Annotated in this window: 54 protein-coding genes, 1 pseudogene and 2 riboswitches (1 of these 57 running past the window's edge); of the genes and pseudogenes, 25 read left to right on the forward strand and 30 right to left on the reverse strand. The window is 51.3% G+C overall.

All coding sequences use genetic code 11. From position 1 onward, the window contains the following. The 9 genes from MPL1_RS02040 to fae form a co-directional block, all read left to right on the forward strand. Positions 1-3,962 (forward strand): hybrid sensor histidine kinase/response regulator (locus MPL1_RS02040; protein ID WP_009725466.1); only part of this gene is annotated, 3,962 nt, incomplete at its 5' end. A gap of 11 nt (positions 3,963-3,973) precedes the next feature. After that, a complete protein-coding gene (locus MPL1_RS02045) occupies positions 3,974-4,414 on the forward strand; it encodes a chemotaxis protein CheW (protein ID WP_009725467.1) in 441 nt (146 codons plus the stop codon). Positions 4,415-4,456: 42 nt separating this feature from the next. Beyond that, positions 4,457-5,134, forward strand: a complete 678-nt coding sequence (locus tag MPL1_RS14005) for a hypothetical protein (RefSeq protein ID WP_040576783.1) — start codon at positions 4,457-4,459, stop codon at positions 5,132-5,134. Then, positions 5,131-6,405, forward strand: a complete 1,275-nt coding sequence (locus tag MPL1_RS13185; protein WP_235045504.1) for a lytic transglycosylase domain-containing protein — start codon at positions 5,131-5,133, stop codon at positions 6,403-6,405. The genes MPL1_RS14005 and MPL1_RS13185 overlap by 4 nt, the downstream gene beginning before the upstream one ends. Before the next feature lie 9 nt (positions 6,406-6,414). Further along, complete coding sequence (locus tag MPL1_RS02060) at positions 6,415-7,641, forward strand: multifunctional CCA addition/repair protein (protein WP_009725468.1); 1,227 nt, start codon at positions 6,415-6,417, stop codon at positions 7,639-7,641. 73 nt (positions 7,642-7,714) lie between these two features. Beyond that, positions 7,715-8,698, forward strand: coding sequence for a methenyltetrahydromethanopterin cyclohydrolase (mch, locus tag MPL1_RS02065; RefSeq protein ID WP_009725469.1), 984 nt, complete (start codon positions 7,715-7,717; stop codon positions 8,696-8,698). Further along, the gene (locus tag MPL1_RS02070; protein ID WP_009725470.1) at positions 8,695-9,630 is read left to right on the forward strand and encodes a RimK family alpha-L-glutamate ligase; all 936 of its coding nucleotides are present in this window, start codon (positions 8,695-8,697) and stop codon (positions 9,628-9,630) included. Before mch ends, MPL1_RS02070 begins: the two co-directional genes overlap by 4 nt. After that, entirely contained in the window at positions 9,620-10,519 is a 900-nt protein-coding gene (locus MPL1_RS02075) for a triphosphoribosyl-dephospho-CoA synthase (protein WP_009725471.1), read from the forward strand. Before MPL1_RS02070 ends, MPL1_RS02075 begins: the two co-directional genes overlap by 11 nt. 97 nt (positions 10,520-10,616) lie before the next feature. Beyond that, positions 10,617-11,135 carry a formaldehyde-activating enzyme gene (gene fae / locus MPL1_RS02080; protein WP_009725472.1) on the forward strand — a complete coding sequence of 173 codons (519 nt, stop codon included), beginning with the start codon at positions 10,617-10,619 and terminating at the stop codon, positions 11,133-11,135. A 26-nt stretch (positions 11,136-11,161) separates the two neighbouring features. On the opposite strand, the gene MPL1_RS02085 is transcribed toward fae, so the two are convergent. Continuing rightward, positions 11,162-11,869, reverse strand: a complete 708-nt coding sequence (locus MPL1_RS02085; RefSeq protein WP_009725473.1) for a HisA/HisF-related TIM barrel protein — start codon at positions 11,867-11,869, stop codon at positions 11,162-11,164. Between the two features lie 21 nt (positions 11,870-11,890). On the opposite strand from MPL1_RS02085, the gene MPL1_RS02090 reads away from it, so the two are divergent. The 5 genes from MPL1_RS02090 to MPL1_RS02110 are packed head-to-tail and all read left to right on the forward strand — an operon-like array spanning position 11,891 to position 17,079. Beyond that, positions 11,891-12,868, forward strand: coding sequence for an ATP-grasp domain-containing protein (locus tag MPL1_RS02090; protein WP_009725474.1), 978 nt, complete (start codon positions 11,891-11,893; stop codon positions 12,866-12,868). Beyond that, entirely contained in the window at positions 12,865-13,917 is a 1,053-nt protein-coding gene (locus MPL1_RS02095; RefSeq protein WP_009725475.1) for a hydantoinase/oxoprolinase family protein, read from the forward strand. Before MPL1_RS02090 ends, MPL1_RS02095 begins: the two co-directional genes overlap by 4 nt. 9 nt (positions 13,918-13,926) lie before the next feature. Then, a complete protein-coding gene (gene pabB / locus MPL1_RS02100) occupies positions 13,927-15,324 on the forward strand; it encodes an aminodeoxychorismate synthase component I (protein WP_009725476.1) in 1,398 nt (465 codons plus the stop codon). Between the two features lie 6 nt (positions 15,325-15,330). Continuing rightward, positions 15,331-15,906, forward strand: coding sequence for an amino acid kinase family protein (locus tag MPL1_RS02105; protein WP_009725477.1), 576 nt, complete (start codon positions 15,331-15,333; stop codon positions 15,904-15,906). A 36-nt stretch (positions 15,907-15,942) separates the two neighbouring features. Then, a complete protein-coding gene (locus MPL1_RS02110; protein ID WP_051056970.1) occupies positions 15,943-17,079 on the forward strand; it encodes a pyridoxal phosphate-dependent decarboxylase family protein in 1,137 nt (378 codons plus the stop codon). Here the strand turns inward: MPL1_RS02110 and MPL1_RS02115 are convergent. From MPL1_RS02115 to MPL1_RS02150, 8 genes are all read right to left on the reverse strand, one after another. After that, positions 17,054-18,622, reverse strand: a complete 1,569-nt coding sequence (locus tag MPL1_RS02115) for an SPOR domain-containing protein (protein WP_009725479.1) — start codon at positions 18,620-18,622, stop codon at positions 17,054-17,056. The two genes, MPL1_RS02110 and MPL1_RS02115, sit on opposite strands and share 26 nt — an antisense overlap. Positions 18,623-18,633: 11 nt before the next feature. Then, on the reverse strand, positions 18,634-19,716 hold the full coding sequence (aroB, locus tag MPL1_RS02120; RefSeq protein WP_009725480.1) for a 3-dehydroquinate synthase: 1,083 nt from the start codon (positions 19,714-19,716) through the stop codon (positions 18,634-18,636). 9 nt (positions 19,717-19,725) lie between these two features. Next, on the reverse strand, positions 19,726-20,214 hold the full coding sequence (aroK, locus tag MPL1_RS02125) for a shikimate kinase AroK (RefSeq protein WP_009725481.1): 489 nt from the start codon (positions 20,212-20,214) through the stop codon (positions 19,726-19,728). Between the two features lie 113 nt (positions 20,215-20,327). Next, positions 20,328-22,487 (reverse strand): type IV pilus secretin PilQ, encoded by a 2,160-nt coding sequence (gene pilQ / locus MPL1_RS02130; protein WP_152417548.1) that lies wholly within the window; start codon positions 22,485-22,487, stop codon positions 20,328-20,330. Between the two features lie 38 nt (positions 22,488-22,525). Beyond that, positions 22,526-23,083 (reverse strand): pilus assembly protein PilP, encoded by a 558-nt coding sequence (locus MPL1_RS02135; protein WP_009725483.1) that lies wholly within the window; start codon positions 23,081-23,083, stop codon positions 22,526-22,528. A 5-nt stretch (positions 23,084-23,088) separates the two neighbouring features. Next, positions 23,089-23,676, reverse strand: a complete 588-nt coding sequence (locus tag MPL1_RS02140) for a type IV pilus inner membrane component PilO (protein WP_009725484.1) — start codon at positions 23,674-23,676, stop codon at positions 23,089-23,091. Beyond that, entirely contained in the window at positions 23,676-24,236 is a 561-nt protein-coding gene (locus tag MPL1_RS02145) for a PilN domain-containing protein (protein WP_009725485.1), read from the reverse strand. The genes MPL1_RS02140 and MPL1_RS02145 overlap by 1 nt, the downstream gene beginning before the upstream one ends. Further along, positions 24,236-25,294: a pilus assembly protein PilM gene (locus MPL1_RS02150; protein ID WP_009725486.1), complete on the reverse strand. Its 1,059-nt coding sequence runs from the start codon at positions 25,292-25,294 to the stop codon at positions 24,236-24,238. Before MPL1_RS02150 ends, MPL1_RS02145 begins: the two co-directional genes overlap by 1 nt. A gap of 175 nt (positions 25,295-25,469) precedes the next feature. Here MPL1_RS02150 and MPL1_RS02155 point away from each other — a divergent pair, with 175 nt between their 5' ends. Then, entirely contained in the window at positions 25,470-27,869 is a 2,400-nt protein-coding gene (locus tag MPL1_RS02155; RefSeq protein WP_009725487.1) for a penicillin-binding protein 1A, read from the forward strand. Here the strand turns inward: MPL1_RS02155 and MPL1_RS02160 are convergent. The 13 genes and pseudogenes from MPL1_RS02160 to MPL1_RS02210 form a co-directional block, all read right to left on the reverse strand. Beyond that, positions 27,861-29,366 carry a M48 family metalloprotease gene (locus tag MPL1_RS02160; RefSeq protein WP_152417549.1) on the reverse strand — a complete coding sequence of 502 codons (1,506 nt, stop codon included), beginning with the start codon at positions 29,364-29,366 and terminating at the stop codon, positions 27,861-27,863. The two genes, MPL1_RS02155 and MPL1_RS02160, sit on opposite strands and share 9 nt — an antisense overlap. Positions 29,367-29,385: 19 nt before the next feature. After that, a complete protein-coding gene (rpmE, locus tag MPL1_RS13375) occupies positions 29,386-29,586 on the reverse strand; it encodes a 50S ribosomal protein L31 (protein WP_009725489.1) in 201 nt (66 codons plus the stop codon). A gap of 133 nt (positions 29,587-29,719) precedes the next feature. Continuing rightward, complete coding sequence (locus tag MPL1_RS02165; RefSeq protein ID WP_009725490.1) at positions 29,720-30,289, reverse strand: class I SAM-dependent methyltransferase; 570 nt, start codon at positions 30,287-30,289, stop codon at positions 29,720-29,722. Then, positions 30,289-31,739, reverse strand: a pseudogene (locus tag MPL1_RS02170) (TrkH family potassium uptake protein). Before MPL1_RS02170 ends, MPL1_RS02165 begins: the two are co-directional and overlap by 1 nt. Positions 31,740-31,742: 3 nt before the next feature. Then, positions 31,743-32,189 carry an apolipoprotein N-acyltransferase gene (locus tag MPL1_RS14240; RefSeq protein ID WP_268743742.1) on the reverse strand — a complete coding sequence of 149 codons (447 nt, stop codon included), beginning with the start codon at positions 32,187-32,189 and terminating at the stop codon, positions 31,743-31,745. Positions 32,190-32,209: 20 nt separating this feature from the next. Continuing rightward, entirely contained in the window at positions 32,210-33,244 is a 1,035-nt protein-coding gene (gene lnt, locus MPL1_RS02175; protein ID WP_268743743.1) for an apolipoprotein N-acyltransferase, read from the reverse strand. Beyond that, on the reverse strand, positions 33,241-34,113 hold the full coding sequence (locus MPL1_RS02180) for an HlyC/CorC family transporter (RefSeq protein WP_009725491.1): 873 nt from the start codon (positions 34,111-34,113) through the stop codon (positions 33,241-33,243). The genes lnt and MPL1_RS02180 overlap by 4 nt, the downstream gene beginning before the upstream one ends. Beyond that, positions 34,110-34,574 (reverse strand): rRNA maturation RNase YbeY, encoded by a 465-nt coding sequence (gene ybeY / locus MPL1_RS02185; protein WP_009725492.1) that lies wholly within the window; start codon positions 34,572-34,574, stop codon positions 34,110-34,112. The genes MPL1_RS02180 and ybeY overlap by 4 nt, the downstream gene beginning before the upstream one ends. Then, positions 34,571-35,545 (reverse strand): PhoH family protein, encoded by a 975-nt coding sequence (locus MPL1_RS02190; protein ID WP_009725493.1) that lies wholly within the window; start codon positions 35,543-35,545, stop codon positions 34,571-34,573. Before MPL1_RS02190 ends, ybeY begins: the two co-directional genes overlap by 4 nt. A 21-nt stretch (positions 35,546-35,566) precedes the next feature. After that, positions 35,567-36,907: a tRNA (N6-isopentenyl adenosine(37)-C2)-methylthiotransferase MiaB gene (gene miaB, locus MPL1_RS02195; protein ID WP_040576790.1), complete on the reverse strand. Its 1,341-nt coding sequence runs from the start codon at positions 36,905-36,907 to the stop codon at positions 35,567-35,569. 103 nt (positions 36,908-37,010) lie between these two features. Continuing rightward, the gene (locus MPL1_RS02200) at positions 37,011-37,319 is read right to left on the reverse strand and encodes a hypothetical protein (RefSeq protein WP_009725495.1); all 309 of its coding nucleotides are present in this window, start codon (positions 37,317-37,319) and stop codon (positions 37,011-37,013) included. After that, complete coding sequence (locus MPL1_RS02205) at positions 37,316-38,350, reverse strand: META domain-containing protein (protein WP_009725496.1); 1,035 nt, start codon at positions 38,348-38,350, stop codon at positions 37,316-37,318. The genes MPL1_RS02200 and MPL1_RS02205 overlap by 4 nt, the downstream gene beginning before the upstream one ends. After that, positions 38,325-38,645: a hypothetical protein gene (locus MPL1_RS02210; RefSeq protein WP_009725497.1), complete on the reverse strand. Its 321-nt coding sequence runs from the start codon at positions 38,643-38,645 to the stop codon at positions 38,325-38,327. Before MPL1_RS02210 ends, MPL1_RS02205 begins: the two co-directional genes overlap by 26 nt. Positions 38,646-38,808: 163 nt before the next feature. Here MPL1_RS02210 and MPL1_RS02215 point away from each other — a divergent pair, with 163 nt between their 5' ends. The 3 genes from MPL1_RS02215 (at position 38,809) to MPL1_RS02225 (ending at position 40,554) form a co-directional block, all read left to right on the forward strand. Then, positions 38,809-39,264: an NfeD family protein gene (locus MPL1_RS02215; RefSeq protein WP_009725498.1), complete on the forward strand. Its 456-nt coding sequence runs from the start codon at positions 38,809-38,811 to the stop codon at positions 39,262-39,264. A gap of 34 nt (positions 39,265-39,298) precedes the next feature. Then, positions 39,299-40,225, forward strand: a complete 927-nt coding sequence (locus tag MPL1_RS02220) for an SPFH domain-containing protein (protein WP_009725499.1) — start codon at positions 39,299-39,301, stop codon at positions 40,223-40,225. Between the two features lie 125 nt (positions 40,226-40,350). After that, positions 40,351-40,554 (forward strand): DUF3185 family protein, encoded by a 204-nt coding sequence (locus MPL1_RS02225; RefSeq protein WP_040576784.1) that lies wholly within the window; start codon positions 40,351-40,353, stop codon positions 40,552-40,554. Positions 40,555-40,591: 37 nt separating this feature from the next. On the opposite strand, the gene MPL1_RS02230 is transcribed toward MPL1_RS02225, so the two are convergent. From MPL1_RS02230 to MPL1_RS02255, 6 genes are all read right to left on the reverse strand, one after another. Then, on the reverse strand, positions 40,592-40,975 hold the full coding sequence (locus MPL1_RS02230; RefSeq protein WP_009725501.1) for a VOC family protein: 384 nt from the start codon (positions 40,973-40,975) through the stop codon (positions 40,592-40,594). A gap of 20 nt (positions 40,976-40,995) precedes the next feature. Next, entirely contained in the window at positions 40,996-41,835 is an 840-nt protein-coding gene (locus MPL1_RS02235; RefSeq protein WP_009725502.1) for a methylated-DNA--[protein]-cysteine S-methyltransferase, read from the reverse strand. A gap of 118 nt (positions 41,836-41,953) precedes the next feature. After that, positions 41,954-42,460: a DUF2938 domain-containing protein gene (locus tag MPL1_RS02240; protein WP_009725503.1), complete on the reverse strand. Its 507-nt coding sequence runs from the start codon at positions 42,458-42,460 to the stop codon at positions 41,954-41,956. 55 nt (positions 42,461-42,515) lie between these two features. Then, the gene (locus tag MPL1_RS02245) at positions 42,516-43,910 is read right to left on the reverse strand and encodes an efflux transporter outer membrane subunit (RefSeq protein WP_009725504.1); all 1,395 of its coding nucleotides are present in this window, start codon (positions 43,908-43,910) and stop codon (positions 42,516-42,518) included. Beyond that, positions 43,903-47,106 carry an efflux RND transporter permease subunit gene (locus tag MPL1_RS02250; RefSeq protein ID WP_009725505.1) on the reverse strand — a complete coding sequence of 1,068 codons (3,204 nt, stop codon included), beginning with the start codon at positions 47,104-47,106 and terminating at the stop codon, positions 43,903-43,905. Before MPL1_RS02250 ends, MPL1_RS02245 begins: the two co-directional genes overlap by 8 nt. After that, complete coding sequence (locus MPL1_RS02255; RefSeq protein ID WP_009725506.1) at positions 47,103-48,287, reverse strand: efflux RND transporter periplasmic adaptor subunit; 1,185 nt, start codon at positions 48,285-48,287, stop codon at positions 47,103-47,105. The genes MPL1_RS02250 and MPL1_RS02255 overlap by 4 nt, the downstream gene beginning before the upstream one ends. Positions 48,288-48,677: 390 nt before the next feature. Here MPL1_RS02255 and MPL1_RS02260 point away from each other — a divergent pair, with 390 nt between their 5' ends. After that, complete coding sequence (locus MPL1_RS02260) at positions 48,678-49,631, forward strand: AraC family transcriptional regulator (RefSeq protein WP_009725507.1); 954 nt, start codon at positions 48,678-48,680, stop codon at positions 49,629-49,631. A gap of 26 nt (positions 49,632-49,657) precedes the next feature. On the opposite strand, the gene cobC is transcribed toward MPL1_RS02260, so the two are convergent. Both cobC and MPL1_RS02270 read right to left on the reverse strand, forming a co-directional pair. Further along, complete coding sequence (gene cobC, locus MPL1_RS02265) at positions 49,658-50,260, reverse strand: alpha-ribazole phosphatase (protein ID WP_009725508.1); 603 nt, start codon at positions 50,258-50,260, stop codon at positions 49,658-49,660. A gap of 87 nt (positions 50,261-50,347) precedes the next feature. Further along, complete coding sequence (locus MPL1_RS02270) at positions 50,348-52,177, reverse strand: TonB-dependent receptor domain-containing protein (protein WP_009725509.1); 1,830 nt, start codon at positions 52,175-52,177, stop codon at positions 50,348-50,350. Between the two features lie 59 nt (positions 52,178-52,236). Then, positions 52,237-52,433, reverse strand: a riboswitch (cobalamin riboswitch). 79 nt (positions 52,434-52,512) lie between these two features. Then, positions 52,513-52,716: riboswitch (cobalamin riboswitch) on the forward strand. A 54-nt stretch (positions 52,717-52,770) separates the two neighbouring features. Here MPL1_RS02270 and MPL1_RS02275 point away from each other — a divergent pair. The 6 genes in view from MPL1_RS02275 to MPL1_RS02300 are tightly spaced (each overlapping or abutting the next) and all read left to right on the forward strand, a layout consistent with a single transcriptional unit that may run on beyond the window. Next, positions 52,771-53,346, forward strand: a complete 576-nt coding sequence (locus tag MPL1_RS02275) for a hypothetical protein (protein WP_009725510.1) — start codon at positions 52,771-52,773, stop codon at positions 53,344-53,346. Then, the gene (locus MPL1_RS02280; RefSeq protein WP_009725511.1) at positions 53,346-54,638 is read left to right on the forward strand and encodes a cobyrinate a,c-diamide synthase; all 1,293 of its coding nucleotides are present in this window, start codon (positions 53,346-53,348) and stop codon (positions 54,636-54,638) included. The genes MPL1_RS02275 and MPL1_RS02280 overlap by 1 nt, the downstream gene beginning before the upstream one ends. Beyond that, the gene (gene bluB / locus MPL1_RS02285; protein ID WP_009725512.1) at positions 54,635-55,297 is read left to right on the forward strand and encodes a 5,6-dimethylbenzimidazole synthase; all 663 of its coding nucleotides are present in this window, start codon (positions 54,635-54,637) and stop codon (positions 55,295-55,297) included. Before MPL1_RS02280 ends, bluB begins: the two co-directional genes overlap by 4 nt. Then, on the forward strand, positions 55,294-56,202 hold the full coding sequence (cbiB, locus tag MPL1_RS02290) for an adenosylcobinamide-phosphate synthase CbiB (RefSeq protein WP_009725513.1): 909 nt from the start codon (positions 55,294-55,296) through the stop codon (positions 56,200-56,202). Before bluB ends, cbiB begins: the two co-directional genes overlap by 4 nt. Further along, positions 56,195-57,184 carry a threonine-phosphate decarboxylase CobD gene (gene cobD / locus MPL1_RS02295; protein ID WP_009725514.1) on the forward strand — a complete coding sequence of 330 codons (990 nt, stop codon included), beginning with the start codon at positions 56,195-56,197 and terminating at the stop codon, positions 57,182-57,184. Before cbiB ends, cobD begins: the two co-directional genes overlap by 8 nt. Then, positions 57,181-57,671 carry the start of a cobyric acid synthase gene (locus MPL1_RS02300; RefSeq protein ID WP_009725515.1) on the forward strand. It continues 976 nt past the right edge of the window, so the window shows 491 of its 1,467 coding nt (coding positions 1-491); the start codon lies at positions 57,181-57,183; its stop codon lies beyond the right edge, outside the window. The genes cobD and MPL1_RS02300 overlap by 4 nt, the downstream gene beginning before the upstream one ends.

The raw sequence follows: 57,671 nt of genomic DNA on the forward strand, positions 1-57,671 counted from the left end.
GCCAGAATTCTCTATCGACTTTGAAACGCCATACGGCTTCTGATGAGCTGACTGATTTCCAGATTGATCTAGAACAGCCAAACGAAGCACCCACTGAACCGGCAGTACTAAGCGTTGACGAATCAGAGACCGTCCTCACTGTTGATACGGAATCTGTTCAAACACCGCCATCGCAAGGCTTCGCAGGAGGCATAGACCCTGACATCGCGGAAGTGTTTGTAGAAGAAGCTGATGAAGTCATGGCGGACTTGCAGGATTTACTGCCTGAATGGCAGGCACAGGAATCCGAGTCCGACAGTGCCATCACAGAAATAAGACGCAGATTCCATACACTTAAAGGCAGTGGCCGAATGACAGGTGCCACTGAAATTGGCGAACTCGCATGGGCAATTGAGGATTTGCTTAACCGGGTGATCGAAGGTGGCCTGCCGGTCACCGATGCAATCAGACAATGTGTTACCGAGGCTTATCAGCTGCTTCCTGAGCTTTTGTTACGTTTCCAGCAGGGAGAGACAGGAGCACATGACAAGGCTGTATCCCTGGCTGAACTGGCCGCAGAGCTTCGCCAGAAATCGTCCCTCGATACAGAACAGCTTGAAGCTGCTCAGGACACTGTTATCGATATCGATGAGCAGCCGCAAGTTTCGCAACAATCCTTTGAAGCAGAAACCATAGAACTCGAGCCGCCAGAAACAGAGCAACAGCCATTGCAGGTTGAAGATACGCTCGCCACTGAACTCGATGATGAGCAAGCCGAACTGCAGGAAATATTCCGCAATGAAGCGCGCGAACACTTGCAGCAACTACAAACTGACTGCCAGACCTTACGTCCGGGACATGCCATCAACAACAGCATGTTGCGTTCGATTCATTCCTTGAAAGGCGCAGCCAACATCGCTCAGGCAATGCCATTAGCATTGTTATGCACTCAACTGGATAACAGTCTCAGACAACTCCATCGCCAGCAAATTCTGATTTCTGAACAGCAAACGCAACAGCTGCAGGAAATACTGCAATCACTGACCGAGCTGCTGGAGCTGGATTCAAGCATGGCTGAAGCAGAGGATATTCGGCCACTTGCTGCCAAAATCGAGTCGCTGGCGCCTGAATCTGAACCTGTTGATGCTCATGTGGCTATCGATCCCGAAGTCCTGGTCAGCTTCCTCGAGCAAACGGATGAGTTGCTGGATCAATACACCGAACAACTGGAAAACTGGCAACAAAGTGCTGATGCCGCACAAAAAACAGCGCTGTTATCGACACTGCAGAATTTGAGTGACAGTGCGATCAGCACCGGATTGCCCACGCTGGCGGCCTTGTATCAACTGCTGCATCAAGGAATTGAGCAAAGCCATCCTGATCATCCGGCGCTGGCTCAGTTGCTGGACGCAGGTTATGAAGAGCTCAATAACCAGATTGAAAGTGTCATTCAGAACAAACCAGCACCACCAATTGAAAAGCTTGATGCTCTGCTTGAACAATGTCTGACCACTGCCATTGAAACTGAAGTTGAAGTTGAAGCTGAGTCAGCGTCGGAACTGATGCCCATCGAAGTTGCCGAGGCTGAAGATGCTGATCTGGCTGCCATGCCTCAGCCTGAATATCCGTCAGAACCTGCTGAACCTGTTCGGTTTGAGATCCCAACAGATGTTGATGCCGAACTGTTATCTGCGTTTACCGAAGAAGCGGCAGAACTTCTTAACTCCTGTGGCGAGGCAATCAAGCAATGGCAGGCTGAACCACAGCAAACCGCAGCTTGCATGCAGTTACAACGTGATTTGCATACTCTCAAGGGCGGGGCAAGGCTGACCGGCATCAGCCCATTGGCAAACTTGACCCACCACATGGAAACCCTGGTCTTGAGCGCCAGTGAAGGTAGCCGCCCTGCAGACACTGACTTCTTCGAGCTGATGTTCCGCTGCCATGACACGCTCACCGAAATGCAAGAACAGCTTGCCCGCAGAGAAGCAATCAACAAAGCCTTGCCCTTACTTGATGAGCTAACTTCTCCCGGTGCGGACTTTATCGCGATTGGTCAAGGCCGAACACTTGATACAGTCACACCCACCACAATTCCGGATACCTCTGGCAAGCCAAGTCCGGCAGCAGCCACCGGCGAACAAGTCAGGGTTCGAGCCGAGCTGCTCGATTATCTGAGCAATTTTGCCGGCGAAGTCAGCATTGCTCGTGACCGTGTCACTCAGCAACATGCCGCATTACGTCAACAGTTAGGTGAGATGGAGGAAACAGTCAGTCGTCTACATGATCAGCTGCGTAAACTGGAAATTGAAACAGAAACACAGATTCTGTTCCGTTACGAAGATGAGCTGACCGAGGACAATGCAGACTTCGATCCGCTTGAACTGGATCGCTTTTCCGTGATTCAACAATTGTCACGAAGCCTGACTGAGAGTGTTATCGATCTCAACGATATCAGCCAGTCGATGGATGCATTGGTTCGTGAAACCGACAGCATTCTTTTGCAACAATCCAGGCTGAATACGGATTTACAGCACGGTTTGATGAACACCCGCTTATTACCGTTCACGGGCATCGTTCCCCGCCTGGAACGGATTGTGCGACAAACCTGCACCGAGCTGGGCAAACAGGCGAATTTGATTGTCGATGGCGCCACTTTGGAGCTTGATCGGACCATTCTCGATCATCTTGTCGCCCCATTGGAACATATCCTCAGAAACGCTATTGCCCATGGTATCGAATCACCTGAAGAGCGTCTTGCAGCCGGTAAACCAGAAGCCGGCCAGCTTAAACTCAGCCTGTACCGTGAAGGCTCAGAAGTTGCCATCATCGTTGAAGATGACGGCAAGGGTATGAACACCGATAAAATTCGCCAGCGAGCCCTGCAGATGAACCTGATCACAGCGGATCAGCATCTCGACGAAAACACCCTGATCCAGCTGATTTTGACCTCGGGTTTCAGTACCGCAGACAACGTTTCGCAACTGGCCGGACGCGGCGTTGGCATGGATGTTGTTGATAATGAAATCCGTAACCTCAAAGGTCGTCTGGATATTCGTTCGGAGCGTGGCAAGGGTACGCATTTCATTATGCATCTGCCATTGACACTGTCACTGATCCGGGCACTTCTGGTCAGCACCAATGGCCAGCAATACGCCATTCCCCTGGCAAGTGTAAAAGCCGGTGAACGTATCAGCAGGGATCAGGTTCAGGCAATGCTCGGCAACAAGAACGCGCAGTACAGCTACAACGGGGAAAACTACGCATTCATGCCATTGAGTCTGTTGTTGGGTGAACCGCTGCGCCTGCCGGAAAATACCGAACACCCGATGCCTTTGTTGTTATTCCGCTCTGGTAACACCCGCTTGGCGCTGCTGATTGACGCAATCAACAGTAACCGCGACATTGTCATCAAATCCGTTGGGCCACAACTGGCGCATATCCGCGCGCTCAATGGCGCTACGATTCTGGGTGATGGCCGTGTGGTGTTCATTCTCGATATTCCGACACTGGCAGCCACCTATCGGGCTGATCAGGCACTCATCGACAAACAACCCGACGCAGCCACCATTAAAACCAGCGCAACAGATAAACCGCTGGCGATGGTTGTCGATGACTCGATTACCATGCGAAAAGCCTCAGACAACTTGTTGCGTCGTCTGGGTTTTGATGTCATCACTGCACGAGATGGTGTTGATGCACTCACCGCACTTTATGAACGTACGCCAGATGTGATCCTGCTGGATATTGAAATGCCACGTATGGATGGCTTTGAGTTTGCCTCCATGATTCGTAACGATAGTCGTTATCGCCACTTGCCTGTCATTATGATTACCTCCAGAACTGGCGACAAACATCGTCAGCGTGCCATGAACATCGGCGTCAATGACTATCTGGGTAAGCCCTATCAGGAAGAAGAACTGATTGCAGTGTTACAGCAACAACTCGCCAGTCGTTACCCCCACCCCAGCGAAAGTCACTGAAGGAAGGCTAGATGAGCGAACAAGGTAATTTTGTCCATTGCATGCTGATCCCTCTTGAGCAGCGCTACCTGTTGTTGCCTAACACTGCAGTGGCAGAGGTACTGCCCATGCCCAAACTCAATCAGCAGAGTCAATCACGAATCAAAATAAGCTGGCGTGAACAGGACATGCCCATTGTTGACCTTGAGCAGCTACTCGGGCAACAAACACACTCGACTTCTGCATCTAAAGTCTGCATCGTCAATGCACTTAACCGTGACAGTGAACTGACGGTTTATGCCTTTCCCTGCTGGGGCGCTCCCCAACTTATCACCGTCAACGAGTTTGCACTGCAACCGACCCATGATGAAAGCCACTCCGAGTACATTCATTGCCAGCTTAAAATCGGTAATAAAGTGGCGGTCATCCCCCAACTGGACAACATTGAAAGTTATCTGAAAAATCTAGCCTAACCCCCCTGCGCAGCACTGAAAATTTGGTTTAAGATAGCGGGCATGAAATATATCTGTCATGCACTTCTCATCGGCTTGCTTGCAAGCATTTTTCCAACCCTTGCCCTGTCAGCGGATAGCGAACAACTCGCCAAACAGCGCCAGTTATTCAAACAAGCCAGCAACGCAGTTCAGACTAATCAGCTGAATGTCTTCCGGCCTTTGCGAGCACAACTCGCGGATTATCCACTCGCTGGATATCTCGATTACCTGTATCTGCAGCATCGGCTCAGTCAGGTTTCTGAACAGACTTTACGAGAGTTTTTCGCCGAAAACGAAGGCACTTTTTACGCTGACAGGCTCAGAGCCAGTTGGCTTGATCGGCTGGCGGCACAAAAAGCCTGGTCAAGCTATCTGGAGTTTTACCAAGGCACACAACCCGCATCACGGCAATGTTTAAAAGCCCAGGCCCTCATCGCCACCGGAAATCAGGCCCGAGCTCAAGAAATGTTCGAACAGCTCTGGCTGGTCAATCAATCACAGCACGACAACTGTGACCCTGTGTTCCAGCATGCCAGCCGTGAAGGCTGGTTGACTGACGATCTGCGTTGGCAACGGTTAATGCTGACGCTGCGTGCTCAGCAATTCTCCTTGGCAAAATTTCTGGCTCGCGCGGTCAATAACAGCAGTGAGGCGGAAGCTGGGTGCAACGCTGGGAGAGTATTCATGAAAATCCCTTGAGCCTGCTTAATCAGCTGCCAGCAGAACCACCTCGCGGTGACCAAATATCGCTTGCCCGGGATCTGCCACTCAGCAGAGAAATACTGGTCCACGGCATTACCCGGTTGGCGCGACAAAACCCGGAACAGGCATTTGAAGTCTGGCAACGATTGTCACCACACTATAATTTCGACCAGTCACAATATGAGCACGTACGCCGAGAAGCTGGAAAATGGTCAGCACTCAAACGTGAAGACGCAGCCTTGGGCCTGTTCGGCGAGGTCGGAGATGAACCCTGGAAAGTTCGTGCAGCACTGTGGCAACAAAACTGGCCGGCAGTGCAGGATGCCATTCAAAGCCTGAATGAAGAAGAGCGTCAGTTAAATCGCTGGCAATACTGGTTGGCACGAAGCGAAGCCGAGCTGGGACGATATGAATCTGCTCAGGCAATCTATGCCCGCATCGCAGGTGAACGAGATTTCTATAGCTTTATGGCGGCAGATCGTCTGGAACAGCCCTACCAGATGAACCACAACCCCATCCTCTCTGATGCAGCGACCATGCAGGCGTTTCGTCAAAACATCGAGGTACGCCGACTTGAGGAATTCGTCCATCTGAATCTGGATCTGGAAGCCCGCCGTCAGATATTTCGCGCGACACAAACCTTCACCCCAGAACAATTGCAGTTGTTGGCCGTGATTACCCATGACATGCAGTGGCATCACCAAACCATTGCCATACTGGGGCGAGCGCGTTACTGGGATGCCCTTGATTTACGATTCCCCGTGCTTTACCAGGCCCCGATGCAGCGTGCAGCTAAGGCAAATCGGCTGGACAGTTCATGGCTACTGGCAATCGCCCGGCAGGAAAGTGCCTTTCAGGAACAAGTCCGTTCTCATGCCGGCGCAATGGGACTGATGCAAGTGATGCCAGACACTGGACGGGCCGTTGCCAACAGACTCAATGATCCTTTGAAAAATGTTAACGAACTCAACCAGCCTGAGCGCAACATACAACTGGGCAGCGCCTACCTCCGGCAAATGCTGGATCGTAACCAGAATAATCCGATCTTGGCGACAGCTGCCTACAACGCTGGCCCGCATCGTATTGACCGCTGGCTGCCGGAACAAACACTGCCAGCTGACATCTGGATAGAAAACATTCCGTTTAATGAAACCCGGCGCTACGTCAGAGCGGTGATGAGCTACGCCGCGATATATGACTATCAGCAACAACTTGAAATTACACCGCTGAAACAGCGCATGCCTGCAGTTCAACCCAAAAAGCCTTAAACTGTCGCCATGAAAACCTATCTGGTGGGTGGCGCTGTTCGAGATAAATTGCTGGGAATCGACACTCAGGATCGAGACTGGGTGGTGGTTGGCAGTGATGCACCAACGCTGATGGCGATGGGATTTAAACCGGTGGGTAAGGATTTTCCGGTCTTCCTGCATCCTGACACGCAGGAAGAGTATGCACTCGCTAGAACCGAGCGAAAATCAGGCCACGGTTATCATGGCTTTGTGTTTCACACCGCCCCAGATGTGACACTTGAGCAAGATCTGGCGCGTAGAGATCTGACCATCAACGCCATGGCACAAACCGAAAGCGGTGACATCATTGACCCGTTTGGCGGTCAGCAGGATCTGCAAGCAGGTGTCCTGCGCCATGTTTCACCCGCGTTTAAGGAAGATCCGGTGCGCGTGTTGCGTCTGGCACGCTTTGCTGCCCGCTTTGGCTTTAGTGTGGCGCCAGAAACCCGGCAGCTTATTCAGGAAATGATTGATTCCGGTGAACTGACTCACCTTGTTGCCGAGCGTGTCTGGCAGGAATTGCAACTGGCCCTGATGTCAGATCGGCCCTCGCTGTTTTTCACTTGCCTGCGTGAAATCAATGCACTGACAGTGCTGTTCCCGGAAGTTGACCGACTGTTTGGTGTGCCACAGCATCCCAAATGGCACCCCGAAATTGATACTGGTGTCCATGTCATGATGGTGCTGGATCAAGCAGCCCGATTGTCTGACGATCTGGTGGTCCGCTTTGCTGCACTGTGCCACGATCTTGGCAAAGGCACTACGCCGGCAGAAATCCTGCCCAGTCACCAGGGACATGAACAACGAAGTGTCACGCTGACCGAAGCACTTTGCCAACGTCTGAAAGTTTCCGGCGAGTTGCGAAGCGTTGCCTTGCATACCGCGCTGTACCACACTCAAATGCACAAATTGTTTGAAATCAGCGCACAAGAGGTGCTGGAAGTCATTGAAGCCTTGGATGCGTTTCGCAAACCCGACAGATTCCAACAGTATTTATTGGCGTCTGAGGCGGATTTTCGAGGCAGGCCTGGATATGAAAATACCGAGATGCCTGAAAAAGCGGTCATGCAGTCATGTTTTGAGAGCGCCAATGCGGTCGCCGTTCAACCATTCATTGAGCAAGGCTTGCAAGGCAAGGCTATCTCGGAGGCGCTCAGACAGGCAAGAGCCGGCGTCATTGCAGATGTCCTCGACACACACAGGCCACAACACTGAGCGCATACCCCTTACAGACCAATAGTCATCACGTATAATCATCGCCAATGTCACTTTAACCATAGGAACCCCCATGAGCAGTGAAATCTCCGCCAACTGGACCAGCGTCAACGCTGCCTGCCAACCACTTGTCGAACAACTTGTGGCTGATGCCGAAGCTTTGCAACTGAAAATCAGCTTCATGAGTAACGGAACACGCGTTGTTGATGCCGGTATTGAATGTCGGGGTGGACTAGAAGCAGGCAGACGCATCGGCGAAATCTGCATGGGTGGCCTCGGTACCGTCAGTCTGGGTAACAACAGCGGTTTTGCCAACTGGCCATGGTCGGTGACCGTACATGCCAAAACGCCGGTATTAAGCTGCCTCGGCAGTCAATATGCTGGCTGGAGCCTGTCACACAAAAGCGAAGACAGCAAATTTTACGCCCTGGGTTCAGGCCCTGGTCGAGCACTGGCTGCCAGAGAAGAATTATTCAAGGAGTTTGGCTACCAAGACAAGGCCGATGCCACGGTTATCGTGCTGGAAGTAGACAAAATGCCTCCGGTTGAAGTTGCCGAAAAAGTCGCCGACAACTGCGGCATCAAACCAGAAAACCTGACGTTTATTCTGACACCAACCGCCAGCCTCGCCGGTGTCATGCAGATCGCCAGCCGTGTCCTGGAAGTTGCCATGCACAAGGCGCATACCCTGCATTTCCCGATGGAAAAAATTGTTGATGGTTATGCCACAACCCCGGTCGCCCCTCCAGGCGGTGATTTCATGACCGGCATGGGTCGAACCAATGATGCCATTCTGTATGGCGGCAGTGTCCATTTGTTTATCGAAGGGTCTGATGATGAAGCCAAATCATTGGCCGAGAAAATGCCTAGCAACACCTCCTCGGATTACGGTCGACCATTTGCAGAAATATTCAAATCTTATGAATATGACTTCTTCAAAATCGATCCGATGCTGTTCAGCCCGGCTCAGGTGATTGTCACCAACAGCAAAACCGGCAACAGCTTCACAGCCGGCAAACTCAATGCTGAATTGCTGACGCTCTCATTCGGACTTTGAACACACACGCAAACAATACACGGTCTCCTCGTGTAGTCATTTTTAACGACACCCACGGCTGGCACAGTGATCAACTGTGCCGGGCGCTGCTGAGTCGGGGGTTCGAACCGGTTCTAAGCGATCTGGCCGCTTGTCGAATTGACTTTGCCAGCCCGGCCGGCATCAAAATTCCTGGATTTGACGGGCAATTGCCTGATGCTGCGATTGTGCGTGGCATCGCCCCCGGCAGTCTGGAACAGATCACCCTGCGAATGGATGTGCTGCACACCCTTGCCGAACATCAGGTGCCGGTATTTAACCCGGCTTCAGCAATTGAGCTGACCGTCGACAAGGCACGCACCTCCCTGAGACTGCACAATGCCGGCTTACCTACCCCGGCTACCTGGGCGGTTGAAGATTGGCATCAAGCTGAACAAGTCACCGTTGTGGCCCTGTCTCAAGGCCATTCACTCATTTGCAAACCGCTGTTTGGCTGTCAGGGAAAAGGGCTTTATAAAATCGACAGCCTGGCAGATTTCAAAAAGATTCACCCGGTGGGAGAAGCCTGGTATCTGCAACAATTTGTCGCTCCGCAACAAGCTGAGTACTGGCAGGATTGGCGTTTACTGGTGATTGGCGATCAAGTGGTCGCAGCCATGTCCCGCCAATCCCGCCATTGGATCACCAACTTTGCCCAGGGTGCCCAATGTTTTGCCGCCACAGTGACACCCGAAATGGCTGAACTTGCCATTCGTGCCACACGCTGCGTCGAGGCCAGTTACGCCGGCGTTGACCTGATCCGAACAGCCACTGGTGAGTTCAGTATTCTCGAAGTGAATAGCGTCCCCGCATGGAAAGGACTGTTTCAGGCAACAGGTATCGATGTCGCCGCCCATATTGCCGAGATGCTGGCCAATGCCAGCAGACAATCCCTGCAGATCAATGCTGTCTGAACAAGCTATCGAAGCCTGCGTTCGCTGGGCTTGTGAACAGGAAGTGCTGGCACCCAAACCCGGCAATGTGAATCCGTTTAGTGCCGGACACCAGATGGCTGTGACGGACTTCCTGAAAAGCGCCAACGCCATTGCGCCGGTGATGGCCAAGCCAGGTCTGAGCATCGGTGAGCGAATTTATCAATCAATACAAGCGACTCGCAAAGTTGTCGACTGTAATACTAATCTGGGCATTATTCTGCTGTTTGCACCACTCTGTAATGCCGTCCAGCAATGCCAGGACTTCGATGAGTTAACGACCGCTCTGAAACGCGAACTGCAAAAACTGACGATCGAAGATGCTCGTTTTTGCTATCAGGCAATCCGAATAGCCGAAGCTGGAGGACTGGGAAAGAGCGAACAGCAAGATCTGAGTCAGGAGCCCACAGTCACCTTGCGCGAGGCCATGCTTATCGCTGTTAACCGAGACACCATCGCCCGCCAATATGTTTACAACTATGCTGAAGTGTTTCATATCGGCCTTCAACAATTGACAGCCGCCATAAAATCTGGCGAAGGTGTTGAATGGGCTACCGCTTTCGCGTATCTTAACTTCCTAGCATGTGTTCCCGACACATTGGTCATCAGAAAACAATCTCGGGAGCACGCTCAAGCAGTCACAAACAAGGCTAGAGACATTATTTCAGCAATGAATAAAAAATATAGCTTGAAAAATATGACCTCCGACCTCATTGCTTGGGACAATGATTTAAAGAAGCGCGCCATCAACCCGGGTACCACTGCAGATCTTACCGCAGCGACATTGCTGCTCTTTGCATTTCAACAGGCGTTTGCTTCCAACCGAATTTCAGTACCACGATGCATTGAGCGGACGGCACTGAGCAGGTGATACGTTCCTTTATTACGTATAAAACCCATCAGCACTGAGTTTGCTGATGGGAAAAATTGAGCCTTTTTGACAATTTTTTGGAACAGGAAGATATAACATGCCAGTTATCGATCGCGTACTTGTAGGTGAGTCTTTGGTCATTGAAGATGGTGACCTCGACAACGTAGCACACATTGACCTCATCATGGGCCCACGTGGCTCTGCAGCAGAAGATGCTTTCTGCCGCACACTGACTGACCAGAAACAAGGTGTAAACGGTCTGTTGGCCGTTGTTGCGCCTAACCTGATGGTTAAGCCAGCAACAGTAATGTTCAACAAAGTGACAATCAAAAACATGAAACAAGCCGTGCAAATGTTCGGCCCTGCCCAACGTGGCGTTTCACTGGCTGTTGCTGAATGCGTTGAAGATGGCACCATCCTGCTGATGAAGCTGATGACAGCTTTATCTGTGGTGGGTTGTTTCATCTCACCAACTGCTGACAGCGATGCAAAAATCCAGGATTGGAACTACCGTGCAACAAAAGAAGCTATCAAGCGTGCTGTTGCTCGCGAACCAAAAGCTGCTGATGTTGTAGCACAGTACAAAGCCTCTGAGCACCCATTCGGCGCTAAGTAAGGTTCAAGATGTGGAGCCCCGCTCAATCAGAGCGGGGTTTCATTTTCCAGCTGCAGCAAACTCCCAGGGATGATATGCCCCTGATGGAGCGCGGTGGCAATTAAGGCACCTTCGACACCTGCCTGTTTCAAGGCATACAGATCACTCGTGGATCTGACTCCCCCTGCCGCATAAACGCGGACATCCTGACGCTGTTTTTTTACTTCATCCAGCATCTGCAAATTTACCCCGCTTGCTGAGCCAACTGCATCAAGATTCATCACGATCACATCCTTCGGCCACAGTTCGGCGCGCGACAACCAGGCCGCCGAGCCAAGCAGATGGCCCTGCTTAAAATCCAGCGAGAGAATTGTTTCGTCAGCTTTTGACCAACCGCTGTCCGGGCAAGGCAAGGATTCGGTACCCAACACCAGACGGATATTTGTCAGGTCTGAAAATGCCTCACGCTGCTCCAATGAAGTCAGGCCAACATCCAACCAGAAGATTAACTGGGGAAAGGCCGACGACAAGGACTGGAAAAGCTCCAATTCCGGCATACGCGCTGACATTATCGAATCCAGATCGGCAATATAAAGTCTGGAAAATGGATACCAGTCGAGCAAATCAGCAATCAATTGCAAGGGTTCTGTACTTTGACTAAGTACTGATTCCAATGGCGGGTAATTTTGACGATTGCCTCCTCTGGCATGCACGACCTGCCCCCCCTTGATATCAATGACCGGTATAATCTGCATAGTCTTCCTGAACCTCACCTCATGAAACTCTTCATCTACGAACACATTACCAGTGGCGCGTTAATTGACGAACCACTGCCACAAAGCCTGGCGCATGAAGGCGATGTCATGCTGCAAAGCATTGTGCAGGATTTGCTGGCCACTGGACACACCTCACTGACAACGCTGCGTGACCATCGACTACCCACACTGAATCTTGCTGGACTGGATTGTCTTGCCGTCAAAAGCGATCAGGACTTTTCCCGTCAATGGCAACGAGCCCTCAATGACTTTGAGCTATTTTTATTGATTGCCCCGGAGACCGATGGGCAGCTATTGACTCTGCATCAACAGGTACGTGATGCAGGCAAAATCGCCCTGGGTAGCAGTCTCGCTGCCATCGAAATTTGCAGTGATAAAATGAAAACCGCCTTAACATTGCGGGCTGCCAACATATCAACTCCCGAAACCTGGCTGGCCTCGGATTGGCTCAAACAAGCGGAAATATCCAATCGCTGGGTGGTGAAACCCTTCGATGGTGCCGGCTGTCTTGACACCATGCAATTTGAAACAAGCGCTCAAACACGAGACTATCTCGGTCAATTGCCATTACAACAACACCAGAAAACCATCGTGCAACCCTTTATTGAAGGCGATGCCATCAGTATCAGTCTTTACGTCAATGACTTGGATAGCTTCGAGCTTTTGAGCATCAATCACCAACACATGATCATCGAGAATCAGCAACTGACTCTATCAGGCGTGGCGGTGAACAGTGTTCCGGAGACACAACTGCCAATCAAGCAGGCAATGGCATTGTCTCGAGATTTGATCCAGGCCATCCCAGGACTTCAGGGTTTTGTGGGTGTTGATGTTATCCTTCAGCCACAACAGCCGGTAGTGATTGAAATCAATCCCCGGCTAACCACTGCCTATGCAGGATTATCAGCGGCCAAAGGCAGCAATATGGCCGATTATCTTGTCTCAACAGTGTCTCAATTATCAGGAAAAACATCATGACAACGGCTCCAGCGGTCTGCTACTCAGGCTGGGATATTGGCGGCGCACATCTGAAAGTGGCCCGGTGTGACAACAAAGGCCGAGTGATTAGTGCTATTGAGCTGCCCTGCCCGCTCTGGCAAGGCGTAGATCAGCTGCGTCGTGCCCTGAGAACTGCTTTTGACTCACTTGCCAATGCCAATGATCGTCATTTTGTCACTATGACCGGTGAACTGGTGGACGTTTTTGCTAACCGCCAAACGGGTGTCTCGGAAATTCTCAACTGCCTGATCGAGTACATCTCAACCGACAAACTCAGCATCTACAGTCGTGAGGGCTGGTTGAGTGTTGATCAGACTCGCGTTCAATGGCAGGCGGTGGCATCAATGAACTGGTTGGCCACAGCCAGCTTCACAGCAGCCTCGGTCAATGAAGGTCTGTTAGTTGATATCGGCAGTACCACTACCGATGTGGTCCCACTGCAAAATGGCCTTCCCCAACCACAGGGCTATGATGATTATCAACGTCAGCAACTTGGCGAGCTTGCCTATACCGGTGCCATCAGAACACCTTTGATAGCCCTGACCGAACAGGCACCGTTTGAGGGCCGCTGGATATCACTGGCCGCCGAAATGTTTGCCACCACTGGCGACTGTTGGTGCCTGCTGAACTTCCTGGATTCCGATCAGATATCTGACCGCAGTGCCGATGGCATGCCATGGTATCCTGCCGCTTGTGAACAAAGACTTGCCCGTTTGCTGGGGACTGATGCTGACCATGGCAGCTCTGCTCAATGGCAGCTATTGGCACGCTGGTTTGCTGAAAAGCAGTTGGAGAAAATCACACATGCCAGTTTACAGGTATTATCAGCGCACCCTTCATTAGACCCACAAAGTCCAGTAATCGGTGCTGGCATTGGTCGATTCATCGCGCAGCAACTGGCCGATCGTCTGCAACGCCCTTATCTGGATCTGGCAATGCTATATGACAACCACAAAGCCGCCGCTGATTTTGCGCCAGCCGCAGCACTTGCTTTGTTAGCACAGCAGCAATTCACCCAAATCGCGTAAAATAGCCGGATGACCATACACCCCGCATTGCTGACAGAGCTTCCCTATCACGCTGACTGCACCCCACTGTTTGAAAAGGTGCGAGACCTGCCCTGGCCGGTATTACTCGACAGCGCCGGTACAGAAGGTGAAAACGGTCGCTACGATATCATTGCAGCCGACCCGTTTATCACGCTGCAATGCTATCAGCGTCAGGTACATCTTTGGCAACGCGCAGACACGGTTCAGCAATACGACGCCGATCCCTTTGAAGCACTTCAAGCGGTGTTATCACCTCTCAAACAAGCCCCTTGTGAACTGCCATTTTCCGGCGGTGCCATTGGTTATTTCAGTTATGACCTGGGTCGCTGTATCGAACAGCTGCCAAATAGTGCACAAAATGCGGAAAACATCGCTGATCTGGCGGTCGGTATTTACGATTGGGCCATTGTCAACGATCATCAGCTTGAAAAATGTTGGCTGGTCAGTCATGCACAAGATCCCAAGACTGAAACCTTCTGGCCTGAGCTTGTGCAACGTTTGAAGGCCGATCCACAAGAAACATCATCCGAACCAGCCGAATTTACAGTGACAGGACCGCTGGCCTGCAATCTGGATCAGCAAAAGTATCAACAGGCTTTTGATCGCATCAAACACTATATTGTCGAAGGTGATTGCTACCAGGTTAACCTGACAAAACGCTACGAAATTGAAGCCGATGGGGATGGCTGGCTAGCCTATAAAGCCCTGCGGCAACGCAATGCCGCACCATTTTCTGCATTTTTGCAAACTCCCGAAGTCTGTGTGATGAGCTCATCACCCGAGCGACTGCTCAAATTGAATGGCAAACAGGTAGAAACCAAACCGATCAAAGGCACCCGGCCAAGAGATCGCCAGGACCCCGTCAGAGATATGGCCCTGGCTACCGCCTTGCAAAGCAGTCTCAAGGATCGTGCTGAAAACCTGATGATTGTTGATTTGCTTAGAAATGATCTTGGCAAAGTCTGTCGGCCCGGTTCCATCAAGGTACCAAAACCTTTTGCCTTGGAATCCTTTGCCACCGTCCATCATCTGGTCAGTACCGTGACCGGAGAACTGGCAGAACAACAAGACGCGGTCAGTTTGCTACGCGCTTGTTTTCCCGGCGGCTCAATTACCGGTGCCCCCAAACTTCGGGCAATGGAAATTATCGAAGAACTGGAGCCACACCGGCGTGGTGTATACTGCGGCAGCATTGCTTATGTCAGTGTCGATGGAAAAATGGACAGTAATATTGCCATCCGCACGATGATCTATAATCAGCAGCGCTTGCGTTTCTGGGCCGGTGGCGGCATTGTCGCTGACTCTGAAGTTGACGCTGAGTACCGTGAAGTGGATGACAAGGCAGCGGCAATGTGTCAGGTTGTCGAATCTTTCCGCAAGGCATAGCGACTGATGCATATTGTCAAACTGGGAGGCAGCCTGTTCACCAGTCCCAGACTTTACGCATGGTTGCAGACATTACAGCAAGCCTCGCTAGAAACACCCATCATCATTGTCCCGGGCGGTGGCCCTTTTGCCGACACCGTCAGAGTTGCCCAGCAAAACCATGGCTTCGATGATGAGACGGCACACCACATGGCCTTATTGGCAATGAAACAGTTTGGCTTGATGCTGCTTGCATTGAGCAGTCAGGCAAACAGTTTTCACTACCCTGCAAGCCAGCGACCTGAAGCAGGGCTGCATATCTGGCTTCCTGACAGCAGCATGATGGACTTTGAAGACATTCCCAGACACTGGCAGATGACTGCTGACAGCTTGGCTTTATGGCTGGCACAGCAGCTTTCGGCCAGCAGATTGGCGCTGATAAAAAGCATCGAAGCCAATAGCAGCAATATTCAATTATTGAGTGAGTCTGGGGGCATTGATGCCTGTTTTCCCTCGCTCTATCAGACCGCCCCTGTCGAAGTGCACTGGTTTTTCGAACAACAGCCCGCTTTGTTTCCTCTGCATGGACATCTCATTTCGTGATCAGTCGATCTACTCATCTCATCCACGTTCCTAGCAATGAACAGTAAGCCGGATTTAACTGAAACCATGCAACAATTGCTGGCGCAACAATTGCCCGCAGCGTTAATGGAAAAAATATCGCCCTTGCTGGTCGAAGCTCAACAGCATCAGCAGTCTGATTGGGCCAGTCATATGACGCCAACAGTTGATAATATCGCGCTGCTGGGCAAGCTGCTGGCAGGACTGCATCACGGTAATTTGCTGTCAGCAGAGCTATACCCACATCTGATGCAGACTCGCGAGGCACTGCTGGCTGATTTATCGCTGGTTTTTGAGCAACCGCATGGTCATTTTACCCACGGTGCAGGATATGCCAATCTCGAGGCTTTGTGGTGGGCCAGACAACAACATCCTGAACGCCAGACCGTCTATGCCAGCAGCGCATGCCATTACTCCCTTCACAAGGCCTGCGAATTACTGAGTCTCAAACTTGAACTGGTGCCTGTGGACAGTCAGGAGCAAATGCAGATTGAGCGTATGCAACAATGTTGTGAAGCCAAGCCACCACTGGCAATTATCGCCAATGCCGGAACAACGCGTGCCGGTGCTATTGATGATATCAACGCCTTAATTGAACTGGCTGAACACTATGCAGCGTGGTTACACATTGATGCCGCCTGGGGCGGCGCGCTGGCTTTTGATGAAGATCGAAAAAACTTGTTGGGGCAAATCGGTAAAGCAGATTCAATCTGCATTGATCCGCACAAAGCACTGCAACAACCCCGGCCCTGCGGTTTACTGTTCTATCAGCATGATCCGGGCATTATTGATTTTGCAACCGATTATCTGCATAGGCCACCACAAATGCGACTCCCCGGTTCCAATGGTGCGGAGTTGTTTATGCCGCTGTGGCTAAGCTGGCAATACTATGGTCAGGCACGGATAGCTGCACAGATCAAAAATCGCCTTGAACAAGCCGATGTGTTTGCCAATCAGCTAAGTAAATTGACCGGTTGGCGGGTATTAAACGGCAAAACCGGGATTGTCTGCTTCAGTCCCGATAGTTTCCAGCCATTACCGGAACAGAGCTTTTCTGAGGTGAGTATCAACGGAGAGCTGATGATGAGGACGGTATTCAGCAGTCAACATCAATCCGCCGAAGCACTGCTTAAGATTGTGGCCCACGGGTTTTGATCTGCTCCTGAACACTGTCTATCCTCCGTAACCAGGTCGGCACAGTATTCAAAGGCGCAGGCCAGTTGGTATTGGCAGTCATCGCCTGCTGCCTGCCGGGATAGACACCATAAATGAGTGCATACCAGATACGGTCATTTCGAATTGAGGCAAACACCGCTACATCGCCTTTCAATTCATACTTCTCAATAAAGGCATCCACTTCATCCAGTTCCCATGACCCCATCAACTGGAAGGTATAACTGGTGCCACGCTGGCGTAGAATCCAGTCCTGCTGGTGTATTTTGTCAGAAGCACGCACCGGAGTGGTGACTGCTGGCACCGGCTCAACATCAGCTTCAGTTGCATCAACCATCGACAATTCTGCTGTCTCTATTTCTGCGGCTTCCAATTCTGACTCGGACTCAGCTGGCGCAGCGGCTGGAAGTTCATCAATCAAATCAAGCTCTGCTGATTCAACATTGACGGCTGGCGACTCAACTTGCTCGTCCAGCTCTGATAATAATTGCAGAAAAGTTTCACGCTCTAAAACATCGGCTTGAGGCAGTTCGGGTTCATCAACAATGACGGTTTGCAGATCATCAGCACTGATGATTTCAACTTCTGCCATCGGTTCATCACTCATGCCCTGTTGCAGCCAGCTATTAATCTTCTGTTGATTAGCTAACAGACCGGTTAAGGCGACCAAAACAGGTATCGACCAGAGCCAACGACTATTAAAAGGTAATTTAAAGTTCAAGCCGGGCAATCGTGGCAGCTGGGGCAGGCGCAAAGACATTGCCTTGCCATGCCCCAACAACTGCTGATGTGCCAGTTGATTAAGTTTTGTCGGATGCCCTGAGGACAACCGGTAAAAGCGCTTGAGTTGTTGTTGATTAAACGGCAATTCGCCGCTGTAGCCTGATGCCTGCAACCGACACATCAAATAATCGGACAGTTCATCTTGAACCAGTAAGGGCAGATCGAGTGCCTGTAAACGTTCCTGCAGCCGGTCAGAAAACTTCACTCGTTCCTGACATGCCATCACCGCTTGCAGTAAGTACTGACCTTCATGCTGCCAGCCCAGCCAGACAGTCAGGATTTGCATCACTGGCTCAGCCAATTGCTCTATATCATCCACCATGAGCACAGAGGTGATGCCGAGCTGACGGATTCTGGTCAAATGTTGCTTCAAACTGTGCTGAGGATCAGCCAGCACATCAGGAGCACGACTGTCGACACCCAACGCGTTCAGTGCGGCTGTTGAAAATGTCTGTAGATTTAGTGAACGTGAACCCTTGATTCGGCAACAACGAATGTCCTCACCAAAACGTCGTTCCAGTTCGTCCAGAAACACTGATTTACCATGCCCTTCTGGCGCTTGTATCAGAGAAATCTTGTCGCTGGCTCTGATAAGGTGCAACACCAGATTGAGTCTTTGCTCAATAATCGGACTTTTGTAAAAGCCATTGGCGGGCAAAGTAACGCCAAATGGGATCGAGTGCAGAGCCAGCCTTGAAAGATAGGCCGGCTCAGCTGAAGGTGCGGCGGTCAAATCTTCCATAGCAAAATCTCTTAACGAATAAATGCCTGAAGGGTGGCGCTTAATTGAGCGGCTTCATAATCATCACTGATCACCGCCTGACCGATACCTCTGAGCAAAATCAGCCGGATTACACCTTCCTGTACCTTCTTATCAACCGCCATTAAGTCCATAAATTGTTGTTCTGTCATCTCAGACGGTGCTTCAACAGGTAAGGCTGCAGCTTGTAAAATTGCACGTATCCGTTCCACTGTCTCGGTCGGCAACCAGCCCAAACGTTGAGATAAATCAGCCGCCATCAACATGCCAACGGCGATCGCTTCACCATGCAACCAGTTGCCATATCCCGTACCGGTTTCAATCGCATGACCAAATGTATGGCCCAGATTCAGTAAAGCTCTGACCCCTCGTTCATGTTCATCATCAGCCACGATCGCCGCCTTGTCCTGACAAGAACGTGCAATCGCGGAAGCGAGTGCTTCGGGATCCAGCGCCTTGAGCGCTGGAAGATGTTGTTCCAGCCAGTCAAAGAACTCTGCATCATTGATAAGACCGTATTTAATAACTTCAGCTATGCCGGATGACAGCTGTCGGGCTTCCAATGTCGCCAGCGTTGCCGTGTCAGCGATCACACATTGCGGCTGATAAAAAGCACCAATCATGTTTTTGCCCAGCTCGTGGTTCACGGCTGTTTTACCACCGACTGATGAGTCTACCTGTGACAACAAGGTGGTTGGCACCTGAATAAAAGGTACACCTCGCTGATAACAGGCAGCAGCAAAGCCGGTCATATCACCGATAACACCGCCGCCAAGCGCAATGAGAGTCACCTGTCTGGAGAATTTGAGCTCCAGCAGACGATCAAAGATGCGATTCATCACTGACAGTGTTTTGTACTGTTCACCATCAGGCAAAATCACGGACTCTACCCGGTATTGATCTGACAGCGCGTTTTCAAGCGCTTGCAGATACAGCGGAGCGATGGTCTCGTTAGTGACAATCAGCACTTCTTTGCCGCGAATATGTGCAGCATACAACTCGCTGTTTTCAAGAATGCCCTGTCCGATATAAATGGGATAACTACGCTTGCCCAGTGCTACCTGTAAAGTTTTCATGGTAATGACTTATTTCCCGGTTTTTTTCAGTTGCTGCAACACATCGTTGACCGTTTGCTGAACCGATTGATCGCCGGTTTTCAGCACAATATCGGCCACTTCACGATAGAGGGGATCACGCTGGTTTATCAGATCCCTTATCTTTTGTTTACGATCACCGGTCTGCAGCAATGGACGTTTTTTGTCTTTTGCCGTGCGTCGATATAGCTGGTCAAGTGAGGCTGACAGATAGACAACGACGCCATTTTTTCTCAGCGTCCGTCGGTTTTCTTCAGCAAGCACCGCTCCACCGCCTGTTGCCAGCACGATATTGTTGAGCTCTGTCAGCTCTTCAATAATCCGCTGCTCACGCTCGCGAAAACCTGCCTCACCTTCCATTTCGAAAATCCAGGAAATCGAGACGCCGGTTCGTTTTTCAATCTCCCGATCGCTGTCATAAAACTTGCGACCAAGCGCTTTGGCAAGCTGTCGACCAATCGTCGACTTGCCTGCCCCCATTGGCCCCACGAGAATTATATTACCTGAAATCTGCTGCACAACTGACTCGTATTCTGTAAACGACAAAAGCCGGGCCACTAGACCCGGCTTTTGGTGTCAAAGCATACCAATTTTCAGAAATCCATGCCTTCTTTGATGATTTTTGGTGTGACAAACACCAGCAGTTCACGGCGGCGATCTTCGTTCAGATTATTTCTGAACATGAAGCCGACATAAGGCAGGTCACCAAAAAATGGAACTCGTTGACTGTTGGTCGTGGAAATTTGTTCGTAGATGCCCCCTAGCACCACTGTTTCGCCATTATCGACTAATACTTGCGTCTTGACGCTACGTGTATCAATGCTTGGCACACCGAGGAATATCTCACCCACTTCGTCTTTATTGACTTCCAGATCCATCACAATGCGATCATCCGGCGTGATTTGTGGGGTGACATCCAGCTTGAGTGTGGCTTCCTTGAATGAAACAGAGGTTGCACCGCTGGATGAGGCTTCCTGATAAGGAATCTCTGTACCCTGCTCAATGGTTGCCTGCTTCTGATTGGAAGTGATCACGCGAGGACTGGAAATAATTTCGCCTTTACCCTCTTCCTGCATGGCTGATAATTCCAGCTCCAGAATCATGCCCAGTGGTAATTTGGCCAGCGCCAAGGCCACCTGACCTGCTGGATTGGTCACCGGTAAATTGACGTTCAGATTGTCGGTGGCGCCCAACTGAGTCCCGGCACCACGGCTCGGGTTAATCAGGTTACGATTGCCACCATCAACCTGCATGCCACGCAAACTACCATCAGTACCGGCACCCAAGGTTCTGCTTCGCGCGGAGGCGCCGAATCGAACACCCAGTTCACGGGTAAAGTCGTTATTGGCGATAACGATTCTTGACTCAATCAACACCTGACGGACTGGAATATCGAGCCTTTCAATCAACCTTCTGATATCTGACAACTGAGCTGAAGTGTCTCGAATCAGCAAAGAGTTTGTCCGCTCATCGACTGTCACAGAGCCACGCTCTGATAGAAAACCCATCCGGCTAGAAGCCCCTGATTGCTGTGAATCAGACCGTAAAATGCCAGCGATTTCGCTCGCTTTGGCAAAGTTGATTTCAATAAAGTCTGAAAAAAGTGGCTCCAGTTCAACCAGCTGTCTGCGCGCTTCAAGCTCTTGCTTTTCCCGAGCTGCAATTTCAGCCGCGGGCGCAACCAGCATGACGTTACCGTTGATGCGTTTATCCAGTCCTTTGGTTTTTAGAATGATATCCAGTGCCTGATCCCAGGGCACATTACGTAAACGCAGTGTCAGATTTCCCTGCACGGTATCACTGGTCACCAGATTCATACCCGTAAAATCAGCCAGTAACTGCAATACGGCGCGAACTTCTATGTTCTGAAAGTTCAGCGACAGCTTTTCACCAGTATAGCCCTGGTCTGAGCCCATGCCAGGCATGGCAACGCCGTCTGTGTCCGTTTCAACCACAGGCTTGACCTCGACCACCAGCAATTTGTCTGACTGATATGCCAGGTGCTCAAATTCACCGGAAGTGGTCAAAAGCATTCGGGTGTTGTTGCCCTCGGCAGTGCTTTGAATAAAGTGAACCGGGGTAGCAAAATCAATCACATCCAGACGACGCTGCAATTTCTCTGGCAAGCTGACGCCAACCAGATCGACCACCACTTCGTTGTCACGCTGACGGCGAATATCTACCGCAGCGCCATCATCGCTCAGATGGATCAACACTCTGGCTTCGCCCATTTCACCGCGACGAAAATCAATATCGGTGACTGAACGACCCGTCGCAGCTGCAACTCGACTCGGTGCAGTTGAGGTACTTGCGGTGGCCGAGCCGGTCTCAAGCATGACAACCACGGTGTTACCAGAGACATCGACGGTGTATGGCACTGGTCTTGCCATATTGATGACCATCCGTGTTCTCTCGCCTGCTTCGACGGTGGCTATGCTTCTAGTCAATCCGACGTTGATCTGCTGGTTTTTGTCATCCAGCTTGTTTTTAACACCAGCAAAATCAAGCACGATGCGCGCGGGGTCATCCATGGAGAAAGTGTTCGGCTCAGGTGCTGTTCCGGAAAAATTGAGTATCAACTTCGACTTGCTGCTCGAGGTGGCCTGATAATCCACTGACTCCAGGTCAACGGCTTGGGCTCCCCAACTGACGAGCATCATCAGTATAAAGGTGACGACACTGAGGGCGGTCAGTAGAAGCTTTTGCCGCGCTGACGATCCTTGTATGGCGCGCTCTAGGGTCTGTTTGTCCATGATGATTCCATTTCTGATAGTCATGTTTTTCATAAGCTTTACCTGACTTCTATGACCGATAGAGCTGTTTCCCGCTCAATGTAGCCGCCACCTTCTGGCACAATTTCCAGAAGTTGCAAGGCGGTATCGGTGATTGCCAAAATTTTTCCGTGGTTGGTACCCAGGTAGTTTCCAGTTTGAACCCGATGAATCACACCATCCGGCGTTCTCACCAGTCCCCAAATCCGCTCCTGTTCAATCGTCCCAGTAAACTGGAGATCTCTCAGATCATAGGCCTCGAGCGCTTCTTTGCGACGATTACTGTCAGGTTGTACCCCGGAATCAAATAATTCCGGTTCCTCTTCTTCAACCGGAACGTCAATCACTGTTGGAACAAAGGGATCGCGAAGATTGAAGGCGGCGTAATTGAATTTCTCAAAGGTTTGCATTGAAGGAATTGGTGGAATATCAGGCTGATGTTGAGCCTGAACGCGTTCAGCATAAGCCGCCAAATCCTCCTTGGGAGGTTCACCACACGCCGACAGCATCAGGGTAGCGATTGCAACGACGGCCGAGGGTGCAAGCAGTTTGTGTGTTTGATTATTTTTTAAACGCATTCTGCTTACCTCGATGACTCATCTTGGTAGCGATAGGTTTTTGCTGTGATATCCATACTCATTTTCCCGTCACTACCCAGCGGTCCCATTCTCAAGTCATGCATTGTGACAATTCGCGGCAACGCCGCAACATCGCTCATGAAACTGGCAAATTGATGATAGGTGCCTGTGACACGCATTGAAATGGGCAGTTCGACATAAAAATCAATTGTGCGCTCTGATTCCGGTCTGAACAGTTCAAACTCCAGGCCATTGTTAATGCCGGTTCGGGAAATGTCAGTTAGTAAATCAGCCACCTCACTCCGGCTAGGCAGCTGCTGCAACATCGAGGCAAAAGCAATTTCCATTTCCTTCATCTGCTCTTTATAGGCATCCAGATTGACCGCCATGCCGCTCTTGGTTTCAAATTCAGTGCGAAGTTGTTGCTCCTGAGCTTCCAGCTGGCTGAGCCGAGCTTGCTGATCCTTGATAATGAAGTAATAACCGGCACCAAATACCACCAGCACCACCAAAAGCAAGGCAACGATCTTAATGGGTGTTGGCCACTCACCACTTTCGTTAAAATCCAGTTCATTGATCGCAGACAAATCCATCAGATATCTCCCTCATCTGAGGCTTTGGTTTCAGCAACTTCCAGTGTGAAACGCCGGATAGCATCATCCCGTGTCGCCGTTCGTTGAATAACGCGTAACCTGGGTTCATCAAACTCGCTGTTGGCTTCCAGCTCTCGCATCAATACCGAAACCCGAGCGTTTGATTGTGCTACGCCATCAAGTACCAAGCGAGCACCCTGGCGAGCGATTGTTTCAAGGTGAATACCCTCGGGAATACTGCGTGGCAAGGCATCAAAAACTTTAACCACTTTGGGGCGGCTTTCCTGTAACTCCTGAATCACCTGCATGCGGGCGATCAGGCGGTCACGCGATCGTTCCAGCTGGGAAATTTCCCTGATTTTGTGATCCAGTTTGGCAATTTCAGTCTGCAGGAAGGAGTTACGTTGAGTTTGTTGATTAATCGCGCTATCCACAACCGAATAGGCGACATATAGGCAGGTAATGGCAACAGCAACTGCAACACCAAGCGCAATAAAAAACTCTCGTTGCCGTTGTTCACGACGCTCTTCACGCCAGGGGAGAAGGTTGATATGTGCCATCAGTCAAAGCTCCTCATTGCCAGTCCCGCGGCGATTAGCATCGATGGGGCATCGTTACTCAGCGCCTGCACTTTTACTCGGGGACTGATCACCATATCGGCAAAGGGATTCGCCACTGAAGTGCTGGTGCCTGTTTCCTGTTCGAGTATCTTATCGACACCGGTAATTGACGCACAACCACCGGCAAGAATGATATGGTCGATCGTCTGGTATTGCGTTGAGGCCGAGAAAAAGAATTGCAATGCCCGGGTCACCGTCATTGCCATGGAACGCTTGAACGGCTCCAGCACTTTGGGACCATAATCATCTGGCAAGCTGTTATCTTTCTTCGCCCTGCCTGCTTCCTGATAGGACATACCATAATAACGCTCAATATCCTCAGTGAGCATTCTGCCGCCGAACGTCTGTTCTCGGGTAAATACAATCTTGCCGTTGACCAAAACATAAAGCGTGGTCAATGTTGCCCCAACATCAGCCACGGCTACCGTCAGGCCCTGTCCCATCTGCGGCAATTGCATCGCAATCAATTCAAAAGCGTTTTCGATGGTATACGCCTCAACATCAACCAATTTTGGCTTGAGACCTGCTTCTTCGAGCACATCCGTCCGGGCATCAACATTCTCACGACGCGATGCCGCAAGTAACACATCCACCGCATTTGGGTCAGCGGCCGAGGTGCCGAGTACTTCAAAATCCAGCCGAACTTCTTCCAGGGGGTAAGGGATGTAGTTTTGTGCTTCGAGGATGACGTTTTCTTCTAGTTCGCGTTCAGACAGTGACGCCGGGAAGGAGACGGTTTTGGTGATGGCGGAGTTGGCTGAAACCGCTACCGCGGCTTCTTTGGTTTTTGTTCCGGAGCGTTTGATGGCACGCTTTATTGCGCCAGCCACCTCATTTTTGTTTTCGATTCGACTTTCCACAACGGCATTCACTGGCAGAGGTTCGACTGCATAGGACTCCACAGTGAACTTGTCACCCTTCTTGCTCAGCTCAAGTAATTTGACTACTGAGGAGCTAATATCGATCCCGAGCAGGGGAGTTCGTTTAGGTCCAAACATCTGTTGCCTCAATTCCCGTTGATTTGCATTTTGCTGGAAGTTAGCACGCCTAGTTAAAGTAGTTTATTAAGATTATTCAGGATGTCAATAAGTTGTGAATGACTTTTTACTTTACTGGTCGCTCAGATGACTTAGAATATACCTAACTGATTTTCCCAAATGCGAACTAATACACATGGCGCGACTGCTTCGTCGACTGTTTGTCCTCTTTGTACTTCTATCCGCACTTTTTGTCACCACTGTTGTTCTGGTCTATCTGTTGCTAGTGCCCAAACTACCAGACGCCAACACACTTAAGGACACTGAATTACAGACCCCACTTCGGCTGTACACCGCAGAGGGCCTGCTGATGGCGGAGTTTGGCGAGCAACGTCGCGTACCGGTTGAGTTTGAAGATATTCCGCAGCAAATCGTTAATGCCTTCATCGCAGCAGAAGATGATCGCTTTTTCCAACACCCAGGGGTCGACTATCAGGGCTTGCTTCGTGCGGCGATTAACCTGGCCAGTACCGGTGAGAAAGCTCAAGGTGGCAGTACCATCACCATGCAGGTTGCGCGCAACTTCTTTTTGAGCCGCGAAAAAACCTATTTGCGCAAAATCAATGAAATTCTCCTGTCTCTTGAGATTGAACGCATTCTCAGCAAAGAAGAAATCCTAACGCTTTATCTGAATAAAATTTTCCTGGGTCAGCGGGCCTACGGTATCGCCGCAGCGGCAGAAGTCTATTACGGCAAAGCACTAAGCGATTTGACACTGGCTGAATCCGCTATGATTGCCGGGCTGCCAAAGGCACCTTCAACCACCAACCCAATCACGTCACCTCAAAGGGCTAAAATCCGTCGCGACTACGTGCTGCGTCGAATGCTGGATGTCGGTTACATCAATCAACAGCAATTTAACGAAGCAATGCAGGAGCCGGTTACTGCACGTTATCACGGTAGAGATCTCGAAGCCTATGCACCTTACGCTGCTGAAATTGTCCGCGCCCAGCTGATAGAACAGTACGGCGAAGAAATCTACACCGGTGGCTTTAATGTCTACACCACCATTCGCGCCGACCAACAAAAAGCGGCTATGGACGCGGTGCAAAAGGGACTGATTGCCTATGACCGGCGTCACGGATATCGCGGTCCACTAGCCAAAGTGAACCTTGCAGAAGTCACCGATGCCAGCGGCTATGAGCAAGCGCTAACCGAATACCCCCGCGTGGCAGGCATGCAGCCTGCTCTGGTGCTGAGTACCGAAGATCAACAGGCAACCATTCACATCCGTCGCCATGGTGCTGCAACGCTGCCCTTCTCTACCATGACATGGGCTAGACCCTACCTAACCGCCAATAGCATGGGTCCAAGACCGGAGAAAGTTCAGGATGTACTCAATCCTGGAGATGTTGTCATGGTTGCTGCGGTCGAGAATGAAGAGGCCGAACATCAATGGCAGCTGGCGCAAATCCCGAATGCTCAAGCTGCACTGGTGGCAGTTTCTCCACATGATGGCGCAGTGACTGCTATCCAGGGAGGCTTTGACTTTTTCCACAACAATTTTAACCGTGCTACGCAATCAAGCCGTCAGCCGGGTTCAGGTTTCAAACCTTTCATTTATTCTGCTGCATTGGAACATGGCTATACCGCAGCCAGCATCATCAACGATGCCCCAGTGGTTTATGATGATCCGGGGCTCGAGAGCACCTGGCGTCCGGAAAACTACAGTGGTCGTTTCTTCGGTCCCACCCGGATGCGCGAAGCGTTGATCCATTCACGCAACCTTGTCTCAATCCGGGTATTACGTGATATCGGCATTAATTACGCTGTCGACTTTTCCAAACGGTTTGGTTTTCAGGAGCACCAACTGCCACGCAGCCTCTCGCTGGCCCTTGGCAGCGGCAGTGCGTCACCTCTGGACATGGCCGTCGCCTACGCTACCATTGCCAATGGTGGTTATTTGATTGAGCCATACTACATCCACCGCATCGAAAACAGCCGTGGAGAGCTGATCATGCAGGCTCAACCAGCAACGGTCTGTGAAACTTGCCTGCAAACTCCGCCCGATGATTACGATCTGTTTACCGGACTGCGCCCCGCACAGCGAGTCATCAGTGCGCAAAATGCCTACATCATCAACAGTATGCTGGAAGATGTCATTCGCCACGGAACAGGTCGGAGTGCATTGAGTCTGAACCGTCGCGATCTGGCCGGTAAGACAGGCACCACCAACAACGTGTTTGATGCCTGGTTTAATGGACATTCACCTGAGCTGGCCGCAGTCAGCTGGGTCGGCTTTGACAACCCTCAAACGCTGGGCAGACTCGAGACGGGTGGCCGAGCTGCGTTGCCGATGTGGATTGACTTTATGGAGGTGGCACTGCGCGGTGTTCCGGATCGGCCTATGCAGCAACCTGTTGACATGGTCACCGTACGCATCGATCCGGACACCGGTTTGCTCGCGCGTCCCGGCTCCGCTAATGCTATTTATGAAACCTTCCAAAGCGCCAGTGTGCCTCAAGGTTTCAGCAGTGATTCAGGCAGCAGCCGAGGCAGTTACGAAGATAGCGTCCCGGCGATAGATTTATTCTGAACCGCCACGAATACGTTTAGCCAATGTGCCGGGCACCAGTTGTCCATCAGGATAATCGCCGTTGAGCAATCGCAACTGTGATTCCGGACTGTTGGTGATAGGCGACTCTCTGGCCCATTTTTCATAAGTATCATCTGGTCCTACAGTCACTACCTCAATGGTATGTGCCCGAGCCAGATGATATTGCTCGGGCGCCAATTCCTGAAGGCTGCGGGCAGTTTCCAACACGTCCTTGTCAAACTCGACAAATTGTCTGGATTCACGTGCCCCACCAACAAAAATAAAGGCCTTGTCACGCAGATACATGACCGTGACCCGAACCTGCCGCCCCTGCATGGTGGTTAAACCGGTGTAGCCTTCCAAGCCGTTACTGCGAACCACCTGCCCATCCTGTAAACGGCTTATTTTCAGCCGGTCCTCAATGAACTCAGCCGGCGTTTGACGACGATTGAGATCCGAGGCTCCCATCTGAATTACGGCATGACCGCCGGGGGCAATAGCAATCAAACTGTCAGGGTTATTTTCAATGTGCCAATTCTCTGGAAATGTCAGTGCAAAGCGCATATCCCGGTGAAAGAATTTATTCCCCGAGCGAATCCCCTGCGCCTCACTATCACCAAACACCATGCCCTGAATTCGACGCAGATAGTCTTCCCGGCCCACTCTGGCGTTATCGAGATTGGCATAACGGTTGGCAGCCAACACTACTTGTTGCAAACGCGTGTCATTGTCTGGATGAGTCGCAAAGATTCCGTGGTAGCCCTGATAATCTCTACCTTGTTTTTGTGCTTCAGCTTCAGCAAATGTCGCCTGGTCTTTAAGCACACCGATAACATCAATCATCGCCTGCGGCTTATAACCGGTTCTTGCCAGATATTCGGCACCTAATCGATCCGCTTCCAGTTCATGCTCACGACCATAACCACTTAACAATGCCCCACCTAGAACGTTGAACAGTTGTTGTGAGGGTGCGGCACGCAATTCGGGCACCAGAATCGCACCGATGGTATATCCAAGGTTGGCTGCCTGAGCAGCACTGGCCTGACGCACGCCATGTCTTGCGGTGACATGGCCGATTTCATGTCCGAGCACCGCAGCAAGCTCAGCTTCCGAATTCAGATAAGCCATCAAGCCACGGGTGATGTAGATGTAGCCGCCGGGTAAAGCAAATGCGTTGATTACCGGGCTATCAAGCACGGTAAACCGATAAACCAGATGATCACGGTGACTGGCCGCAGCCAGACGTTCTCCCAGTTCCTGAACGTATGCCTGCAATGCTTCGTCAGGATAAAGTCCATACTGCTCAACCAGCTGAGGATGATACTGACGACCAATCTCCAGCTCTTGATTTTCCGACAACATGACAAAGTCACGGCCGCCAGTGACCGGGTTCTGCGCACAGGCAGTCAAAAGCCCCAGAAACAACAAAGCCCCGACCATACGACCGAGGCTTTGGAGTTTACTGCGGGCTGAACATAGTTCATTCACGCATTTCATGATCATTTCACCGCACGATTTATTTTCCGTATTTCTGACGGAATTTATCAACACGACCGGCGCTGTCAAGGACCTTTTGCTTACCGGTATAGAATGGATGACACTCTGAGCATACATCCAGAGTGAGGTCAGTGCCACGTGTAGAGCGGGTTTTGAATGTGTTACCGCAGCTGCAGGTAACATTGATTTCGCTGTATTCTGGATGGATATCCGCTTTCATATCTGTACTCGTCTAGAAAATGTTGCCAATTAAATCGGCCCAAACCGCGTTTTGAGCTTTAGAACCGCATAATTCTACTGATATGAAGCCTCAACAGCAAGTCCAATTATTGCTTAACTCAATCAGAACCCGATCACAGCAAGCGCTGGGCCACCAGCATGGCTTGATTGCGCCAGCCTTTGTCTTTATCACCTGATAAAGACTCTTCACGATACACCCGTATTTTGAGACCCTGAAAAATTTGCAGAAGTTCATTGTCTTCGAGCAGATAGTCAGGGTTTGAAGGCCCCACAGTGGCGACCTTGTTACGTGTCCAGGTCTGATAGAACAACAACCCCTGCGGTCTCAAAGCCGTCATCAATGCTGGACACAGTAACCTGTCAAGAAAGTGACTGACCACGATGACGTCCAGAGAATTGGCTACTGGAGGATGCTGCACCACATCTCGCAATTCGGTGCTGATGGTCAATTGTTTGTCAGCTGACCACTGGCTTAATTTTTCCAGTGCCACTGCAGAGCTATCCCAGGCGTGCACTTGCAAGCCCTGTTGAGCCAGCAAAATTGCATTCGCTCCAAGGCCACAGGCCAGATCCAGGGCTTCGCCCCGGGCTGGCAGCAAATGTTTGTTTTCCTGCAACACCCTGGCCGGCTGTGCCATGGCAACATCGGCCAGACGATATTTGTCATCCCATTTGCCGGGCATTAGCGGCGCCAGAATGCAGGCGTTAGCACCACCAGCAGGGTAAATATTTCCAGCCGGCCCATCAGCATTGCAAAAGACAGCACCCATTTGGCTGTGTTGTTGATACTGCCAAAATTTTCAGCCACATCGCCAAGTCCCGGTCCAAGGTTGTTGAGTGTTGCAGTCACTGCAGAAAAAGAAGTGACCACATCAAGGCCGGTCGCCATTAATGTCAGATGCATGATGCTGAACGAAAAGACATACAAGGCAAAAAAGCCCCAAACCGCACCGACGACTTTTGGTGGCAAGGCCTTGCCGTTAATCTTGATGGCAAAAACGCCATTGGGATGAATCAAGCGAAGGACTTCACGATACCCCTGCTTGAACAGCAGCATGATGCGAATCACTTTCATACCGCCCGCCGTTGAAAAAGCACAACCACCGATATAACTGACCATCAATAACAGTATCGGCAAAAAGCCCGGCCACAAGGCAAATTCCGCTGTCGCAAACCCCGCTGTTGTGCCGATGGACACCGTTTGAAACAGGGCTTGTCTGAATGCCAGATGGTGATCATTCACGGTCGAGGTCAATAACAGATAGCTAAAGGTAATAATCGATACCAGCAGCATAATGCCGAGAAACACTCTCACTTCTGAGTCGACAAAATAATGTCTGAGCGTTCTGCCTCGCCAGGCGATAAAATGCAACGAGAAGTTCATGGCTGCAATTAACATGAATGTCACCGCAATCATCTCGACGAGCGCACTATCGAAATAGCCCATGCTGGCATCGTGCGTGGAAAAACCACCAATCGCCACAGTTGAGAAGCTGTGGCCAATCGCATCAAAGGCTGACATGCCAGCCCAGTAGTAAGCGCCTGCACAGACAATGGTCAAGGTCACATAGATATACCAGAGTGCCTTGCTGTCTCGGTGATTCTTGGCGTTAGTTTGGAATCTTTCATCGGTCCGGGTGTTTCGGCGCGATACAACTGCATGCCACCAACACCCAGCAGTGGCAAGATCGCAACCGCCAGTACCACGATACCCATTCCGCCCAACCACTGTAAAAACTGTCGATAAAACAGGATGGCATGCGGTAGTGTGTCCAGACCGGTCAATACCGTCGAGCCGGTGGTTGTCAGTCCGGACATCGACTCAAACACCGCATCGGTAAAGCTCATCATGGGATCTTCAGACAAATAAAATGGCAATGACCCTGCCAGTCCCAATGCCATCCAGAACATCACCACCACAATAAAGCCATCACGAATTTTCAATTCGCGCCGATGCTTACGGGCAGGCAGCCATAGGCTGAGTCCGATCAACAGCAACAAGACAAATGCCGTGGCAAAGGCGTCTCCCGCGCCATCCTGATAAATCCAGGCCACCAGCAACGGCGGCAGCATGGTGACGCTGAACAAAGTCAGCAAAATGCCGAGAATCCGTTGAATGGTGAAAAACTGCATCGCTTACGTGGCCTTACGCTTGAAGTGCCACCACAGGCCAAAGCCGAGCACGGTCAAAATACCCAGTGGCCAGCGACCCCAGAAAATATAGGGTGTGTAGCCGGTTCGCGGTTGCACTTCATGAGTCAGCGTTGCTTCTGCAAATTGTGCGGTCTGCCGCTCAAGTTGTCCTTTGAAATCGATAAAGGCCGAAATGCCATTTGTGGTCACACGCAACATGGGGCGTCCACTTTCCAGCGCGCGACTTCGTGAAATCTGCAGATGCTGATGTGGGGCAAAAGAATCACCGTACCAGGCATTATTGGTGGCATTGACCAGCATGGTCGCTTCCGGCAGACCGGAACGCACCTGCGAAGTAAAGGTGTCCTCATAACAAATTGAAATCGCCACCTTCTCACCGGCGGCTTCAATCAGCGGTTGATCAGCACGACCTTTGGAAAACGAAGACATTGGCAGATCAAAGAATGCGATCAGCCACGCAGGGTCTCAAACGGCACATAATCACCAAAAGGCACCAGGTGCTGCTTGTGATAAAAGGCCTCGCCGTTGCCCAGCAGCATCATGCTGTTGTAGTAGTTCTCTGTTGCCAAATCCATAAACGGCAAGCCCAGTAATATATCGGTATTGTGTTGTCTCGCCTGCTCAGCAAGTGGCTGAAAATAAAAATCCTTCAGCTGATGATAAAACGCTGTGACGGCGTTTTCCGGCCACACCACCAGATCACTGTCCCAATGCTCCTGTGTGCGCACTTCATAAAGTGCCAGCGTACGCATTAATTGCTCTGGGTCCCATTTTATTTCCTGGGGAATATTGCCCTGAATGAGGGTTGCCTTAAGTGAGTTGTCAGTCGCTTGCGTCCAGTCAACTTGCTGGATGCCCCAGCCACCAAGCCAGATGACCAGCACCAGTAAAGCCGGCCACCAGTGGCGTTTTCCCCAAGCGACCAATAACAAAGCAGCGGTCAATGCCACCAGCCAGGTGACACCCAGAACACCAATCACCGGAATCCAACCTGCCAGTGGTCCATCAATTTGGCTGACGCCAATGTCCAGCCATGGGAAACCGGTTAAAAACCAGCCTTTGAACCATTCCAGCACCAACCAGGCAAAAGGCAATAACAACAACAGATCGCTTATGGAAAACTGTTGTGAACTCACTCGACGGATCAGTGCGCCCAACGCACCGGTGTACAACGACAAAAAGCCCACAAACAGACCGGTCAGGAAAACGGCCAGTGGCACACTGGCATCACCAAATTCATGAATGGCGACAAATACCCAGGAGACGCCCACCCCAAACATGCCCAGGCCAAACAGGCAGCCTCGCCAAAAAGCTTGTTTGGGGGTGGTTTGCTGCCAACTGACAAATAGCAGAAGCAGACTCAAAACAGCCAGGGGATACCAATAAAATGGCGCAAATGCCAGCGGCATTATCGCTCCCGCCAGCAGCGCTATGACAGCGCCTTTTTTTCCGGTCCATGCAGGCAGCGATAATCTGTTCATCATTCAGACTCGTTCAACAACTCGTTTTCGTCCGGTGGTAACACCACCATTCTCAGCAGGTGCAGCCTGCGATTATCGGCACGTAATACCGTAAACTCATAACGACCAATCGTCACCTGTTCACCACGTTCAGGCAAGTGACCAAACTGATTGACCACATATCCACCGACGGTGTCGAAGTCTTCATCACTCCAGTCGGTTTCAAAAAACTCGTTGAAGTCTTCAACCGTGGTCAACGCTTTGATGGTGTAGGTATTCTCATCGCGCTGCAAAATAGGTGCATCATCGTCAATGTCATGCTCATCTTCAATCTCGCCAACGATTTGTTCCAGCACGTTTTCAATAGTGACAATACCGGCCACACCGCCATACTCATCAACAACAATTGCCATATGATTACGGCGCGCCCTGAATTCACGCAGCAGCACATTCAGTCGTTTGCTTTCAGGAATAAATACGGCAGGACGTAACAGTTCACGCAAATCAAATTCAAACTTGCCGGCACTGACTACGGCTGACAGCAAATCCTTGGCCAGCAGAATGCCAATGACATCATCACGATCATCATCAATGACCGGAAATCTTGAGTGTGCGGTTTCGGTCACCAGACGCAAAGTCTCTTCCATCGGTGCGTCGCGGGAAATCATGGCGACTTGGGACCTTGGAATCATAATATCGCGTGCTTGCATTTGCGACACACTCAGGGCACCTTCGACGATAGACAGTGCCTCAGAATCAAGAATATGTCGCTCAGATGCCGAGCGAAGCAACTCAATCAGCTGCTCCTGATCCTTGGGTTCCAGTAGCAGATTACTCAGTCGCTTGAACCAGTTTTGCAATTGATTCTGGCGACTCGTTCGTCCTTCGTTCATTTGACCGGCCCTTGCTCGATATAAGGGTTATTGATCTTCAGTTTTTGCAAAATACTGATTTCCAGCGCTTCCATGTGTTCGGCTTCGTCATCTTGCAAATGATCGTAGCCCAGCAAATGCAGGCAACCATGCACGACCATGTGTGCCCAATGATCTTCTGCCGCTTTGCCTTGAGTGTTGGCCTCGTCAAGGACAACCTGCGAACAGATGACCAGATCGCCTAATAATACCGGTGTCATTGGCACAGGCGATTCAAATGGAAATGACAAGACATTGGTCGGACCTGACTTGCCTCGATAATCTTCGTTGAGTTCAGCACTTTCTGCTGTATCAACCAACCGAATGGTTAACTCGGCATCCTCATCCAGCTCGGCCAATGCAGCCTCAGCCCATTGTTGAAATTGTGCCGCTGCGGGTACTGACTGATCGGTGGCAATTTGCAGATCGATAGTAATGGTCACGACTTCTGCTCAGCTTTCTCATAGGCGAGAATCACTTTCTGCACCAACGCGTGCCTGACCACATCCTTGGCCTGGAAAAAGGTAAATCCGATGCCTTCAACCTCTTTCAACACCTCAATGGCATGACGCAAGCCCGACTTTTGCGAGCCCGGTAAATCAACCTGGGTGATATCACCGGTGATTACCGCAGTCGAGTTGTAACCCAGACGCGTCAGAAACATTTTCATCTGCTCGACCGTAGTATTTTGTGCCTCATCGAGAATAATGAAGGCCTCGTTGAGGGTTCGGCCACGCATATAGGCCAGAGGTGCTACTTCAATAACATTTCGTTCGATCAGTTTGGCGACACGCTCAAAACCGAGCATTTCATACAGGGCATCAAATAACGGACGCAGATAGGGATCAACTTTCTGGGCCAGATCGCCGGGCAAAAAGCCCAATCTTTCACCAGCTTCTACCGCCGGGCGAACCAGCACGATGCGTCTGGCAAGATCACGTTCCAGCGCTTCCACGGCGCAGGCCACCGCCAGATAGGTTTTACCGGTGCCGGCTGGTCCCACACCAAAATTGATGTCGTGGGTCATGATGCGTCGCAGGTAAGCCTGCTGGTTTTCACCACGAGCTTTGACCAGACCTCGCTTGGTCTTGATGACCACATCCTTGTCTTCAACAACCGGTTGATGGTCTTCACCACCTTGTTGGCGAATTGCCAAATGCACCTGTTCCGGTGCAAGAATGCTTTGCGAAGTCTGGGCATACAGATCGTGAATCACTGTTTGCACATTATTGAGCACTTCAGCGTGACCAATGACCTGAAACTTGACGCCACGGTTATTGATTTCAACGCCAAAGCCTCGTTCCATCATGCGCAAATGCTCATCAAGATGGCCGCAAAGGTTGGCAAGTCGGGGGTTATCGGCGGGACTCAGCTCAAAACTGACGCTATCGAGTGGTGCGGAAGATTGGCTCACTAAAGGTTCACCTATGGGGGGTCAAAAAATAACGCTATCAGCAAGTAATTCTCCTCGCAAGGAGTTGCTGTGTGCTTCGGTAATGGTGACATCAACAAACTTGCCGATCAGCGACTCATCGCCAGCAAAGTTCACAACCCGATTGTTCTCGGTGCGGCCAGCCATATCGCCATCGCCACGAACTGCCGGACGGTCCACAAGAATACGCTGCACGGTGCCCAGCATTGCCTGACTGTGCTGATTTTCCAGCTCACGCAGGCGATCTTGCATGATCTGCAATCGCTGTTTCTTTTCTTCTTCGGAAACAGAATCATCAAATGCCGCCGCAGGTGTGCCGGGACGAGCGCTATAGATAAAGCTGAACGAGTGATCAAATTCAATCTCGTTGATGAGCTTCATGGTCGCATTAAAATCCGCCTCGGTCTCATTGGGGAAGCCGATAATAAAGTCGCTGGACATGCTCAAATTGGGACGAATTTTTTTCAGTCGACGAATTTTGTCTTTGTATTCCAGTACCGTGTGGCCACGTTTCATCATCATCAGGATGCGATCAGAACCAGACTGCACGGGCAGATGCAAATGGCTGACCAGCTCAGGCACCTCGGCAAAGGCCTGAATCAGGCTATCGGAAAACTCTACCGGGTGAGAGGTGGTAAAACGAATACGCTCAATACCATCAATCGCTGCAACGTAGTGGATCAGCAAGGCCAAATCGGCAACTTCGTCATCCTCGATCACACCGCGATAGGCATTAACATTCTGCCCCAGCAGGTTAACTTCACGAACACCTTGAGCAGCCAGCGCGCGTATTTCACGCAGCACGCTACCCAATGGACGACTGACCTCTTCACCTCGCGTGTATGGCACCACGCAGAAAGTACAGTATTTACTGCAGCCTTCCATAATCGAAACATAGGCAGTCGGGCCTTCAGCGCGAGCTTCCGGCAAATTGTCGAATTTTTCAATTTCAGGGAAGGAAATATCGATGCTGGGCTTGTGGGTCTTTCTAACCTCCTCAAGCATGGTCGGCAGACGATGCAGCGTTTGCGGCCCGAAAATCAGATCAACATACGGCGCACGCTTGCGGATAGCCTCGCCTTCCTGACTCGCTACACAACCGCCCACACCAATCACCAGGCCCGGACGTTTGTCTTTCCAACGTTTCCAGCGGCCAAGCTGGTGGAAGACTTTTTCCTGGGCTTTTTCACGAATCGAGCAGGTGTTAAGCAACAACACGTCGGCTTCTTCGGGGATATCGGTAGGAACCAGCTGATGGGAGTCCGCCAGCACTTCGGCCATTTTGGATGAATCGTATTCGTTCATCTGACAGCCGTAGGTTTTGATGTACAGTTTTCCGGTCATGTTGACAGTGATTTGCAAAGGGCCGTCAGGATACTCTTTTTCATATAATTAGTACAGACAAGTGATTGTTTTTTCAGGTGCAAATGACATGATTTGCAGATGGCTAATCCGGACGCCGTTGCCGGGTTCTGAATTCAAAGGCTTTTTCACATTCAGGCAGGTCATAGAACATGGCCAATCGCCCGGCAGCAGTGCGGTCACCAAAATCACGATAAAAATGCTGACACTCTGCTTCCGACTTATCCCAAAGTGTCTGGCATTCGGCTATCTGCGCTTGCCTGAGTGGTGCCAGCTGCACTTCTCTGGCAGCTTCGCAGACCGCATCCAATTGTGATTGCTCATCATCCGCGGCCAAAACAGTCATCGGCAGCAGTATCAACAATAAGGAGCCGCATAAACCAATGTTTTTCACTCAAACACCAATGCCAACGGCGGCAGATCCTGATCCAATAACGCCATCACCGACATCAGTCTGGCCGTATGCTTGCCATGCAACTGCGCCACGATCACCGGTTGTTCTGCGGCCAGCAACCACAACTGACCATCCAGCGTGACATCAAAGCCTGTGACTTGTGACAAGGCATCGAGAAATGTCTGCTCCTGTTGCATCAGCGCTTGATCACACGCTCGCCGGGTTGTGACCAGTGCACCGACATCCAGTCCTTCTCCCGTCAGTGAATACTGAGCACCAAAACGATTACAGCCCGCATCACCACTCAATTGCTCGTCGCTTGAAAAAGACAGGCTGAGGCTGGAATCTGCGTGCAGCGGTTGATTCAAGATCTCGACAACTTGCCAATGCACGCCCTGTAACAACTGTTCGGGTTGACCGCCACAGCCTTTCAATTCCCGCCCCGCCAGGTTAAATGCAACATGGTAGGGATAAGGCATGCCGGTCATGGTGTCATTGCAGACGCCGGGTACCACCAGCGCCGAAATCGAATTATCATCCGACTCAATCAAAACCTGGCCGGCCGTGTCCATTGATTGCTGGTTGGCAGCAATGACCTGCTCTGATTCACCGGGTTGCAGCAGGGCCAGCTGGCCGTGATGCAAGGTGATACTCCAGAAGGGTTCGTTGCCACGTGCCTGAAAAGGCTCGGCCAGCGTACCGAAAACAACACATTGAGGATATTGCTGACCTTTCCAGCGTAATTGCGCCGTATTACCTTTGCTCCAGAATACGGTGTCATCATCGCTTGCCGACTCAAACCGGGCACCGGATGCACTCATCGCCGGTTGTAGCGCCATACTGTTGTCGCCTAGTTGCAGTACGATTTCTTCGCCTGAATATTCAACAGTGATCCACTGTTGGCCACAGTGCATTTGAATTCCTTCCGGGGCCGCCAGGGTCGGCTCTGCAACATCATCACTACAAGCGCTGAGTATCAGCGCCGCAGCAATAACAAGCAGAAGTTTATTGAACTTCGATAATGGTTTCATATTCAGGCCGCACAAGTTTGGGATCGCCTTCATTCAGGCATAAAAAAGTGACATCGTAGGTGTAGCGCATGCGTTTGCGCATACTGATTTTGCTGACCAATACCTGCTTGCCCATCTCGGCACAGTGACGTTCTGCCTGTTCCAGAGCTGCACCTTTGGCGGTAGAAGCATTCATATCATCAGTCATCACGTTGTAGGTATCCGGCCCCACCGTTCTGACTCCCGAGGTGTTCAATGCGCAGCCCGTGAGTAATATCAGCCATCCAGCTACCATAGTTACTGCAATTTGTTTCATTACCGCCTCCGAGTTATGAACCAGTGCACAATAAAACCGATTATCTGCTGATCGCCCCTGTTAAACAATGGCCTGGGCTCGTAAACTCCATTAGCAGTTGAGTCAGAGGCAAACTGCCGCCACAATGACCACTTCCAATTCAGGCTCTCGTGAGGAAACAGACATGGATACTGCGCTAATCTGGGTCATTTTAGGCCTGCTGCTGATCTTATCCGAGCTGCTGGCGACCAGTATCGTTGCTGTATTTTTCGGGGCTGCTGCGGTGCTGGTGGGCATTTTGCTCTGGGCAGGTGTGATTCACTCTGCAGAAATGCAGTTTGTCCTGTTCAGCTTTTTCAGCCTGTTATTTCTGTTTACCAGTCGCGCCAGGTTGAAGCGCTATCTGGTTGGTGATGTCGCAGATAAAGACGATAGCCACAAAACTTTCCGCGAAAATCTCGGAGAGGAAGCGATGGCAGCCAGTGATTTTTCACAGGGCAAAGGTCGCATTACCCTCAATGGCGTTGCCTGGGATGCGCAAAGTCTGGCCAGTGATGATGTGATCAGCAAAGGCGACCGCGTATGGATCGTCGCCAATAACGGCATTCACTTGACCGTCAGCAAACACCCTCCCCAATAACTTTCAATCAAATCCACGCAAAGGAGCTCAATTCATGGATATCGGTCTTATTATCTCGCTTGGCCTTGCCGCCGCGGTTGTCATTGCAGTCATCAAATCTGCAGTGGTGGTGCCACAACGTTCCAACTTCATCATCGAGCGGCTGGGTAAATACTCCCGCACGCTGGATTCAGGCTTCCATATTCTGATCCCGTTTATCGACAAACTGGCTTATCGGCATACTTTGAAAGAAGAAGTGATTGATGTTGATCGTCAGGAATGTGTTACCAAGGACAACATCCAGGTCGGCGTCAACGGCGTACTCTATTTGCAAGTGATTGATGCCCAGAAAGCCAGTTACGGCATTCAGGACTATCGCTACGCGGCTGCACAGTTGGCTCAGACCACCATGCGTTCGGTGATTGGTCAGATCGACCTGGATAAAACCTTTGAAGAGCGCGCCAAAATCAACGAAGAAGTCGTCCAGGTTGTTGACGAAGCCGCCTCACCCTGGGGCATCAAGGTATTGCGTTACGAGATTTCTGATATCAGCCTGCCAGACAGCATTAAAGATGCATTGGAACAACAAATGCGTGCCGAGCGTGAACGTCGTGCCGCCATTGCCCGTTCCGAAGGTGAACGTCAGGCCATGATCAACGTCTCCGAAGGTCAACGTCAGGAAATGGTCAACGTTTCCGAAGGTGACAAAATGCGTCAAATCAACGAAGCCGAAGGTCGTGCTCGCGAGATCGAACTGATTGCCGTGGCTACCGCCGAAGGTTTACGGAAAATTGCCTCGGCCATCAATGAGCCGGGCGGACAGGAAGCCGTCAGCCTGCGCGTCGCTGAACAGTACGTAAAAGAGTTTGGCAACCTGGCCAAAGAAAACAACACCATGATCATACCGGCAGAACTGGCCGGTATCGGTGGTGCTGTCGCGGGTCTTACCCAAATTCTCAAACAGGCCAACGCTCCCCGCTAACAACACACAGGGCGCATCGATTTTCGGTGTGCCCAACCCTTTCACTGGACGATCACGCCCTGGTCGGTTTGCCAGTCAACACCTTCAAGCGTAACCTCAACCTTCACACCAATGGAGGTTCAGGCATGGCAAACACACGACTGCTCGGTATGATTTTATTGGTCATAGGCGCAATTCTGCTCTATTTCGGCTGGCAATCCTCACAATCCATCGGCGACCAGTTGACCGAAGCTGTCACAGGCCGATTTACCGATGAGACCATGTGGTTCATTATCAGCGGCGCAGTATCTGTCGTAGTAGGCGCTTACTTTGCTGTTACCGGCAAATAATACAATATCGTTTTACAGTGCTTTGCAAGTTTGAATTTCAGGCATAGACAACAAATGCCAGCTTGTTGCCGTCGGGATCTCTGACATAGGCAGCATAAAAGCCCTCGCCATATTGTGGTCGATAGCCCGGTGCTCCCTCGTCGCTGCCACCTGCTTGCATTGCCGTGTTGTATAGCGTGTTGACGATTGCTGCCTGCGTGACACGGAATGCGGTCATTACACCATTGCCTGTGCTGGCCGTGTTGCCATCAAACGGATAACCGACAAAGAATCGGGGAAAACTCAGATCATCGGCTTTGCCGAATGAGATCGATGCTTCATCCTGCCAACAGACATCCCAGCCCATTTCTGCAAACACTGCATTATAAAATGCCTGCGCTCGAGCCAAATCCTGCGTCCCCACCATAGTGTAGGCAATCATATTGACCTCCTAAAATCAGTTTAATCTATCGATTCAAGATGCATTCGCTCCCAGATCTGTACCATGCGTTTTTTGGTCAGTCCCCAACGATAGCCACCCAAAGCACCACTTTGCTGAATCACCCGATGACAGGGGATCAACAAAGCCACCGGATTGGCACCAATGGCATTGCCTACAGCACGAGCTGCCTTGGGTGATCCTATTGCTGCCGCCACCTCGGCATAACTGGCAAGTTCACCCGGTGGAATTTTCAATAACGCCCGCCACACTGCAATTTGAAAGTTGGTGCCGCGCACATGGACCGAGACTGGACCTGATTCACTACGCTGCATCTTGCCCAGCAAATCAGTCAGCACACGCCCGGTCGATTGGTTATTTTGCCGGATCAGACTTAATGGCCAGGTTTTTCTCAGCTCATCAAGCATCTCGTCAAGGTCGGTAAAATCGACAAATCCTGCCCGACAAATTCCGCGCGGGGTGATCGCGATAAACATCTCGCCCAACGGCGTTGCGTGAACACCATATTCGATAATAAGTTGCTTGCCCTGTTGTTGATATTCGCCGGGCGTCATGGCCTCCAGTTGCACAAAATGATCATGTAACCTTGAACTGCCACTCAAGCCGATCTGGTGTGACACATTAAGCAACGAGTGCGAATCGTCGAGCAACTGCTTGCCTCGCTCCAATGTCAGCACCTGCAAAAATCGTTTAGGGGTGGTGCCTGCCCAGCGGCAAAAAAGTCGCTGAAAGTGAAAAGCGCTCAGATGAACATGGGCGGCCACCTCATCCAGACTGGGCTGTTTAGTGGCATGCTCGACCAGATAAGCCATTGCCTTTTCGATACGTTGATAATCCGACATCAGACAGGCGCTCATATTTGTGAATTGCAATACAGGCCATGCTAAATGATCAGCGACTGAATGCCGATCCGAATCTTGCTGTGTTTGATTGTGTTTGCCAATGCCCGTGCTGGAGGCATCAACTGCCCTGGAACACAATGCTTAAAACCAGCGCGGACAGATACAAACCCAATCCGAATACACTGTGCGTCATCAGGCTTCGCAATCTTGCTTGTCCAGGTTTGGGCGTTTTTGCAGCGGCGATCCCCATACCAAAGGCCGGCTGCATGATAAAAAACGGAATGCTGATCGTCACCAGCCCCGTCAGCAAGGCAGGCAGAATAGTCGGTTGATCCAACCAGCTTGGAGAGGTCATCAGCAACAAGGCGAACGCGAAAACAATGCCGATCGCATAATGTGCCAGCCAGCCAACGGCGCACTCCGCCGGTTTGGCTTGTGCTGACATAATGCTTTTGTGTCGAAACACACCGTCGCGCATATAAATCAGCCAACGCCCGACCAGACAGAAATTGAGCGACATTACCTTGAACACGCGTCTCAACATAAGTGCCCACAGATCCATAATCACCGTCGCACCGATACCAACAGCGATAATTTTTACAAGATAAATCCCTTCAATACTCATGCTGATAACTCCGTTTTGATCGGTCAGTACTAAGCTTTCATCAGTGAATGACGGCTTAGCCCGGTGGCCCAACCAAAGCACGATAAATATCCACCATCGCCAAGGTGACTTCTGTGCGGCTGCGTACCGCCTGATCCCGAGTCACGACATACTCCTGTTCAGCGGTCAGCACTTCAAAATAGCCAATGAAACCCTCTTCGTAACGAGAGCGCGCCAGTTCAACCGCTTTCTCGGAGTTGAGCATCGCACTCTCGAGATGATTTTCTCTTTCCTGGGCTCGTTGATAGCGAACCAAGCGGGTTTCCACTTCCTCAAGCGCTTCCAGCACAGTCTGCTGATAGGCAGCAAGCGCAGCCCGACTCTCAGCGCCTGCGGCATCAATACGTGCCCTGACCTTGTCATGATCCAAAAAAGTCCAGTCGATACCCAATGCAATTTGACGCGAGTTTGCCGAACCGGAAAACAAGTCAGCACTATCCGTGGCAATGGAACCCAAAAGTCCGCTCAGAGTAAAGCGTGGGAACAAGTCTGCTGTCGCCACTCCAATGCGTGAGGTAGCAGCAGCCAAACGTCGCTCTGCCGCCGCAATATCAGGACGACGACGCAGTACCTCACCCGGACTGTCCACAGGGATAACTGGCAACACATCAGGCAGCGCTCGCTGATCTGATAACTGCGCTATCAGGGTGGTAGGTGGTTGCCCTGTCAGCACGGCTATTCGGTGCATTGCCGCACGAATATCCGCCTGCAAGGCCGGTAATTCGGCACGTGTTCGATCCAGCAAAGCATGCGCCCGAACCAGATCAAACTCTGTTCCCCGACCGGCTTCAAATCTAGCAGCAATAATATCCAGAGATTGTTGCTGCAAGGCGACGCTTCGATGTGCTACCTGATATTGCTGCTGTAAGCCTCGCAGTTCGAAATAGCTGTTGGCAAGCTGTCCTGTCAGCGCCACCTGCAAGGCACCGAGATCAGCACCCGCGGCTTCCAGTTCTGCCTGCTGAGCTTGTGAAGCGCTCTTGAGACGGCCAAAAAAATCCAGTTCCCAATTCGCCGCCAGGCCCGCCTGATAACGCTGAACATGTCCGGGTCCGACACCAGGTGCCGACTGTTCAGCCTCTGCCAGACGCATTTCGGCGACAGAAGCATTGGCCGTGACACTCGGCCACCGGTCTCTGTTGGCACCATAAAGCAGTGCTGCGGCCTGCTCATATCTGGCCACTGCCACTTCAAGATCATGGTTGGCATGCAATGTCTGTTCAATCAGTGCAGCCAGTACAGGATCATTAAAACCTTGCCAGAAACGCTGCTGATCTGTCACACCGGCAACCGTGGTGGCCCATTCCGAAAAAGCTTCCGGTTGTGGTGAATCCGGTGCCTGATACTCCGGGATCACCGCACAGCCTGTGACTATGGCTAAGGCACCGGTCAACATCATTAATTTACGCATGCGCACCTCCCGGTATCGCGTCCTTGTCATGTTCCACAACCGGAGCCAATGCCGAGCTGTGCTGCCCTTTCAGTGGATGACCTCCGGAAAGTTTGCGCAATGCCACATAAAACACCGGCGTCAGGAACAAACCAAATAGCGTCACGCCGATCATGCCGGCAAAAACAGCGGTTCCCAGTGCCTGGCGAACTTCTGCGCCAGCGCCTGTCGCCACCACCAATGGCAGCACGGCAGCGGTGAAGGTGATTGACGTCATAATGATCGGCCGTAAACGTAATCGACAGGCTTCCAGTGCAGCCTCCACAATACCTCGCCCCTGCAACTCCAGATCCCGGGCAAACTCGACAATCAAAATGGCGTTTTTACAGGCAAGTCCAATCAACACCACCAGTCCCACCTGAACAAAAATATTGTTATCGCCGCCGCCGAACCAGACACCAATCAACGCTGACAACATGCACATCGGCACAATCAGAATCACGGCCAATGGCAATGTCCAGCTTTCGTAGAGTGCGGCTAACACCAGAAACACCAATAGAATCGCCAATGGAAATACCACCAAGGCGGCATTGCTCTGGGTCGCCTGCTGATAACTCAGATCCGTCCACTCAAAGTCCATACCGGGCGGTAAAACCTCTCCGGCCAGCGCCGTCAACACATCCATGACTTGCGAAGATGACAATAGTCGCGGGTCGGCATCTCCGGCCAAATCTGCCGCCGGATAACCGTTGTATCTGAGTACCGGATCGGGACCAAAACTCTCCCGAATATTGACCATCGAACCAATCGGCACCATCTCACCCTGATCATTGCGTGTCCGCAATCGGGCAATATCTTCAACACTGTTACGATAAGGCGCATCAGCCTGGGCAATCACTTGCCAGGTGCGACCAAAACGGTTGAAGTCATTAACATAAGTAGAGCCAAGATAGGTTTGCAAAGTATCAAACAGCTCGGTTAGCGGAACCCCTTGAGCCTTGGCTTTATGTCGATCCACCTCGGCATCCAGTTGCGGCACGTTGGCCTGATAACTGGTCACCGGATAGCCCATTCCAGGCGTCTGCATCACTGCCCCCTGGAAATGAACCACCGCATCCTGCAAGGCACCAAAGCCCAGATTCCCTCGATCTTCAATAAACAACTGGTAGCCGGAGCTATTACCCAGCCCCTGAATGGGCGGTGGCATAAAGGAAAAGGTAATGCCATCCTTCAGCTCGCTGATTTGCTGATTAATCCGAGCGTTGATCTCTGCGGCACTGAGATTTCGCTGATTAAATGGCTTGAGCGGAAAGAACACCACACCCGTATTGGAAGTGTTGGTAAATTGCAAAGCGTTCAATCCCGGAAATGCCACCGAATGTTCAACACCCTCGGTTTGCATGGCAATATCAGTGACTTGTTGCAGTAACTGATCAGTACGCTCCAGTGATGCGCCCTCCGGCAATTTGACCCCGGCAATCAGATAAAGCTTGTCCTGACTTGGAATAAAACCCGGGGGCACTACTTTGAACATCAAACCGGTGCTGGTCAGCAGCAAGGCGTAAACTACAAATACCATGCCTCGCCGATGTAATGAGCGCGACACGCCGCGTTGATACTTTTCCGAACTGGCATTGAAAAAGCGGTTAAAAGGACGAAATACCCAGCCAAACAAACTATCAATAATCCGTGTCAGCCGATCTTTCGGAGCACCATGTGGCTTAAGCAGCATCGCCGCCAGTGCCGGTGACAGGGTCAGCGAATTAATGGTGGAGATCACCGTGGAAATAGCGATTGTCACCGCAAACTGCCGGTAAAACTGTCCGGTAACACCCGACAGAAAAGCCATGGGAATAAACACCGCACACAACACCAGACCTATCGCAATAATCGGTCCTGACACTTCGCGCATCGCCTGATGTGCCGCCGCCAGCGGCGCGAGGCCCTCGGCAATATTTCGCTCAACGTTTTCCACCACCACGATGGCATCATCCACCACAATGCCAATCGCCAGCACCAGTCCGAACAGCGTCAGGGTGTTGATGGAATAGCCCAGCATATACAGCGCACCAAAGGTACCAATCACTGACACCGGTACCGCCAGCAATGGAATAATCGATGCCCGCCAGGTTTGTAAAAAAAGCGTGACCACCAACACCACCAGCAATACCGCTTCCAGTAGCGTCGCTATCACCGACTTGATCGAATCCCTGACAAAGATGGTGGTGTCGTACACCGACTGGTACTGCACCCCGGCTGGAAATGAACCGGCCAGCTCGTCCATGGTGGCAATCACATCATTGCGGATCTGTAGTGCATTAGCTCCGGGGGCCTGAAAAATACCGATGGCAACTGCTTCTTCGCCATTAAGCTGGGAACGCAAGGTATAGTCACCGGCGCCCATCTCCAGACGGGCCACATCCGCCAATCGCAGTATTTCCCCCTGATCGCCTCGCTTGAGCACGATATCACCAAATTCTTCCGGGGTTTCCAATCGACCACGCGCGTTGATCAATGTCAGAAAATCACTGTTTGGAACCGGCTCAGCTCCAAGCTGACCGGCTGACACCTGAACATTCTGTTCACGCATCGCCCGGACAACATCACTGGCTGTCAGACCAAATTCAGCTATCCGTTCAGGATCCAGCCAGGCTCGCATGGCGTAGTCTCCGCCACCGAAAATCTGGGCATCGCCCACCCCTTGAATTCGCGCCAGACGATCCCGCACATGCAAGCGGGCATAATTTCGCAGGTATAAGGTGTCGTAACTGCCGTCAGGTGAGGTCAGGTGAACCACCATCAGAAACGTCGGTGATTGTTTCTGCGTGGTCACCCCTTGACGACGCACCTCCTCAGGCAGACGTGCCAGCGCCTGACTGACCCGGTTTTGCACCCGAACCGTTGCAGCCTCGGCATCGGTACCAGGACGAAATGTCACCGTCAGTTGCAACACACCATCTGAACCTGCCACAGACTTGAAGTACATCATGTCCTCAACACCGCTAATCGCCTCTTCCAGCGGTGTTGCCACAGTTTCAGAAATTTCCTTTGGATTGGCACCGGGATAGACCGTTCGTACCATCACTGATGGTGGCGCCACTTCCGGATATTCACTGATCGGAATATTGGGGATAGAGATCAGACCCAATACCAAAATAATGATCGACAGTACCGCCGCAAAGATCGGCCGGTCGACAAAAAAGCGTGACACATTCATTGTGACAGCTCCACCGACCGGGCAAGCGTATCAAGCGACGCCTCACGCATGGCTACCCGGTTCGGGCTGACCTCCATGCCTGGAGCAAACACTCTTTGAATGCCATTCACAATGACAAGATCACCCTTGCTGAGTCCCTCGGTAATCACCAGCTGATCATCCACCTGATCGCCGGTGGTCACCTGTCTGGGGACAACCCGATTGTGTTCATCCACTAGATAAACATAACGTCTATCCTGATCTGTCAAAATAGCTTTGCGACTGATCATTAACGCGGCGTCCAATGCAGCGACGGGCATCTCGACTCTGGCAAACTGCCCCGGTTTGATAAGGCCTTGCGCATTGTCAAGCACTGCCCGATATTGCAGCGTCCCGGTGCCCGAATTCAGTTGATTATCAACAAAGTCCAATTCGCCGTGAAATCTGTGGTTCTCATCATTGCCCAGCGTAATACGAACAGCACGGGAACCACCCTCGGCCAGCAAGCGCTGACTGCTGAATCCTGACTTGTCATCAGTTTCAAAATAAACATGTAGCGGGTTGACCGAGACCAGCGTGGTCAGCAAGGTTTGATCAGCATTTGCCAGATTGCCTCGCGTTGCCAATGCACGGCCCACTCGACCACTGACAGGTGCAATAATCCGCGTGTATTGCAAATCCAGATCTGCGACCAACAGTGTCGCCTGAGCGACCTCAACGCGTGCCTGAGCACTGATTAATGCAGCACTACGCTGGTCATATTCTTCTCTGGATATGGCTCGATTCTGCAACAATGTTTCTGCCCGCACAGCCTCACTCTTAGCCAGTTGCAACTGACTTTGAGTTAAAGCCAACTCTGCCCGAGCAGCTTGCTGACGTGCCTTGTAGGGACGCGGGTCGATCTGAAACAACAGGTCACCAGCCTCTACCAGCGCGCCTTCTTCAAAAGCAACCTCGTCGATATAACCGCTTACCCGCGGACGCAAATCCACCGTTTCAGGTGCAGCCACCCGCCCGGTAAAGCGCCGCCAGATAAGCACCGGCTCGTGAATCACTTCGGCAACATCCACTTCCGGTGGAGGTGGCATTACAGCGAATTCTTCATCACTCTGCGCCTGGCAACCGGCCAGCAGCACTATCAGTACAAAAGGAAGTGTGATTCGGCGATAGTTTCGCAGCGTAATTTCCGTCAGGCATTTCATCTTTTCTCTCCATTGATTGAGCCATGCAATGCATGGCCTGAACGCCAAGTTATCGTTGGTTCATTACATAAGTCGTTTCAGCCGGGAAAAACTCGACATTTCACTTGATATTTCAGCGCACTCAAAAGCATATTGCCCTTAAGCCGTGACAAGTGAGTGACCATGAAAACAAGCACTGCTCTACAGCAGGAGGCATAAGCTTAGAGAATGTGTAACTGAAACTGATAGCGGGTTACTATGGGAAACTTGCCTGTTACTGCAGGTTTGTTTTAAACGGACTTTTGTGATTGCTGGTTTCTCCAGCGTCATTGCCTGATTCTGCAAAAAATGGAAAACCCGTTCGTTGCTCAGATTGCCGAGCTATACTGTCGCCAACAGGGAGAGGTACCCATGACTGCCACTATTCAGACGCTCGCAGGAAACTTGGCGCCGAATCAACAACGCCTGGTCAGCATTACTGAACAGCTGACGGCTGCGGAAGGCATTCTTGCGACTGAAATCAACGGTGTCGAGTTATTTCGGTTTGAAGAACCGGTCAGCTGCGCTTCTGGCGTATTTGAGCCATGCATCTGTTTTGTGATTCAAGGCGATATGAAAATCCAGTTGGGTGATCATGAAATTACTCATTCCGCTATGGCATACATGGCCAGCTCCGTTCATCTGCCTGTCATGCGAAGAGTTACCGAAGCTTCTCGTGAACGCCCGTTTATAGGGGCAAAACTAAAAGTGGATCCTCAGGAAGTTGCCAATCTGCTGGTGGAGTTGGGCGACAAGGCGCCGCCACTGGCTGCGCCTGACAGCTGCCCCGAGTGCGGTCTATCCATCGCCCAGATGGATGAGCAAATGCAAGATGCCTTATATCGGCTGCTGAATCTACTCAATTCGCCCAGAGACATTGCGATACTCGCTCCTTCAATACGCAGAGAAATCATCTATCGAGCATTGATCGGTGAAATGGGATCCCGGATGCGCCAGTTTTCTGCGACCGATTCTCAATCACACCGGATTTCCAATGTCATTTCTATTCTGAAAGACCAATACACCAAACCGCTGCGTATCCGGGAACTGGCCGAAGCTGTCAATATGAGTGAATCGACGCTGTACCATAATTTCAAGCAAGTGACGCATATGTCACCACTGCAATTTCAGAAAAAGTTACGCCTGCTTGAAGCCCGCCGATTAATGCTGGTCGAAGGCATTGAAGCGGCCACTGCCAGCTATCGCGTTGGATATGAAAGTCCGTCGCATTTCAGTCGGGAGTACAGTCGGTTATTTGGTGCCCCACCCAAGGCAGATGTGCAAAACCTGCGGGGCATCTACGCACCAGAACCAGAGTCGGCGTAAAGCTCATAAGCGCAGATAGAGGCCGCTTATCTCAGACTGCCTGCATGAAACTGTAGTTGTGCATGGAATTTTGAATCGTCACGGTACACCTGAATACGGCTGATTGCCGCATAGGGCACCTGAATACGGAACATGGCTGTTAACGGCATTTCCAACACCTCGGCAACTATCATCCGAATCACGCCAGCATGAGCGACCAGCAAGATGTGCTGATCGCTATGTCTGGTCAGTAATTCATGCCACGCTTGTTGAATGCGCCGCTGAAAATCTTTCAGTGGTTCCGCATTGGCCGGCGTATTGTTGACCGGATCATCGTAAAAAGCATAAAAGGCTTTTTTATCATGCTGTTCCAGTTGCTCGGCCGTTTTTCCTTCCCAATCGCCAAAACCAATCTCGGTGAACTGCGCACTCAGTTGTAGCGGAATATTATGTTGCTGAGCAAGCGTCTGAGCAAAATCAGCACAACGTCTCAAGCTTGAGCTGACAATATAATCCCAGGGCGCGGCATTGGCGGTCGCAGCGCGCATTTGTTGCCAGCCACGTTCACTGAGCGGATCGTCCAACTGTCCTCGGTAGCATGTGCCGCCCCGTGGTTCACCATGCCGCATCAAATCAATCAACAATGTCATTGTTAAACGGTAGCCTCTCAGTGCCTGCGAAATAATCTGCAAAGGCGATGCTCAGCCGATTTCGACTGAGCATCTTTTGCCGCTGGTTTAAGGTTGATAATGCAATGACAGCATATAAGTTCGCCCAAGACTGTTGAAGTTATTGACGGTCTGGTAGTCCCGGTCAAAAACATTCATCGCGTTGAGTTTTACCGACCAGTCAGAATCAATCTGATAGGCCAAGCGGAAATCCACCACTTCATAACCACTTAAGCGGGTGTTATTGGCCGCATCATCAAAACGATGCCCCGTCACTTTCCAGCTACCGCCAAGCAGCCAGTTGCCAAACTGACGATCCAGATGCAAATTGGCCATGCGTTGAGCTCGGCGAGGCAATATGTTTCCGGTCGTCTCGTCTTTTGGTTTCAAGACACTGGCATTGAATTGAATCTGCCAATCCAGCAATGTGGTCGCCAAATCAAACTCCAGCCCGGTAATTTTGGCCTCATCTACATTCTCTGTAGTCGGAAATTGATATACCAGCAAATCACGAACCTTGTTCTGATAGGCATGCAGCCCCCAGCTTCCCCAATTCGCATTGCCCATCAAACCAATGCCATAGTTTTTGGACTTTTCCGGTTTCAAGTCAGGATTACCGATAAAGCCTGGCGTATCTGGCCAATACAGCTGGTTGAAGGTGGGTGCTTTAAAGCCAGTGCCGACATTGGCTACAATCTGCAGTGATTGAGTCAGCTGGTAGCCCCAATCCGCGGTGCCCGTGGTTTTTTCGCCAAAGGCCTGATTGTCATCATGACGCACACTTAACAACCAGTTATGGCGATCTTGATGCCCCTGCCAGCTGACAAACACTGCCTTATTGTCCCGCGAGTCTTCCTGATAATCGGTGGAAGACACCACTCGGTCGTGATCGTAATCAAGACCGATATTCAAGGTGTGTTGCGGCGTGAGCACAAAAGTATTCACCAGACTGGCATAACGATGCCGGGTATTGAAAGTGCCATCCGGCTGACGGTCCCGAAAGTTCTCTCCCTCATCTCTGGATTCAGACAGGTTTAATGCCATCAACCATGAGTCAGTGAGTTGAACTGAGGTATTTACACCGAGTACTTGCTGCACATTATCAGCGTAAAAGTCGGCAGTTGGTGACAGGCTGTCATATTCATTGCGCGATTGAGTCCTTAAAAAGTTGGCGCCTACGCTCCATCTGTCTGTCACATCATGACTGATTCTTGCTGACAGACTGTTGTTGCGATAGCCGTCACGATCCGGGTTTGCATTCACCCGCGCATCAATGCCGTCGGTTGATAAATGGCTGAAATTCAGATGATAGCGTGTGCTTTCATTGCCACCACTGACACCACCGCTGGCTTGTTTTGTATTGTGTTTGCCAAAGCCTACAGAAGCATAAGGGGTTGGGCTTTGATTGCGGCCCTGTCGAGTGAAGATCTGAATCACACCGCCAATTGCCTCAGAGCCGTACAAGCCTGAACGCGGACCACGCACAATTTCAATACGCTCAATCTGATTGACAGGAAAGTCCTGTAGCGAGGTGGTTCCAGACGTTGCCGAGTGCCATTTCACGCCATCCACCAGCACCAGCACATGGCCGGCATTGGTACCGCGCATGTAAATACTACTGGCTTTGCCAAGTCCACCGCTGTTGTTCATATCAATACCGGGAAAACGTGCCAGCAAGGTCGGCAAATCATGAATTTGCAAACGCTCAATATCGGCACGGCTAATCACCGAATGTGGTGCCAGCGCGTTATCCGTAGGCATTCGGTTGGCAGTCACAGTGATAGGGTCAAAAGATTGATGTTCAGCGTGGGCCGGAACAGTGAAAGCAGAAGTCGCCAGTGCCGCCAGAGTCAGACGCGCACAGACACGCAAAGGCATTGCCTTTGTAGAAGGTTTCATTTTGTCTCCTTGGGATACGCTCACCCGCGATCCAGGTTGATAAAGTCACACAGCACAAAGGCTGTGATGAACTTCAGGCCGGTATCCGGACTCACGTTGTGGCCTAAGCCGATGCATCCGCCTTCCCACGATTAATTCGCAGTGGCTGATTGGATGCACTTTTCAACGCTTACCGTTGCGGGGGCAGTGTTGGTTTTGCACCAACTTCCCGTTTAACTCAGATAAATATCAAAGCACCTGAAGAGGCGCGAATCTTAAATGGCGCTTGATATATCGTCAAATTAAATAAAGAAAATGGATTACTTTCAAATTGACAATAAGCCGTGCCGATCCTTATTCTGTCGGCAGTTTCAGGTGTCGCGAAAGCGATGAAACGGGAAGTCGGTGCATCTTTAACGCTGAAGATAAAGCCGACACTGCCCCCGCAACGGTAAATGAGTTAACGCTGAACGTTTAACCACTGTAGTCATTACGGGAAGGTGTTCAGCAGGTGAAAACCGCTCATGAGTCCGGAGACCGGCCTGAAATGTCCTTGCCTCAGGGCGAAATGCAATTAACCAGATTGTGCGGGTGGGCACATCGGAGACTCTTCAATGTCGTTATTATCTCAACGTCAGCAGCTACTCGTGGCTGCGCTTCTGGCTGTATTAATGGTGATGACCCGCGGTCATCATTTTGCCGATATCAATGTATTACCCAGTGCCTCATGGGCTGTATTTATGCTGGCCGGTTTTTATCTGGCTTCCAAGCTTTGGTTCCCGGCATTTCTGGGGCTGGCGGTGGCGCTGGATTTAATTGCCGTCACCTGGGGCGGCGTCAGTAATTTCTGCGTGTCACCGGCTTATGGGTTTTTATTACCTGCGTACGGCAGTCTATGGCTGGCTGGGCGCTGGTTTTCAAGCAGATATCAATTCAACTGGACGGCACTGTTCACGCTGGTCATTACCGTGTTGACCATCACTGCGGTTGCCAGTGTGTTCAGTGGTGGTGGTTTCTACTGGTTTTCCGGTCGCTATGTTGAACCTACCTTTGTCGAGTATCTGTCGCGGTTCATCCAGTCTTATCCGAATCAACTCAGCAGACTGAGCTTTTACATTGCCATCGCAGCGGTGGTTCATATCAGCTTCCGTTTTGCTCATGTGAACCCACGCAGCAACCAGACACAGTAATGTCGATGCAGTCGCATCAATGCGCTGCTCTGATAATTGCCGCTCCAGCATCAGGTCAAGGTAAAACCACCATTACCGCGACCCTGGCGTGGCATTATCGGCGTCAGGGTAAGCAGGTTCAGGTATTCAAAGCAGGGCCGGATTTTCTGGATCCGATGATTCTGGCCTACGCCTCGGGATTTCCGGTGTACCAAATCGACTTGTGGATGGTCGGCGAACAGCACAGCCGACAGTTGATTGCTGACGCCGCAAAACAGGCCGACATCATTCTGATTGAAGGCGTGATGGGCTTGTTTGATGGTGCGCCTTCCACTGCCGATCTTGCAGCCATTCTAAACATTCCGGTGTTGGCGATCATAGATGCCAGCGCCATGGCACAGACCTTTGCTGCCGTGGCATTTGGCCTCGCCAACTTTCGTCAGGATGTTCAAGTCGCGGGCGTGTTGGCCAATCGAGTCGGCAGCCCGCGTCATGCTGAAATGATCACCAGCAGCCTGCCTGACAATCTACCCTGCATGGCGACCATGCCCCGTCAAACAGATAGTCTGCCCAGCCGCTATCTGGGTTTGGTGCAGGCTGAAGAACTCGATGATTTGGGCCAACGACTGGAAAATCTGGCAGACAGTCTGGTCATTCAATCAGCGTTCACCTTGCCACAGTGCAAGATTCACAGTGAGCCTGCAAAAGCACTACCGTTGTTGCTAAAAGGGGTTCGCATCGCAGTGGCAAAAGATGCCGCGTTTGCCTTTATTTATCAGGCCAATCTGGATTGTTTAACGGCCATGGGGGCTGAGCTGGTCTTCTTTTCACCGTTGACCGATGCAACGCTGCCTGCTGCAGACAGCCTGTATCTGCCCGGCGGTTATCCCGAACTCCATCTCGAAACACTCAGCCAGAATAGCGCCATGCGGCAGGCGATCGGTGAGCATATAAAGGCCAACAAACCGGTGCTGGCTGAATGCGGGGGAATGCTCTATCTGTGCCGATCCTTGACCGACAAAAACGGCCATCAGGCTGAGATGTGTGGTGTATTGGATGCCACCGCCAGACTACAGGCCAGACTGACAGCACTGGCACTGCAACAGATCACCATTGATGATCTGACGTTGCGCGGGCATAGCTACCATCATTCCATCTTGGAGAGTTCAGCCAATGCCATCAGCTATGGTCAATGTCCGAATGGTAATCAGCTGAGTGAAGCGGTGTTTCAGCAACAACGGCTGATCGCCAGCTATATTCACTTCTACTTCCCTTCCTGCCCCGAACTTATTGCCCGGTGGTTGTTACCATGAGCCTCGATCAATATCGCTTTAATGAACAGGATCGCAAGGCGGTATATCGCGCCATCGGTGAGCGTCGTGATATGCGACATTTCATTGCCGATCCCATCGAGCCTTCAATATTGCAGCAGATCTTTCATGCCGCCTGGCAAGCCCCCAGTGTTGGACTGATGCAACCGTGGCGGATGATTCGAATTACCGATCAGGATTTGCGACAGGTCATTTATCAACTGGTTGAACAAGAACGACAGGAAACCGCAACAGCACTGGGCGAACAGAAAACCGAATTTCTGCAATTGAAAGTCGAAGGCATCAGGGAGTGTGCTGAAGTCATTGTGATGGCGCTGATGGATCAGCGTGAACCCCATATATTTGGACGCCGCACCCTGCCGGAAATGGACCTGGCCTCGGTCGCCTGCGCCATACAGAATATGTGGCTGGCCGCACGTGCCGAAGGTTTGGGCATGGGCTGGGTATCCTTGTTTGATCCCGCACAACTGGCCGAGTTATTACAGATGCCCGAAGGTGCCTGCCCGGTGGCGATTCTCTGCCTTGGTCATGTGGACAGCTTTTATCAACAACCCATGCTGGAACAGCAAAACTGGCGACAACGTCAGCCTTTGCAGGAGCTGATTTTTGAAAATTGCTGGCAAGGGAACGGCCAGCCATGACTTTTATAATTCTGCTGTCAGCCTTGATCCTGGACTGGCTGTTTGGCGAACCCAAACGCCTGCATCCGCTGGTAGGCTTTGGCACATTGGCCAGTCACGTTGAAGCCCGGCTTAATCACAACACTCATGCGGCTTGCCATCAATTCATGCTCGGCCTGCTGGCCCTGCTGATCTGCATCGTGCCCTTTGCAATTATTAGCTGGATTATCAGCCAGATGGCTATTTGGGGCAGCCTGTTTTCCGTGGTGGTTTTAACCCTATGTCTCGGTCATCGCAGTCTGTTTGATCATGCCCGGCCCATTTTTCAGACCATGCAAAAAGGCGATATCGAACAGGCCAAAATGCTCACCAGCCGAATTGTCAGTCGAGACAAAGACCATATCGAACCCAATAAAGCGACCATTGAATCGGTGCTGGAAAATGGCAACGATGCGGTGTTTGGCACACTTTTCTGGTTTGTGATTGCTGGCGCTGCCGGTGCGGTCACCTACCGCTTGGTCAATACACTGGATGCCATGTGGGGTTATCGAACGCCCCGATTTTTTTATTTTGGCAAAGCCGCTGCCCGGCTGGATGATGTGTTGAATTTTGTTCCGGCGCGACTCACTGCCTTCAGTTATGCCTTGCTGGGCAATCGCCAACAAGCCTTTCGCTGTTGGCGACAGCAAGCCCCGTTATGGGACAGTCCTAATGCCGGCCCGGTAATGGCCAGCGGTGCCGGTGCATTGGATATTCAACTGGGTGGTCCTGCCTGTTATCACGGGAAGTGGCATCAACGGCCTGTGCTTGGTACAGCCAACCCGGCACACAGCAACGACATTCAGCGTGCTTTGCAGCTGGTGTTACGCAGTGTGTTGTTGTGGCTGCTGGTCATTGGCTTGATAACGGGGATCCTGCATGCTTAATCACGGTGGCCAATTGCTGGCTCATGCTCAGCAACATGACATTGCGCCAGATGACTGGCTGGATCTATCGACTGGCATTAACCCCAATGGCTGGCCGGTGCCCGAATCACTTCCGGCAAGCGTCTGGTCCAGATTGCCCGACAATGCAGATGATTTGGTAGAGAAAGCCAAAGTCTATTACCGATGCAAACAATTACTGGCCGTGGCCGGCTCGCAGGCGGCCATTCAGTGTTTACCGAGCTTACGCTCAAGCAGTCGTGTTGCCATTGTGGCACCGGCCTATGAAGAACATCGCCACTGCTGGCAACAAGCGGGGCATCAGGTGGTTGAGTTGCATAGCCACGAACTGGATCAGCACATCGATCAGTTTGATGTGGTGATCGTCATCAACCCAAACAATCCGACCGGTGAAACCTTCAGCGCAGAACGCCTGTTAAGCTGGCATCGCCAGCTACACGCTCGTCGTGGCTGGCTCATCGTAGATGAAGCCTTTATCGATATGACCCCCGAACAGAGTCTGGCAGGGCTGGCAGCACAACGTGGCTTAATCGTTTTACGCTCATTGGGTAAATTTTTTGGCCTGGCCGGTTTGCGGCTTGGTTTTGTGATGGCGCATTCGGAACTGTTGTCTCAGCTTGAGGAAAAACTTGGCCCCTGGCCCATTGCCTCGGCATCTCGCTGGCTTGCTGTTCAAGCACTGGCTGACCATCACTGGCAACGACAAGCACGACAACAATTACCAGACAAAAGCCAACGTCTGGCCCAATTGCTTGAAGCGCATCAACTTCATCCTGCCGGTGGCTGTGCGCTTTTTCAGTGGGTTAAAACCGGACAGGCGGCCAAGATTCATCATCAATTAGCTTCACATGGCATTCTGTGTCGGCTGTTTGATAAACCTCAGGCGGTTCGTTTTGGCTTACCTGCCATCGAAACCGACTGGCAGCGTCTGCAAAACGCCCTAAACAAGATTACCCGGTCATGATCGCCAACACCTTGATGATACAAGGCACCACTTCTGATGCTGGCAAAAGCACGCTGGTCACCGCGCTCTGCCGCTGGTTAGTCCGTCAAGGCTATTCCGTGGCCCCATTTAAACCGCAAAATATGGCGCTAAACAGTGCGGTCACCGCAGAAGGCGGCGAAATCGGACGTGCACAGGCCGTACAAGCACAAGCCTGTAATCTGCCACCGCATATTGATATGAACCCCGTGCTGCTCAAACCCAACAGTGATAAGGGCGCGCAGGTGATTATTCACGGCAAGGCTATCGCCAATATGGATGCTCGCATCTATCACGACTACAAGCAGACGGCGATGGCGGCGGTACTTGAATCACATCAGCGATTGTCTCAGCAATATGCCGTGGTCATGGTCGAAGGCGCTGGTTCACCGGCTGAAATCAATCTGCGGGATCGCGATATTGCCAATATGGGCTTTGCCGAGGCGGTGGACTGTCCGGTGATTCTGGT

It is taken from the genome of Methylophaga lonarensis MPL, from assembly GCF_000349205.1.
GTDB classification, from domain to species: domain Bacteria; phylum Pseudomonadota; class Gammaproteobacteria; order Nitrosococcales; family Methylophagaceae; genus Methylophaga; species Methylophaga lonarensis.

Bases quoted from the DNA above. Each gene is read 5' to 3' on its own strand.
- MPL1_RS02045 (WP_009725467.1), top strand. From the start codon at position 3,974: ATGAGCGAACAAGGTAATTTTGTCCATTGCATGCTGATCCCTCTTGAG.
- MPL1_RS14005 (WP_040576783.1), top strand. From the start codon at position 4,457: ATGAAATATATCTGTCATGCACTTCTCATCGGCTTGCTTGCAAGCATT.
- MPL1_RS02060 (WP_009725468.1), top strand. From the start codon at position 6,415: ATGAAAACCTATCTGGTGGGTGGCGCTGTTCGAGATAAATTGCTGGGA.
- mch (WP_009725469.1), top strand. From the start codon at position 7,715: ATGAGCAGTGAAATCTCCGCCAACTGGACCAGCGTCAACGCTGCCTGC.
- MPL1_RS02075 (WP_009725471.1), top strand. From the start codon at position 9,620: ATGCTGTCTGAACAAGCTATCGAAGCCTGCGTTCGCTGGGCTTGTGAA.
- fae (WP_009725472.1), top strand. From the start codon at position 10,617: ATGCCAGTTATCGATCGCGTACTTGTAGGTGAGTCTTTGGTCATTGAA.
- MPL1_RS02085 (WP_009725473.1), bottom strand. From the start codon at position 11,869: ATGCAGATTATACCGGTCATTGATATCAAGGGGGGGCAGGTCGTGCAT.
- MPL1_RS02090 (WP_009725474.1), top strand. From the start codon at position 11,891: ATGAAACTCTTCATCTACGAACACATTACCAGTGGCGCGTTAATTGAC.
- MPL1_RS02095 (WP_009725475.1), top strand. From the start codon at position 12,865: ATGACAACGGCTCCAGCGGTCTGCTACTCAGGCTGGGATATTGGCGGC.
- pabB (WP_009725476.1), top strand. From the start codon at position 13,927: ATGACCATACACCCCGCATTGCTGACAGAGCTTCCCTATCACGCTGAC.
- MPL1_RS02105 (WP_009725477.1), top strand. From the start codon at position 15,331: ATGCATATTGTCAAACTGGGAGGCAGCCTGTTCACCAGTCCCAGACTT.
- MPL1_RS02110 (WP_051056970.1), top strand. From the start codon at position 15,943: ATGAACAGTAAGCCGGATTTAACTGAAACCATGCAACAATTGCTGGCG.
- MPL1_RS02115 (WP_009725479.1), bottom strand. From the start codon at position 18,622: ATGGAAGATTTGACCGCCGCACCTTCAGCTGAGCCGGCCTATCTTTCA.
- aroB (WP_009725480.1), bottom strand. From the start codon at position 19,716: ATGAAAACTTTACAGGTAGCACTGGGCAAGCGTAGTTATCCCATTTAT.
- aroK (WP_009725481.1), bottom strand. From the start codon at position 20,214: ATGGGGGCAGGCAAGTCGACGATTGGTCGACAGCTTGCCAAAGCGCTT.
- pilQ (WP_152417548.1), bottom strand. From the start codon at position 22,487: ATGGACAAACAGACCCTAGAGCGCGCCATACAAGGATCGTCAGCGCGG.
- MPL1_RS02135 (WP_009725483.1), bottom strand. From the start codon at position 23,083: ATGCGTTTAAAAAATAATCAAACACACAAACTGCTTGCACCCTCGGCC.
- MPL1_RS02140 (WP_009725484.1), bottom strand. From the start codon at position 23,676: ATGGATTTGTCTGCGATCAATGAACTGGATTTTAACGAAAGTGGTGAG.
- MPL1_RS02145 (WP_009725485.1), bottom strand. From the start codon at position 24,236: ATGGCACATATCAACCTTCTCCCCTGGCGTGAAGAGCGTCGTGAACAA.
- MPL1_RS02150 (WP_009725486.1), bottom strand. From the start codon at position 25,294: ATGTTTGGACCTAAACGAACTCCCCTGCTCGGGATCGATATTAGCTCC.
- MPL1_RS02155 (WP_009725487.1), top strand. From the start codon at position 25,470: ATGGCGCGACTGCTTCGTCGACTGTTTGTCCTCTTTGTACTTCTATCC.
- MPL1_RS02160 (WP_152417549.1), bottom strand. From the start codon at position 29,366: ATGAAATGCGTGAATGAACTATGTTCAGCCCGCAGTAAACTCCAAAGC.
- rpmE (WP_009725489.1), bottom strand. From the start codon at position 29,586: ATGAAAGCGGATATCCATCCAGAATACAGCGAAATCAATGTTACCTGC.
- MPL1_RS02165 (WP_009725490.1), bottom strand. From the start codon at position 30,289: ATGCCCGGCAAATGGGATGACAAATATCGTCTGGCCGATGTTGCCATG.
- MPL1_RS14240 (WP_268743742.1), bottom strand. From the start codon at position 32,189: ATGTCTTCGTTTTCCAAAGGTCGTGCTGATCAACCGCTGATTGAAGCC.
- lnt (WP_268743743.1), bottom strand. From the start codon at position 33,244: ATGATGAACAGATTATCGCTGCCTGCATGGACCGGAAAAAAAGGCGCT.
- MPL1_RS02180 (WP_009725491.1), bottom strand. From the start codon at position 34,113: ATGAACGAAGGACGAACGAGTCGCCAGAATCAATTGCAAAACTGGTTC.
- miaB (WP_040576790.1), bottom strand. From the start codon at position 36,907: ATGACCGGAAAACTGTACATCAAAACCTACGGCTGTCAGATGAACGAA.
- MPL1_RS02205 (WP_009725496.1), bottom strand. From the start codon at position 38,350: ATGAAACCATTATCGAAGTTCAATAAACTTCTGCTTGTTATTGCTGCG.
- MPL1_RS02210 (WP_009725497.1), bottom strand. From the start codon at position 38,645: ATGAAACAAATTGCAGTAACTATGGTAGCTGGATGGCTGATATTACTC.
- MPL1_RS02215 (WP_009725498.1), top strand. From the start codon at position 38,809: ATGGATACTGCGCTAATCTGGGTCATTTTAGGCCTGCTGCTGATCTTA.
- MPL1_RS02220 (WP_009725499.1), top strand. From the start codon at position 39,299: ATGGATATCGGTCTTATTATCTCGCTTGGCCTTGCCGCCGCGGTTGTC.
- MPL1_RS02225 (WP_040576784.1), top strand. From the start codon at position 40,351: ATGGCAAACACACGACTGCTCGGTATGATTTTATTGGTCATAGGCGCA.
- MPL1_RS02230 (WP_009725501.1), bottom strand. From the start codon at position 40,975: ATGATTGCCTACACTATGGTGGGGACGCAGGATTTGGCTCGAGCGCAG.
- MPL1_RS02235 (WP_009725502.1), bottom strand. From the start codon at position 41,835: ATGTCGGATTATCAACGTATCGAAAAGGCAATGGCTTATCTGGTCGAG.
- MPL1_RS02240 (WP_009725503.1), bottom strand. From the start codon at position 42,460: ATGAGTATTGAAGGGATTTATCTTGTAAAAATTATCGCTGTTGGTATC.
- MPL1_RS02245 (WP_009725504.1), bottom strand. From the start codon at position 43,910: ATGCGTAAATTAATGATGTTGACCGGTGCCTTAGCCATAGTCACAGGC.
- MPL1_RS02250 (WP_009725505.1), bottom strand. From the start codon at position 47,106: ATGAATGTGTCACGCTTTTTTGTCGACCGGCCGATCTTTGCGGCGGTA.
- MPL1_RS02255 (WP_009725506.1), bottom strand. From the start codon at position 48,287: ATGAAATGCCTGACGGAAATTACGCTGCGAAACTATCGCCGAATCACA.
- MPL1_RS02260 (WP_009725507.1), top strand. From the start codon at position 48,678: ATGACTGCCACTATTCAGACGCTCGCAGGAAACTTGGCGCCGAATCAA.
- cobC (WP_009725508.1), bottom strand. From the start codon at position 50,260: ATGACATTGTTGATTGATTTGATGCGGCATGGTGAACCACGGGGCGGC.
- MPL1_RS02270 (WP_009725509.1), bottom strand. From the start codon at position 52,177: ATGAAACCTTCTACAAAGGCAATGCCTTTGCGTGTCTGTGCGCGTCTG.
- MPL1_RS02275 (WP_009725510.1), top strand. From the start codon at position 52,771: ATGTCGTTATTATCTCAACGTCAGCAGCTACTCGTGGCTGCGCTTCTG.
- MPL1_RS02280 (WP_009725511.1), top strand. From the start codon at position 53,346: ATGTCGATGCAGTCGCATCAATGCGCTGCTCTGATAATTGCCGCTCCA.
- bluB (WP_009725512.1), top strand. From the start codon at position 54,635: ATGAGCCTCGATCAATATCGCTTTAATGAACAGGATCGCAAGGCGGTA.
- cbiB (WP_009725513.1), top strand. From the start codon at position 55,294: ATGACTTTTATAATTCTGCTGTCAGCCTTGATCCTGGACTGGCTGTTT.
- cobD (WP_009725514.1), top strand. From the start codon at position 56,195: ATGCTTAATCACGGTGGCCAATTGCTGGCTCATGCTCAGCAACATGAC.